This is a genomic window from Streptomyces violaceorubidus (assembly GCF_000717995.1).
Classification (GTDB): Bacteria; Actinomycetota; Actinomycetes; order Streptomycetales; family Streptomycetaceae; genus Streptomyces; species Streptomyces violaceorubidus.
Genome location: NZ_JODM01000035.1, coordinates 1 through 55,291, shown reverse-complemented (window position 1 = coordinate 55,291; position 55,291 = coordinate 1). Strand labels below are relative to the sequence as shown.

At 73.6% G+C, this 55,291-nt stretch carries 40 protein-coding genes and 3 pseudogenes; 25 read left to right on the top strand and 18 right to left on the bottom strand.

What is annotated here, in order from left to right; all coding sequences use genetic code 11:
* Window positions 1-110 precede the first annotated feature (110 nt).
* Window positions 111-1,298, bottom strand: coding sequence for a CaiB/BaiF CoA transferase family protein (locus tag IE94_RS0130095; protein ID WP_030190491.1), 1,188 nt, complete (start codon window positions 1,296-1,298; stop codon window positions 111-113).
* A gap of 207 nt (window positions 1,299-1,505) precedes the next feature.
* Between IE94_RS0130095 and IE94_RS0130090 the strand changes: the two genes are divergently transcribed.
* Window positions 1,506-2,696: a saccharopine dehydrogenase family protein gene (locus tag IE94_RS0130090; protein WP_030190489.1), complete on the top strand. Its 1,191-nt coding sequence runs from the start codon at window positions 1,506-1,508 to the stop codon at window positions 2,694-2,696.
* 74 nt (window positions 2,697-2,770) lie between these two features.
* Here IE94_RS0130090 and mmpA read toward each other — a convergent pair whose 3' ends face one another.
* Window positions 2,771-2,917, bottom strand: a complete 147-nt coding sequence (gene mmpA, locus IE94_RS39570; protein WP_037923924.1) for a morphogenic membrane protein MmpA — start codon at window positions 2,915-2,917, stop codon at window positions 2,771-2,773.
* A gap of 165 nt (window positions 2,918-3,082) precedes the next feature.
* Between mmpA and IE94_RS0130080 the strand changes: the two genes are divergently transcribed.
* Complete coding sequence (locus tag IE94_RS0130080) at window positions 3,083-3,277, top strand: hypothetical protein (protein ID WP_030190486.1); 195 nt, start codon at window positions 3,083-3,085, stop codon at window positions 3,275-3,277.
* Here the strand turns inward: IE94_RS0130080 and IE94_RS0130075 are convergent.
* Entirely contained in the window at window positions 3,265-3,966 is a 702-nt protein-coding gene (locus IE94_RS0130075; RefSeq protein ID WP_030190483.1) for an endonuclease V, read from the bottom strand. The two genes, IE94_RS0130080 and IE94_RS0130075, sit on opposite strands and share 13 nt — an antisense overlap.
* Before the next feature lie 42 nt (window positions 3,967-4,008).
* On the opposite strand from IE94_RS0130075, the gene IE94_RS0130070 reads away from it, so the two are divergent.
* The gene (locus IE94_RS0130070) at window positions 4,009-4,308 is read left to right on the top strand and encodes a YciI family protein (protein WP_030190482.1); all 300 of its coding nucleotides are present in this window, start codon (window positions 4,009-4,011) and stop codon (window positions 4,306-4,308) included.
* Window positions 4,309-4,500: 192 nt separating this feature from the next.
* Here IE94_RS0130070 and IE94_RS0130065 read toward each other — a convergent pair whose 3' ends face one another.
* Window positions 4,501-4,830, bottom strand: a complete 330-nt coding sequence (locus tag IE94_RS0130065) for a hypothetical protein (protein WP_030190480.1) — start codon at window positions 4,828-4,830, stop codon at window positions 4,501-4,503.
* A 72-nt stretch (window positions 4,831-4,902) separates the two neighbouring features.
* Window positions 4,903-5,949 carry a WD40/YVTN/BNR-like repeat-containing protein gene (locus IE94_RS0130060; RefSeq protein ID WP_030190478.1) on the bottom strand — a complete coding sequence of 349 codons (1,047 nt, stop codon included), beginning with the start codon at window positions 5,947-5,949 and terminating at the stop codon, window positions 4,903-4,905.
* A 327-nt stretch (window positions 5,950-6,276) separates the two neighbouring features.
* Here IE94_RS0130060 and ssgD point away from each other — a divergent pair, with 327 nt between their 5' ends.
* A complete protein-coding gene (gene ssgD / locus IE94_RS0130055) occupies window positions 6,277-6,693 on the top strand; it encodes a spore wall synthesis regulator SsgD (RefSeq protein ID WP_030190476.1) in 417 nt (138 codons plus the stop codon).
* Between the two features lie 33 nt (window positions 6,694-6,726).
* Here ssgD and IE94_RS0130050 read toward each other — a convergent pair whose 3' ends face one another.
* Window positions 6,727-7,398 carry a GOLPH3/VPS74 family protein gene (locus IE94_RS0130050; RefSeq protein WP_030190473.1) on the bottom strand — a complete coding sequence of 224 codons (672 nt, stop codon included), beginning with the start codon at window positions 7,396-7,398 and terminating at the stop codon, window positions 6,727-6,729.
* Between the two features lie 308 nt (window positions 7,399-7,706).
* On the opposite strand from IE94_RS0130050, the gene IE94_RS0130045 reads away from it, so the two are divergent.
* The 3 genes and pseudogenes from IE94_RS0130045 to IE94_RS0130035 all read left to right on the top strand — a co-directional run bounded on the left by IE94_RS0130045 (window position 7,707) and on the right by IE94_RS0130035 (window position 11,591).
* The gene (locus IE94_RS0130045; RefSeq protein ID WP_280922736.1) at window positions 7,707-9,485 is read left to right on the top strand and encodes an ABC-F family ATP-binding cassette domain-containing protein; all 1,779 of its coding nucleotides are present in this window, start codon (window positions 7,707-7,709) and stop codon (window positions 9,483-9,485) included.
* Between the two features lie 115 nt (window positions 9,486-9,600).
* Window positions 9,601-10,409 (top strand): annotated as a pseudogene (gene ddaH / locus IE94_RS36235) (dimethylargininase).
* A 207-nt stretch (window positions 10,410-10,616) separates the two neighbouring features.
* Complete coding sequence (locus tag IE94_RS0130035) at window positions 10,617-11,591, top strand: acyl-ACP desaturase (protein WP_030190467.1); 975 nt, start codon at window positions 10,617-10,619, stop codon at window positions 11,589-11,591.
* Window positions 11,592-11,753: 162 nt separating this feature from the next.
* Here the strand turns inward: IE94_RS0130035 and IE94_RS0130030 are convergent, their stop codons facing one another.
* The gene (locus IE94_RS0130030; protein WP_051777744.1) at window positions 11,754-11,999 is read right to left on the bottom strand and encodes a WhiB family transcriptional regulator; all 246 of its coding nucleotides are present in this window, start codon (window positions 11,997-11,999) and stop codon (window positions 11,754-11,756) included.
* Window positions 12,000-12,190: 191 nt separating this feature from the next.
* On the opposite strand from IE94_RS0130030, the gene IE94_RS0130025 reads away from it, so the two are divergent.
* Entirely contained in the window at window positions 12,191-12,976 is a 786-nt protein-coding gene (locus IE94_RS0130025; protein ID WP_030190462.1) for a VOC family protein, read from the top strand.
* A 706-nt stretch (window positions 12,977-13,682) separates the two neighbouring features.
* Here the strand turns inward: IE94_RS0130025 and IE94_RS0130020 are convergent.
* The gene (locus IE94_RS0130020) at window positions 13,683-14,726 is read right to left on the bottom strand and encodes a LacI family DNA-binding transcriptional regulator (protein WP_030190460.1); all 1,044 of its coding nucleotides are present in this window, start codon (window positions 14,724-14,726) and stop codon (window positions 13,683-13,685) included.
* A gap of 119 nt (window positions 14,727-14,845) precedes the next feature.
* Entirely contained in the window at window positions 14,846-15,892 is a 1,047-nt protein-coding gene (locus IE94_RS0130015) for a multicopper oxidase domain-containing protein (RefSeq protein WP_030190458.1), read from the bottom strand.
* A gap of 200 nt (window positions 15,893-16,092) precedes the next feature.
* On the opposite strand from IE94_RS0130015, the gene IE94_RS0130010 reads away from it, so the two are divergent.
* Together IE94_RS0130010 and IE94_RS0130005 are read left to right on the top strand one after the other, a co-directional pair.
* Window positions 16,093-18,570, top strand: a complete 2,478-nt coding sequence (locus tag IE94_RS0130010) for a ThuA domain-containing protein (RefSeq protein WP_209441097.1) — start codon at window positions 16,093-16,095, stop codon at window positions 18,568-18,570.
* A gap of 14 nt (window positions 18,571-18,584) precedes the next feature.
* Entirely contained in the window at window positions 18,585-20,783 is a 2,199-nt protein-coding gene (locus IE94_RS0130005) for an OmpL47-type beta-barrel domain-containing protein (RefSeq protein ID WP_030190454.1), read from the top strand.
* Window positions 20,784-20,801: 18 nt separating this feature from the next.
* Here IE94_RS0130005 and ligD read toward each other — a convergent pair whose 3' ends face one another.
* Window positions 20,802-21,827 carry a non-homologous end-joining DNA ligase gene (gene ligD, locus IE94_RS0130000; RefSeq protein WP_030190451.1) on the bottom strand — a complete coding sequence of 342 codons (1,026 nt, stop codon included), beginning with the start codon at window positions 21,825-21,827 and terminating at the stop codon, window positions 20,802-20,804.
* Between the two features lie 136 nt (window positions 21,828-21,963).
* Here ligD and IE94_RS0129995 point away from each other — a divergent pair, with 136 nt between their 5' ends.
* Window positions 21,964-23,031, top strand: coding sequence for an ATP-dependent DNA ligase (locus IE94_RS0129995; protein WP_030190450.1), 1,068 nt, complete (start codon window positions 21,964-21,966; stop codon window positions 23,029-23,031).
* 19 nt (window positions 23,032-23,050) lie between these two features.
* Here IE94_RS0129995 and IE94_RS0129990 read toward each other — a convergent pair whose 3' ends face one another.
* Window positions 23,051-24,241 (bottom strand): zinc-dependent alcohol dehydrogenase, encoded by a 1,191-nt coding sequence (locus IE94_RS0129990; RefSeq protein WP_030190449.1) that lies wholly within the window; start codon window positions 24,239-24,241, stop codon window positions 23,051-23,053.
* Between the two features lie 211 nt (window positions 24,242-24,452).
* On the opposite strand from IE94_RS0129990, the gene IE94_RS0129985 reads away from it, so the two are divergent.
* Window positions 24,453-25,421: a DUF3048 domain-containing protein gene (locus tag IE94_RS0129985; RefSeq protein WP_030190448.1), complete on the top strand. Its 969-nt coding sequence runs from the start codon at window positions 24,453-24,455 to the stop codon at window positions 25,419-25,421.
* Window positions 25,422-25,436: 15 nt separating this feature from the next.
* On the opposite strand, the gene IE94_RS0129980 is transcribed toward IE94_RS0129985, so the two are convergent.
* Entirely contained in the window at window positions 25,437-25,901 is a 465-nt protein-coding gene (locus IE94_RS0129980; RefSeq protein ID WP_030190445.1) for a MarR family winged helix-turn-helix transcriptional regulator, read from the bottom strand.
* A 210-nt stretch (window positions 25,902-26,111) separates the two neighbouring features.
* Here IE94_RS0129980 and IE94_RS0129975 point away from each other — a divergent pair, with 210 nt between their 5' ends.
* Genes IE94_RS0129975 through pcaDC form a run of 7 tightly spaced genes read left to right on the top strand, consistent with a single transcriptional unit; the run spans window position 26,112 to window position 32,629 of the window.
* The gene (locus IE94_RS0129975) at window positions 26,112-26,894 is read left to right on the top strand and encodes a CoA transferase subunit A (protein ID WP_030190443.1); all 783 of its coding nucleotides are present in this window, start codon (window positions 26,112-26,114) and stop codon (window positions 26,892-26,894) included.
* Window positions 26,894-27,538, top strand: a complete 645-nt coding sequence (locus IE94_RS0129970) for a CoA transferase subunit B (protein ID WP_030190441.1) — start codon at window positions 26,894-26,896, stop codon at window positions 27,536-27,538. The genes IE94_RS0129975 and IE94_RS0129970 overlap by 1 nt, the downstream gene beginning before the upstream one ends.
* Window positions 27,535-28,737 carry a thiolase family protein gene (locus tag IE94_RS0129965; RefSeq protein ID WP_030190439.1) on the top strand — a complete coding sequence of 401 codons (1,203 nt, stop codon included), beginning with the start codon at window positions 27,535-27,537 and terminating at the stop codon, window positions 28,735-28,737. The genes IE94_RS0129970 and IE94_RS0129965 overlap by 4 nt, the downstream gene beginning before the upstream one ends.
* An 18-nt stretch (window positions 28,738-28,755) precedes the next feature.
* Window positions 28,756-29,529: a protocatechuate 3,4-dioxygenase subunit beta gene (gene pcaH / locus IE94_RS0129960; RefSeq protein WP_030190437.1), complete on the top strand. Its 774-nt coding sequence runs from the start codon at window positions 28,756-28,758 to the stop codon at window positions 29,527-29,529.
* Between the two features lie 6 nt (window positions 29,530-29,535).
* Window positions 29,536-30,141, top strand: coding sequence for a protocatechuate 3,4-dioxygenase subunit alpha (gene pcaG, locus IE94_RS0129955; RefSeq protein WP_030190435.1), 606 nt, complete (start codon window positions 29,536-29,538; stop codon window positions 30,139-30,141).
* Entirely contained in the window at window positions 30,138-31,505 is a 1,368-nt protein-coding gene (gene pcaB, locus IE94_RS0129950; RefSeq protein ID WP_030190432.1) for a 3-carboxy-cis,cis-muconate cycloisomerase, read from the top strand. Before pcaG ends, pcaB begins: the two co-directional genes overlap by 4 nt.
* A complete protein-coding gene (pcaDC, locus tag IE94_RS0129945) occupies window positions 31,502-32,629 on the top strand; it encodes a bifunctional 3-oxoadipate enol-lactonase/4-carboxymuconolactone decarboxylase PcaDC (RefSeq protein ID WP_030190428.1) in 1,128 nt (375 codons plus the stop codon). Before pcaB ends, pcaDC begins: the two co-directional genes overlap by 4 nt.
* Window positions 32,630-32,656: 27 nt before the next feature.
* On the opposite strand, the pseudogene IE94_RS36230 reads toward pcaDC, so the two are convergent.
* Window positions 32,657-35,337: pseudogene (locus IE94_RS36230) on the bottom strand (ATP-binding protein).
* A 263-nt stretch (window positions 35,338-35,600) separates the two neighbouring features.
* On the opposite strand from IE94_RS36230, the gene IE94_RS0129935 reads away from it, so the two are divergent.
* Window positions 35,601-36,644: a DUF2510 domain-containing protein gene (locus IE94_RS0129935; protein ID WP_030190426.1), complete on the top strand. Its 1,044-nt coding sequence runs from the start codon at window positions 35,601-35,603 to the stop codon at window positions 36,642-36,644.
* 166 nt (window positions 36,645-36,810) lie between these two features.
* On the opposite strand, the gene IE94_RS0129930 is transcribed toward IE94_RS0129935, so the two are convergent.
* On the bottom strand, window positions 36,811-37,425 hold the full coding sequence (locus IE94_RS0129930) for a TetR/AcrR family transcriptional regulator (protein WP_030190424.1): 615 nt from the start codon (window positions 37,423-37,425) through the stop codon (window positions 36,811-36,813).
* Between the two features lie 213 nt (window positions 37,426-37,638).
* Between IE94_RS0129930 and IE94_RS0129925 the strand changes: the two genes are divergently transcribed.
* Both IE94_RS0129925 and IE94_RS0129920 read left to right on the top strand, forming a co-directional pair.
* The gene (locus IE94_RS0129925) at window positions 37,639-38,454 is read left to right on the top strand and encodes a phosphatase PAP2 family protein (protein ID WP_030190422.1); all 816 of its coding nucleotides are present in this window, start codon (window positions 37,639-37,641) and stop codon (window positions 38,452-38,454) included.
* Window positions 38,451-39,386, top strand: a complete 936-nt coding sequence (locus tag IE94_RS0129920) for a DMT family protein (protein WP_030190420.1) — start codon at window positions 38,451-38,453, stop codon at window positions 39,384-39,386. The genes IE94_RS0129925 and IE94_RS0129920 overlap by 4 nt, the downstream gene beginning before the upstream one ends.
* 19 nt (window positions 39,387-39,405) lie before the next feature.
* Here the strand turns inward: IE94_RS0129920 and IE94_RS0129915 are convergent, their stop codons facing one another.
* Window positions 39,406-41,469 (bottom strand): phosphocholine-specific phospholipase C, encoded by a 2,064-nt coding sequence (locus IE94_RS0129915; protein ID WP_030190418.1) that lies wholly within the window; start codon window positions 41,467-41,469, stop codon window positions 39,406-39,408.
* Between the two features lie 172 nt (window positions 41,470-41,641).
* Here IE94_RS0129915 and IE94_RS36225 point away from each other — a divergent pair, with 172 nt between their 5' ends.
* Window positions 41,642-42,943 carry an MFS transporter gene (locus IE94_RS36225; protein ID WP_037923918.1) on the top strand — a complete coding sequence of 434 codons (1,302 nt, stop codon included), beginning with the start codon at window positions 41,642-41,644 and terminating at the stop codon, window positions 42,941-42,943.
* A gap of 134 nt (window positions 42,944-43,077) precedes the next feature.
* Here the strand turns inward: IE94_RS36225 and IE94_RS0129900 are convergent.
* The 3 genes and pseudogenes from IE94_RS0129900 to IE94_RS36220 all read right to left on the bottom strand — a co-directional run.
* Window positions 43,078-45,822, bottom strand: a pseudogene (locus tag IE94_RS0129900) (DUF5682 family protein); the annotation flags it as partial.
* A 92-nt stretch (window positions 45,823-45,914) separates the two neighbouring features.
* Entirely contained in the window at window positions 45,915-50,954 is a 5,040-nt protein-coding gene (locus IE94_RS0129895) for a hypothetical protein (protein ID WP_030190409.1), read from the bottom strand.
* Between the two features lie 40 nt (window positions 50,955-50,994).
* Window positions 50,995-51,720 carry a DUF4132 domain-containing protein gene (locus IE94_RS36220; RefSeq protein WP_167343983.1) on the bottom strand — a complete coding sequence of 242 codons (726 nt, stop codon included), beginning with the start codon at window positions 51,718-51,720 and terminating at the stop codon, window positions 50,995-50,997.
* 97 nt (window positions 51,721-51,817) lie between these two features.
* On the opposite strand from IE94_RS36220, the gene IE94_RS0129885 reads away from it, so the two are divergent.
* Window positions 51,818-53,302 (top strand): FAD-binding oxidoreductase, encoded by a 1,485-nt coding sequence (locus tag IE94_RS0129885; RefSeq protein ID WP_209441096.1) that lies wholly within the window; start codon window positions 51,818-51,820, stop codon window positions 53,300-53,302.
* Window positions 53,303-53,508: 206 nt separating this feature from the next.
* A partial coding sequence (locus IE94_RS0129880; RefSeq protein WP_280922735.1) for a type I polyketide synthase occupies window positions 53,509-55,291 on the top strand: 1,783 nt, incomplete at its 3' end.

Here is a 55,291-nt window from a genome sequence, read left to right as displayed (position 1 = left end):
CACCAGGTCGATCGGCTTCGTGCCGTGCAGGGCGCCGTTCGCCTTGCCGCGTCCGCGCGGGGTGCGGATCGCGTCGTACACGTACGCTTCGGTGCTCACTGGCGGGCCTTTCACTGAGGGTTGTGGAGTGCGGGGTTCGGGAGGGGGGCCGGGGGCGGGGCCCAGCCGGGGGGCAGCCCCCAGTCGCGGACCACGGCCTCGGTGTCGGCGCCGGGCAGGGCGGGCCCGGTGCGGACGGCGGTGGGGGTCGCGGAGAAGCGGGGCGCGGGGGCCGGCTGGGTGAGGCCGTCGTGGTCGGTGAAGGTGGAGCGGGCGGCGAGGTGCGGGTGGTGCGGGGCCTCGCGCAGCGACAGGACGGGAGCCGTGCAGGCGTCGGAGTCCTCGAAGACCGCCGTCCACTCGTCGCGGGTCCGGGATCTGAACCGGGCGGCGACGGCCGCGCGCAGCTCGGGCCAGCGGGCCGGGTCGTCGCGGGCCGGTGCCAGGTCGGGGATGCCGAGCAGCCGCGTGAACTCGGCGTAGAACCGCGGCTCCAGGGCGCCGACCGCCATGTACCGGCCGTCGGCGGTCTCGTAGGTGCCGTAGAAGGGGCAGCCGCCGTCGAGGAGGTTGGCGCCGCGCCGGTCCTGCCAGCCCCCGGCGGCCAGCATGCCGTGGATCATCGCGGAGAGGTGGGCGGTGCCGTCGACGATGGCGGCGTCCACGACCTGCCCGGTGCCGGTCTCCCGCGCGTGGTGCAGCGCGGCGAGGACGCCGACGACCAGGTAGAGGGAGCCGCCCGCGTAGTCGCCGAGGAGGTTGGCGGGCACGGCCGGGGGCGCGTCGGGGGCGCCGATCATGCCCAGGGTGCCGGTGAGCGCGATGTACCCGATGTCGTGCCCGGCGCGCCGGGCGAGTGGGCCGTCCTGGCCCCAGCCGGTCATGCGGCCGTAGACGAGCGCCGGGTTGCGGGCGTGGCAGTCCCCGGGGCCGACGCCGAGGCGTTCGGCGACGCCGGGGCGGTAGCCCTCGATCAGGACGTCGGCGTGTTCGGCGAGGTCGAGGACGCGGGCCGGGCCGTCCGGCGCCTTGAGGTCGACGACCACGGAGCGCTTGTTGCGGTTGGTGACGTCGTGGGCGGGGTCGATACCGAGGCCGGGCCCGCCGGGACGGTCGACGCGCACGACGTCGGCGCCCAGGTCGGCCAGGAGCATGGCGGCGAAGGGTCCGGGTCCGATGCCGGCCAGTTCGACCACGCGCACACCGGCGAGCGGGCCGTCGGTGCCCGGCGTCCGCGTCGGCGTCTTCGCTTCCGACATCCAGCCCCCAGCTCTGTGACACAACCGATGTAACACCAGTGATGCTAAGAACGTGTTCCACTGGGCACAAGACCCGGACGAGCAAGCGCTTAGCCAAGTATGGTGCAGGCTCCTCTCCGGGCCCCGCGATCCTCACGCTAGCCTCAGCCACCGGCAACGGCGCGTGCTGCGGACCCAGGGGTTGCCGACGGGTGACGAAGGGATGTCATGAGCAGGCTGAAAGCGGCCGACCGGCCGTACGACATCGTGCTGTTCGGGGCGACGGGCTTCGTCGGCCAGTTGACGGCGGAGTACCTCGCCGCACACGCGCCGGACGGGCTGCGCTGGGCGATCGCCGGCCGCGGCGAGGAGAAGCTGCTCCGCCTGCGCGACCGGCTGACCGCCGCGGCCGACACCGCCGCCGACATCGGCGTACTGCTCGCGGACGTGTCCGACCCGGCCTCGCTGCGCGAACTCGCCGGGCACGCGCGCGTGGTGGCCACGACCGTCGGCCCCTACGTCCGCCACGGCGACGCGCTGGTCGCCGCGTGCGCGGACGCCGGCACGGACTACCTCGACCTGACCGGGGAGCCCGAGTTCGTGGACCTGGCGTACGTCCGGCACGACGCCCGCGCGCGGGAGACCGGCGCCCGCCTGGTGCACGCCTGCGGCTTCGACTCCGTCCCGCACGACCTCGGCGTGTACTTCACCGTGCGGCAGCTGCCGGAGGGGGTGCCGCTGACGGTGGACGGCTTCGTGCGGGTCGGTGCCACGTTCTCCGGCGGCACGCTCGCCTCCGCGCTGGGCCAGTTCGCGCGCGGGCGCGCGCTGCGGGCCGCCGCGTTGGAACGCAGGCGGCACGAGCCGCGTCTGGTGGGCCGCCGCGTGGTGACGCCCACCGGGACTCCGCGGTTCGCCCGGGAGGTGGGGGCGTGGGCGCTGCCGCTGCCGACCGTGGACGCGCAGATCGTGCGCCGGTCGGCGAAGGCCCTGGACCGCTACGGACCGGACTTCCGCTACCGCCACTACGCGGCCGTGCGACGGCTGCCCGTCGCGGTGGGCGGGGTGGCGGCCGTGGGCGCGCTGGTGGCGGCCGCCCAGGTGCCGCCCGCGCGGCGCCGGCTGTCCGGGCTGCTCGCGCCGGGCGAGGGACCGAGCGCCGAACGGCGGGCGAAGAGCTGGTTCTCGGTCCGCTTCGTCGGCGAGGGCGGTGGCCGGACGGTGTTCACCGAGGTCGCGGGCGGCGATCCCGGGTACGACGAGACGGCCAAGATGTTCGCCGAGGCGGCGCTCTGCCTCGCCCTCGACGCCCTGCCGCCGACGTCCGGGCAGGTCACGACAGCCGTGGCGATGGGCGACGCGCTCACCGAGCGGCTGCGGGCGGCGGGCATCGGCTTCCGGGTGGCCGCGACCCGCTGACGGACCGCTCGCAGAGGCGTCCGGCGGTCCAGCGGTCCGGCGGTCCGGCAGTCCGGCAGTCCGGCGGCAGCGCCCTAGCCGGACCACCCGACGATCGTGTAGAGCATCCCGCCGATCCAGGCCAGCCCCGCGCCCACCGCCAGCACCAGTCCGGCGACCACGGCCCGCTCGACGGGGCGGCCGGGCTCGGCCGAGTCCTTGGGTGCACGGTGTGTCGTCATGCATCCACCCTGCCGGGGCCCCGGCCGGCGGCCCATCCGTACGGATACTCAGATCCGCCTGAGCGCCCGTCACGGCCCACGCGGCGCCTTCCGGCGCCCTTCCGCGCGACCGGGCATCCTGCGCGGCGGAGTGCCGACACGCAGTTCCATGAAACCCTTGAAGGCATGAAGTTCCTTCTCGAAGTCACCATGGACGAGGGCGCTCTCGCCGAGGACCCCACGGGCGAGTTGCAGCGGATCCTGCGGTACTGGGGCGGCAACCTCAAGCACTACGCGCTGCGGCCCGGCGACGGCTCGCCGATCCACGACTCGGCGTACCAGGAGGTGGGGCGCTGGAGCATCGCGGATCAGACCGGGTAGGCGGCGTCCCGCAGGGCCGCGCGGCACAGGGCGTCGGCCCTGCGGGTGGTCTCCGGCAGCCGGTAGGCGGGCGTCAGGGCCAGGGTGTGGGCGCAGGCGTTGCCCAGGCCCACCCGGTGCCCGACCGAGACGAAGACCGGCTTCACGGCATCACGGGTGCGCACCGCACGCCCGACCTCCTCCGCGCCGGCGAGCAGCGGTGACGTACTGCCGCGCGGGGCGTCCGGGTCGTCGTACGTGAAGGTGAACGGGTTCTTGGCCACGCCGATCGTGGGCAGGCCGGTGAGGACGCCCAGGTGGCTCGCGAGGCCGAAGCGGCGCGGGTGGGCCAGGCCGTACCCGTCGCACACGACCAGGCCGGGCGGGCAGGGCAGCGCCTCCAGGGCGGCGAGCACGGTCGGGATCTCCCGGAAGGCGAGCAGGCCGGGCACGTAGGGGAAGGAGATCCGGCCGACGGCCGTGGCCTCGGCGACGACGGCGAGGGTCCCGGCGTCCAGCACGACGGCCGCCGCCGCGACGACGTCGCGTGCGTCGTCGTAGGCCACGTCCACGCCGGTGACCCGGCCGGTGCCGGGCGGGGGTCCGGGCTCGTCGAGCACCACGCGTGCGCGCAGTGCGTCCTGGACCGCGCGGGCCCGCTCCTCGGTCGTGGGCCAGTCGGCGGGGATCGGCACGGGCGCGGTCGTCATGGTGGCCGCAAGCCTAGCGGGGCCGGGAGTAGGCTCGCGATCATGTTCGTACTGGAGCTGTCCTACACCGCGCCGCTGGAAGCCGTGGACGCCCTGCTGGCGGAGCACGTGGCCTGGCTCGACGGACTCTACGAGCAGGGCGTCTTCCTGGCGTCCGGGCGCAAGGAGCCCCGCGACGGCGGCGTGATCCTCGCCGTCGCGGGGGACCGTGCGCGGATCGAGGAGATCACCGCGGGCGACCCGTTCGTCAGGGCGGGGGTGTGCGCGTACCGCGTCACCGAGTTCGTCGCCACGAAGACGGCGCCCGCGCTGGAGCGCTACCGGGAGACGCTCGAAGGTTAGGGGGTGTCGTTTGGATCTTGCCGGGTCGCGGGGTCTGGCACGCACATCTGCGGCGTTGTCGTCGGTTGCCAGGGCTCCGCCCTGTCGCCCTCCTCCGCCTTGCAGCTGCACGCACCAGACCCCGCTCGGGTCGGCAGCAAGGCACCGTCGCCCGGAGCCGGCCAGATCCCAACGACACCCCCTGGCCGCGGCTCACTTGCCCAGCGCCTGGCGCAGCTCGCCCTTGTTCATGCTCGAACGGCCGTGCACGTCACGGCGCTTGGCCTCCTGGTACAGCTGGTCGTAGGTGGGTCCCTGGGGCCCCTGCCGGTTCCCGGACCGCTGGCCGCCGCGCTTGCTCGGCGACTTGTCCTGCGTCGAGGTGCGGCTGGCGGTCTTCGACTCGCCGGACTGCGCGCGCTCCTTGTTCACCGTCCGCGCCGCGATCTCCTTGGCGCGGCCGGTGCTCTCGCCGCGGTCCTTCGCGCTCTTCTTGATGTGCTCGTACTGCCGCTCCCGCTTGGGGCTGGAACCGCTCGGCATGTCCGCTCACTTCCCTTCAGGTTCGGCGAACGGTTACCCACGTTACGGACAAACACCCCTGCCCGCCCGGCGTCAGCGCTCCAGCCGGGCGACCCGGCCCTGCTCGCCGGCCGCCCAACAGCCCAGGTCCGGGGTGCAGTCCACGGTGTCGTAGGACCCGGTGTCGACGGAGCGCCAGGTGTGGCCGCCGTCCGTGGTGAGGTCGGTGCCGGTGGGGCCGACGGCGAGGGCGGCGGTGCGGCTGTGCGGGAGCCAGGCGACGCCGGAGCGGTAGGCGGGCGGGGGCCGGTCGGCGGGGCGCCAGGTGCGGCCGGCGTCGGTGGTCCGGGCGGCGGCCCGCGGGGAGGGCTGCTCGGGGCGGTAGTCGCCGCCGGCGGCGAGGCCGTGGGCGCGGTCGCGGAAGGCGAGGGCGAAGACGCCGCGGGCGGGGTCGCCCGCCGGGACCGGCGCGTCGGTGGCCGTCCAGGTGAGCCCCCGGTCGGCGGAGTGCAGCACCCGCGCGCGTGCGGCCCCGCCGGTGGCCAGCCACACGTCCCTCGGCCCGGCGGAGACCAGGCACTGGCCACTGGCCGCGAACCCGGCCTCCCCGTCCTGCGCGGCGGGCATCCCCGCGTCGGGCAGCACCTTCCAGGAGCGGCCGCCGTCGCTGGTCGACAGGATGCGGAACCGCCCGTCCACCGGGTCGCTCATGGCAAGGCCGTGACGGCGGTCGAAGAAGGTGAGGCAGTCGTAGAAGGCCCGCGCGTCGGTGTTGCGGAAGGACTCGGTCCAGCTCGCCCCGCCGTCGTCGGTGCGGTAGACGCGGGACGCCTCGCCCTCGCCGATGGACAGGGCCACGGCCCGGCGGGCGTCGAAGGCCTCGATGTCCCGGAACTCCAGCGCACCGGCGCCGGAGGGGGAGACGTCGCGCCAGGTGTCGCCGCCGTCGGTGGTGCGCAGGACCGTGCCGCCGCTGCCGGCCACCCAGGCGGTGTGCCGGCTGACGGCGGCCAGCCCCCGGAAGCGGACGTCCCAGACCCCGGTGTCCTTCACGTCCCACTGCGGCCGCTGGTGCGCCTGGGCGGGTACGGCGGTCAGCGCGGCCAGCGCCGCCGCGCAGACCGCACCGGCGAGCGCCACCCGTCCCGGGCGCCCGCCGCCGGCTCGAAGGGACCGTACCGTGCGTCGCGTGCTTCCCAAGCGCCTCATGGCGGGCGAAGCTAGCCCACGGCCCGCGCGCCGTCCAGAGGGCCGCGACCGCTCACCCGGGTGGTGCGGGTGTGCCGCACATGCCCCTCGGGGCACGGGAGGAGAGGCGTGTCACTCGTGGGCGCTCCCGGGCATGAACGCGGTGACAGAGGTCACTCGCTCGTCGTGTGCACGGATGGGCTGATTCCGACGTCTCTTCCAGTGCCCGGCCCGCACCACCCGCGCAAGCCCGTCCAGCCGTCACGAGGGAGCAAGGCGTTGTCCACCGTCATCGAGCAGCCCGTCGAGGCGCGTCTCGTCGCCGCCGCGCCGCGTATGCCGAGCATTCCCGCCACCCTGCACTACGACCGCGCCGACCCGTTCGCCGTCCGCATGACCTTCCCGGCCCCGGCCACCCTGGAGGGCGTGGAGGTCTGCTGGACCTTCTCCCGCGAGCTGCTCATCGCCGGGATGCGGGAGCCGAACGGCCACGGGGACGTCCGGGTCCGCCCGTACGGGTACGACCGCACCGTCCTGGAGTTCCACGCGCCCGAGGGCACCGCCGTGGTCCACGTCCGCTCGGGCGAGCTGCGCCGGTTCCTGCACGCCGCCGGCGAGCTGGTGCCGGTGGGGCTGGAGCACCTCCAGCTGGACCTGGACCACGACCTGGCGGAGCTGATGCGCGGGAGCTGCTGACCCTCTCCCGGCTCCCGCGGTGGCGGACGGCGCTCAGCCGCGCGCGGACGCCGGTGCCCGTGCGCCCTCGTCGCCCACCGCGTCCCACACCTCACGCACGACCTGCCGCATGCCGGGTGCCGCACTCGCGCACCGCCGGGTCAGCGCCGCGATCCGGTCCCGTCCGCGCACCCCGCCCACCGGGTCCGAGGGAAGGCCCAGTCCGGCGGCGGCCGACAGCACGGCCAGGGCCGCGTTCCGCTCGGCGACCTCACCGGCCGGCCGCGGCCCCCGAAGGACGTCGTGCGCCTCCTCGCGCAGCGCCCGCGCCGCGGCGGCCCGCGCGAGCGCGTACTCCACGGACGGGAACACGCCGAGTACGCGCTTCTTCTCGGCGCGCAGGTACCCCTCGGCCACCAGCTGCTCCCGCACGGCGTCGAAGGTGACCCGGGCGTGCAGCCGCACCCAGGCGCGCCACCGGTGGGGCAGCGACTCGCGCACGAGCTCCAGCAGCCCGTCGAGGGCGGCGTCCCCGGTGCGGGAGTCCAGGTCGGCGGGGGTGGCGATGCCGTCGTCGTCGACGAGCAGACCGCGCTGGGCCAGTTCGGTGAGCGCACCGGCGCGCACCAGGTGGTGGGCCCGGGCGGTGTCGGCGGCGGTGGACCCCTCGGGGTCCCAGGCCAGCAGGCAGAGCCGGGCCGGCAGTGAGAGCGAGCCGTTGGGCACGGGGCCTCCTCGGGTTCCGCGTAAATGCGTTGACGGGCCAACGGGTCTTGTCTAGGTTCGTCCTCGCTTCTGTTGCCGCCGATTGGAGAAGGACGTTGCTCGTCTGAGGTCCTGAGACACCGCTTCACACGCATGCCACGTGTGGACGCCGCGTGCGACCTCGACGTCCCAGCCGTCCCAGCCGTCCCGGCCTCCTGACGGAGCAGGGCTTCTTCGTGCCCTCCCCCCCGGTCCGACGTCGGCCGCCCGCTTCCGGTGTCTCGATACGCGTTTGCCCCTGACCGCTTCGAGCAACCGCGGAGACCCCTATGTCATCTTCCCCCGCTTCCCTCACCTGCACCTCCCTGTCCTTCGCCTGGCCCGACGGCACCGCCGTCTTCGAAGGACTCGACGTCGCCTTCGGCCCCGGCAGGACCGGGCTCGTCGGCGTCAACGGAGCCGGCAAGTCGACCCTGTTGAAACTGATCGCCGGGCGGCTCACGCCGGCCGACGGCACCGTCCGCGTGTCCGGCGAGGTCGGTTACCTGCCGCAGAACGTCACGCTGGACACCGCGCTGCGGGTCGACGAGGCCCTCGGCATCGACAAACGGCGGGCGGCGCTGCACGCCATCGAGGCGGGTGACGTGGGCGAGGCGCACTTCGAGACCGTCGGCGACGACTGGGACGTCGAGGAACGCGCCCTCGCCACGCTCGGCGAACTGGGCCTGGGCCACATCGGCCTCGACCGCACCGTCGGGGAGGTCTCGGGCGGGGAGTCGGTACTGCTGCGGCTGGCCGCGCTGCTGCTGCGCAGGCCCGACGTCCTGCTCCTGGACGAGCCCACCAACAACCTCGACGTGTACGCCCGCGGGCGGCTGTACGCGGCCGTCGAGTCCTGGCCGGGGGTGCTGGTCGTGGTCAGCCACGACCGCGAGCTGCTGGACCGCGTCGACCAGATCGCCGACCTGCGGTCCGGCTCGGTCACCTGGTACGGCGGCAACCTCACGGCGTACGAGGAGGCACTGGCCGTGGAGCAGGAGGCGGCCGAGCGCATGGTGCGGGTCGCCGAGTCGGACCTGCGCAGACAGAAGCGCGAACTCGCCGACGCCCAGGTCGTGCTGGCCCGGCGCAGGCGCTACGGGCAGAAGATGTACGACACCAAGCGCGAGCCCCGGGCGGTGATGAAGCTGCGCGCCCGCACGGCCCAGCAGTCCGCGGGCAAGTACCGCGTCATGCACGAGGAGAAGCTCGCCGAGGCCAAGGAGCGGCTGGACGACGCGGTGGAGGCCGTGCGGGACGACGACGAGATCCGCGTCGACCTGCCGTACACGGCCGTACCGCCGGGCCGGACCGTGCTCACCCTGCGCGACCTGGAACTGGCCCACGGCGCCCGGGTAAGGGGCGGACTCGATCTGCACGGCCCCGAGCGGATCGCGCTGGTGGGGCGCAACGGCGCGGGCAAGACCACGCTGCTGCGCACCGTCGCCGGGGAGCTGGCGCCGGTGGCGGGCGAGGCGACGGCGCACGTGCCGCTGCGGTTCCTGCCGCAGCGCCTCGACGTCCTGGACGGCGAGCTGAGCGTCGCGCAGAACGTGGCCCGGTTCGCGCCGGGTGCCACCAACAACCGGATCCGGGCGCGGCTGGCACGCTTCCTGTTCCGGGGCGCCCGCGCCGACCAGCAGGCGGCCACGCTGTCCGGCGGCGAGCGCTTCCGGGCGGCGCTGGCGGCGCTGATGCTGGCCGAGCCCGCGCCGCAGTTGCTGATGCTGGACGAGCCGACCAACAACCTGGACATGGCGAGCGTTAGGCAGCTCACCAGCGCGCTGGAGGGGTACGAGGGGGCGCTGATCGTGGCCAGCCACGACCTGTCGTTCCTGCGGTCGCTGGGCATCACGCGCTGGCTGCTGTTCGAGGAGGGAGAGCTGAGGGAGATCACTCCGGAGGCCGTCGGGTATCCCGCCCAGCGTCCTCAGGACCGCCCTCCGCTCGGTGCCGCGGGTGCTGAGGGCGCCGCGGGCGCCGCGGGCGCCGCGGGCGCCGCGGGTGCTGATCCGGGTGATCTCCCAAGGCACGCCGCGGCGCGTCTCAGGAGGGCTACGAGGGGCTGACGGGGGTTCCGTCCGCACAGGTCCGCGCTGCATGATGGCGAACCGGCGCCGCGTCACGACGCCCCTCCCCCGGCGCCCGACACGCGCCGGTCCACGCTGATACGAAAGGTCCCGCGTGCCCAGCAAGAAGGCCCTCGTCCGCCGCCCCGGCCCCAGGCTCGCCGAGGGGCTGGTGACGCACGTCGAGCGGGAGACGGTCGACCACGACCTGGCCCTCGAACAGTGGCACGCCTATGTCGAGGCGCTCGGAGAGCACGGCTGGGAGACGCTGGAGGTGGACCCGGCGGACGACTGCCCGGACTCCGTCTTCGTCGAGGACGCGGTCGTCATGTACCGCAACGTCGCGCTGATCACGCGACCCGGCGCCGAGTCGCGGCGCGCGGAGACGGCCGGCGTCGAGGAGGCCGTGGCCCGGCTCGGCTGCTCGGTCAACTGGGTCTGGGAGCCGGGCACCCTGGACGGCGGCGACGTCCTGAAGATCGGCGACACGATCTACGTGGGCCGTGGTTGGGGGTATCTCCCACGCCTTTCGGGCAGTGGGGGAGTACCAACGCGGCCGGGGTCCAGCAGGTGCGGGCGGCGTTCGAGCCGCTGGGCGCCCGGGTGGTCGCGGTGCCCGTGAGCAAGGTGCTGCACCTGAAGTCGGCGGTCACCGCGCTGCCGGACGGGACGGTGCTCGGGCACATCCCGATGACGGACGCGCCCTCGCTCTTCCCCCGGTTCCTGCCGGTGCCGGAGCCGTCGGGGGCGCACGTGGTGCTGCTCGGCGGGAGCAAGCTGCTGATGGCGGCGAGCGCGCCGAAGACGGCGGACCTGCTCGCCGACCTCGGTCACGAGCCGGTGCTAGTCGACATCGGGGAGTTCGAGAAGCTGGAGGGCTGTGTGACGTGCCTCTCGGTCCGGCTGCGGGGGCTCTACGCCTGAGCACACCGCGCCGCGGGTCCGTACGGCCCCGGACCTGCGGGTCTCGGGGCCTTGGCGGATGCCGCCGGACGGTGGCTGATCAGCGACCTTTACAGTGCGTTTAACCTACGCTCTCGTAACCTACGGTTTCGTAGCCTACGATCCCGTAGGTTCCCGGCACCGCTCGCCGGCCGCACCGTACCGTCGCACGTCCCCCTGGAGTTATTCGTGACGATCGTCTCCCCGCACCTCGGCACTTCCGCAGAATGGACCGACGCCCGGCTGCTGTACGCGCTGGAGGAAGTGGTCGAGAAGGAACTCAACCGGCATCTGCAGGTCGCCAAGGACTGGATGCCGCACGAGTACGTGCCGTGGAGCGACGGCCGGAACTTCCCGGGGATCTTCGAGGACGGCGAGGCCTGGGAGAAGGAGCAGTCCAAGGTCACCGAGATCGGCCGGATCGCCCTCGTGGTGAACCTCCTGACGGAGGACAACCTCCCCAGCTACCACCACGAGATCGCCAGCCTCTTCGGCCGCGACGGCGCCTGGGGCACCTGGGTGCACCGCTGGACCGCCGAGGAGGGCCGGCACGGCATCGTGATGCGCGACTACCTGCTCGCCTCGCGCGCGGTCGACCCGGACAAGCTGGAGCAGTTCCGCATGGCCCACATGAGCGAGGGCTTCGAGTCGGACAACCGGCACTCGATGCTGCACTCGGTGGCCTACGTGGCCTTCCAGGAGCTGGCCACCCGCATCTCGCACCGCAACACGGGCCACCAGTCCGGCGACCCGGTCTGCGACCGCATGCTGGCCCGCATCGCGACCGACGAGAACCTGCACATGGTCTTCTACCGGAACCTGCTCAAGGCCGCCTTCGAGCTGGCACCCGACCTGACGATGCAGGCGGTGCGCGACGTGGTCGTCAACTTCCGGATGCCCGGTCACGGCATGCCGGGCTTCGAGCGGGCCGCAGCGCAGATGGCGATCGGCGAGGTCTACAACCTGCGCATCCACCACGACGACGTGATCCAGCCCGTGCTGCGCTTCCTGAAGGTCATGGAGATCGACGGCCTGGGCCCCGACGGGCAGGCGGCCCAGGAGGAGCTCGGGCTGTACATGGGCGGGCTGGACGCCGAGGCCGCCAAGTTCGACGAGAAGCTGGCGGCGCGCAAGGCCCGGATGGCGGCCCGCGCGGCGGGCTGACCGCACCCCGGCCACCGCACGCCCTTCAGCCGCCCCCGCCCCCTCGCGCTTCCTGCCGCGCGGGGGCGGGGGCGGGGGCGTTCGAGGCCCGTCGTCTCCTCCCCGGCCGCGTCGTCTCCGTGCGTTGCCGCGGGCGCCGCGGATGTGACTCGGGCGCGTGGCTCAGGGCGCCGCGCGTCGCAGGGCCAGCCGCTCCTTCTCCGACAGGCCGCCCCAGACCCCGAAGCGCTCGTCGTTGCTCAGCGCGAATTCCAGGCAGGTCGAGCGGATCGGACACAGGGCGCAGATCCGCTTCGCGTCCCGTACGGAGCTGCCGGGCTCGGGGAAGAAGAAGTCTCCCCCGGTCTGCGCGCACAACGCCCCCTCCTGCCAGCTGAGGTCGGGCGTCGCGGTCGTCTCGATGTGCATGCGCAGCAGCGTGCCGGGCGGCGAAAAACGTTCGATCAACGCGGCATCAACGCCGCGCGCCCGCCACCCCCGGCCCATCGGATCGTCCTCCGCCGGGCACGGCGGTGCACGGCGGCGCGCGGAAGCGGTTGTCAGTGGTCGGTGGAAGACTCGACAGAGCAGGCAACGGGACTCTTCCAAGGAGGGCGATCATGCTCACCACCCGTTTCGTCACCGGCGCTCCGAACTGGCTCGACGTCGGCTCCTCCGACCTGGACGGCGCCACGTCCTTCTACGGCGGCCTGTTCGGCTGGCGGTTCCGGTCTGCGGGGCCGGAGGCCGGCGGCTACGGCTTCTTCGAGCTGGACGGCCGGATCGTGGCCGGCGGCATGGGGACGACGCCGGAGCAGGGCCCGCCGTCCTGGACCGTGTACTTCCAGGCCCCGGACGCCCGGGCCGCCGCCAAGGCCTCCGAGGAGGCGCACGGTGGTGTCCTCGTGCAGCCGACGGACGTCATGGACCAGGGCACGATGGCGATCCTCGCCGACCGGTCCGGGGTGCCGTTCGGCCTCTGGCAGCCCGCGCGGCGCGCCGGACTCGACGTGGCCGGCGAGACGGGCGCGCTGTGCTGGGTCGAGCTGCACACGGCGGACATCGCTGCCGCCGCCGCGTACTACCGTGCGGTGCTCGGCCTGGAGACCTCCGCCGTCTCCTTCCCCGGCGGCAGCTACACCTGCGTCAATCCGGCCGGAGAGGGCGAGGACGCGATGTTCGGCGGCATCGTCCCGCTGGTCGAGGACCCGGCGGACACGGACGCCGGGTGGCTGCCGTACTTCGCGGTCGACGACGCGGACACCGCGGTCGCCCGGACCACGGAGCTGGGCGGCACGGTGCGGGCGCCCGCCGCGGACATCGAGGGCGTCGGCCGCATCGCCCACCTCGCCGACCCGTACGGCGCCCGGTTCGCCGTGCTCAGGCCGGCACCGCGCCAGGGATAGGACGGGGGGGCGCGTCCGGCGCCCCTCCTCACGCAGCGGCTTGGACCGCGGGGCCGGCACCCGGATCGCAAGGCCCGGCACTGGGATCGCGGGGTCGGCATCCCGGTCTCAAGGCCCCGGCACTGGGATCGCGGGGCCCGGCACGCGGATCCCGGCAGCGCCCCGCGTGCGGAGGCGACCCGTCACCGGCCCCGTCCGGACGACGGGGCCCACACGGTGACGCGGTGTGCCGTAGCGGCCCGGCCGACACCCGCGCCTCGCGCACCGCGCCGAGAAGCTCCGGCGGCTGCTCCCGGTCCCGGCCGCCGGGGCAGCCCCGGCACGCCGGACGGCGCGGGGCACGCCCCGCGTACGCAAGCCGTCCCTGCCCCCGTGCCCGTACGGGGCCCGGGCAGCCGATTCGCGCCGCCCCCTCACCCTCACCCGGCGCAGGCGCAGGACGCGAAGGGGCCCCGGCCGCCCGCCCACGATGGACGGCCGCCCGCACACAGGACACCGACGCGCCCGCCGGGCTCACACGGCACCGCGACCGGCTCAGGCCGTGGCGCGGTGGACCAGGGTCGTCCGCCGATCCGCGTCGGCCACCCCCCTCACCCGGCGCGGGCGCAGGACGCGAAAGGGCCCCGGCCGCCCGCCCACGATGGACGGCCGCCCGGCACACGGGACACCGACGCGCCCGCCGGGCTCACGCGGCACCGCGACCGGCTCAGGCCGTGGCGCGGTGGACCAGGGTCGTCGGGAGGACCACGCCGGGCGGAGTGGCGGCCGGGGGCTCCGCGTCGGCGGCCGTACCGCGGTCCAGGCCGCGCAGCAGCAGGCGGGCCATCAGCCGGCCCATGCCCTCGATGTCCTGGCGGACGGTGGTCAGCGGCGGGTCGGTCTCCTCGGCGACGGGCAGCATGTCGTCGAAGCCCACCACGGCCACGTCGTCCGGCACCCGCCGCCCCCGCTCGCGCAGCACCCGCAGGGCGCCCGCCGCTGTGAGGTCGTTGGCCGCGAACACGGCGTCCAGGCCGGGGTGCCGGTCGAGCAGTTCCCGCATCGCCCGCTCGCCCCCGCCCGAGGTGAAGTCACCCCGCGCGATCAGCCCCGGGTCGGCGCCCGCCCGGACGTCGCGGAAGCCCTGGAGCCGGTCCGCGGCGGAGGTCTGGTCGAGCGGGCCGGTGATGTGCGCGATGCGGGTGCGGCCGAGCCCCGCCAGGTGGTGGACGGCGGAACGGGCGCCGCCGCGGTTGTCGCTGTCCACGTAGACCACGTCGTCCCGCCCGTCGTCCCAGTCGGGGCGCCCGCCGAACACGGTCGGCACCCCGGCGCTGCGGACCAGGCCGGGCAGCGGGTCGTGCAGGTGCAGGGAGAAGACGAGGGCGCCGTCGACGTGCCCGCCGGCCAGGTACCGCCCGACCCGGGCGTGGTCCTCGCGGCCCTCGGTGAGCAGCAGCACCAACTGGTTGTCGTGGGCCGTCAGTTCCTTGCTGATGCCCCGCAGTTGCTGGGCGAAGTAGGGGTCGGCGAAGACCCGTGTCTCCGGTTCCGCGGCGACGACGGCGACGGCCTGGTGCCGCCGGGTCACCAGGGAGCGGGCGGCCTGGTTGGGCACGTATCCGAGTTCCTCCACCGCGCGCCGGACCCGCTCGGCCAGCGCGTCCCGCACCCCGTGGGCGCCGTTGACCACGCGGGACACGGTGGCCCGGGAGACCCCGGCGCGCTCGGCCACGGCCTCGAGTGTGGGGCGCGGCGCGGTCTCGGTCACGGGCGACTCCTCCTCGGCGGCTGCGGCACAGGATAGCGGCAGGCCGTGGCCGGGGAGGGCGTGCTCCCGGGGTGCGGAGCGTGCTGGTGCGGAGGCGGAGCCCCGGGGCAGGGGTCGGCTCAGTGCGCGTGCCGGTGTTCCTGCTCCGGTGCCTCGGCGGCCGGTGCCCCGCTCTGCCCACTCGCCCCGCTCTTCGCGGCCGTTCCGCCGTGGTCGTGGGGTTCGTACCCGGGGATCGTGCCGTCCGGCTTCTTCACCAGGAACAGGCCCACCATGCCCATGTCGGAGTGGCTCTGCACGTGGCAGTGGTACATCCACGCCCCCGCGCCGACCCCCTCCCCCGCGATGATCTGGAAGCCGAAGGAGTCCGCCGGGCCGGTGATCTTGTTGTCGATGACCCGGCTCGGGTCGTCGGGCCCGGTGAGCAGGCCGGTGCGGTTGTCCGCCCAGCGGTGACCGTGCATGTGGAAGGTGTGGTAGTACTCGCCGTGCGTGATCATGACGATCTCGACGCGGTCGCCCACGGTGGCCTCGAAGTCGGGACCGGTGTGCGGCTTGCGGTTGTTGATAGTCATGTCGTTGAAGACGATCGTGTGCGTGGCGTCCGGCAGCACGTCGCCCTTGCGGCGCACGATCACGGGGCCGTACAGGCCCTTGCGGATGCCCCCGGTGCCGTGTTCGGTTCCGACGACGTGGTCGTGGTAGTGCCAGTAGCCCGCGCTGCCCGGCCGCCAGGTGCCGTCCTCGCGGCGTCCGGGTTTGTGGGTGCGCCAGGTGTAGGTGCGGGTGCCGCCGGGCTCGACGTCGCTCTTGTTCATCGCGGTGCCGTCGCTGGAGATCTCGTAGTCCAGGCCGTGGACGTGCAGGCTGGCTCGTACGTCCGTGGTGTTGGTGAACTCGATGTGCACCGTGTCGCCCTCGTTGAGCTCGATCAGCGGGCCCGGGACGGTGGCCTTGCCCTTCTCGAAGCCGTAGCCCATCTGTCCGTCCGCCAGCGTCTCGGCGTACATCGTGAGGTGTCTCACCTCGCCCCCGGCCGGCGCCGTCCCCGCGGTGACCGCCTGGGCCCCGGGGGCCGCACCCGCGACCTCCGGGGCGATGGACAACGATGTCGCGGCGGCCGCGCCGCCCAGCAGTACCCGTCGGTTGAAGCCTCGCCTGTCCATGCCGAACTCCCCACGCCGATACGGAATGTGCGCAGACCCAGGACCTGAGTGGCTGTGATGAGCCTGTGGGACCGTACCGGCTGCCGCCGCGTTTATCCACACTCAGGACAAAGTTCGTTCGATCCCGGTCATACCTATTGGCGTACCGCGCAAAGAGGTCTAGCTTCCTTGGCGCTGCTGCCGTGACCGAGGAGGTGCCCATGCCCTTAAGAGGGTTGAGCGCGAGAAGAAGAGGCTGGACGGCGTGCGCCACCGCCGCTTTCGTCGCCGCGGGACTGCTGGCTGGCCCTGCCGCCAGCGCACGTCCGGCGCCGGATCCATCCCTGACAACGATGTCGATCAAGTCGCCGCCAGGCGGCGCCAACGTACGGGTGCTGATCTTCTACGGCTCCGCCGCGGCGGGCGACGAGTCACTGGTGGTGAACGCCGGGATCGCGGCCATCGAGCGGATCGGTCTCTCCGGCCCCGCCAAGGAGCAGTTCGCGGTCGAGGCCACGGACAACGCCAACGTCTTCACCAACGAGAAGAAGCTCGGCCGTTTCAACGCGGTCGTCTTCCTGACCGGTGGCGGCGACGTTCTGACGCCCGATCAGGAGGCGGGTCTGGAGGCGTACATGGAGGCCGGCGGCGGGTTCGTCGGCATCCACGACGCGGCCCGCGCGGAGCCGTACTCGGACTGGTTCACCGGTCTGGTCGGCGCCCGCCCGGCCGCCGGCTCCCCGGCCAGGGTCCAGCGGGCCACGGTCGAGGTCGGTGACCGGCAACATCCGGCCACCAAGGACCTGCCGCTGGAGTGGAAGCGCCCCGACGAGTGGCTGAACTGGCAGAAGAACCCGTCCGGCGAGGTCCACACCGTGGCCCGGGTGCGCGAGTCGACGTACGCGCCCGGGACGAGCGCCAACGGGGCGGACCACCCGGTCAGCTGGTGCCGGGACTACGACGGCGGCCGGTCGTTCTACACCGGCATGGGCGGCACGGTCTCGTCGTACGACGAGACCGACTTCCGCACCCATCTGCGCGGCGCCCTGCTGTGGACGACCCGCCTGTCGCAGGCCGACTGCAAGGCCACGATCAACGCCAACTACAAGGCCGAACGCCTCACCGACCCCAACCAGCCCGGCCAGAACGACCAGATCGGCGAACCGCACGGCCTGGTCACCGCCCCCGACGGCCGCGTCTTCTACATCGGCCGCGGCGGCACGGACTCCTCCCACCCCGTGGTGACCGACTGGAACGACCCGAACGTCGGCAAGGGCACGGGCGAGATCCACGTCTGGGACCCGAAGACCGACAAGGTCACCCTCGCCGGTGCGCTGACCGTCTTCGGCAACAAGGGCGGCGGCGACGAGCTGACCAAGGTCGAGGAGGGCCTGCTCGGCATCGAACTGGACCCGGCGTTCGAGGAGAACGGGTGGGTGTACCTGCACTACACCCCGCACTCCCGGATCAACCGGGACACCCACATGGCCGAGCGGCGGGTCTCCCGCTTCACCCTCGACAAGGCGACCGACAAGCTGGACCTGGGCAGCGAGAAGGTGCTGCTGAAGTGGCCGGTGCAGATCCACAGCTGCTGCCACGCGGGCGGCGGAATGGCCTGGGACTCCAAGGGGAACCTGTACATCGCCACCGGTGACAACAACTCCAGTGGCTTCAGCGACGGTTACTCCGGAAACAACCCGCAGCCGAACTTCAAGGGCGTGTCCTTCGCCGACGCGCGCCGCACCGCGGGCAACACCAACAACCTCAACGGCAAGATCCTGCGCATCCACCCGGAGCCGGACGGGACCTACACGCTCCCGGAGGGCAATCTCTTCACCGGCAAGGAGACCGCCGAGGGCGGTGGCAAGACGCGCGGCGAGATCTACGTGATGGGTGTGCGCAACCCGGCGCGCATCTCCGTCGACAAGAAGACCGACACCCTGTACGCGGGCTGGGTCGGCCCGGACGCCGGTGCTCCGTCGACCACGTGGGGTCCGGCCAAGTACGACACGTTCGCCACCATCACCAAGGCGAGCAACCGTGGCTGGCCGTACTGCATGGGCAACAAGCAGCCGTACCGGGACCGGAACCTGCCGGACCCGTCGAAGCCGCTGGGCTGGTACGACTGCGACCACCCGAAGAACGAGTCGCCGAACAACGACGGCCTGGTCAACCTGCCGCCGGTCACCGGCAACAACATCTGGTACTCGCCGCAGGGCGGCGGCCCCGACTTCCCGCGCGACGAGAACGGCATCCCGTCGTACAAGCAGGACGAGGCCGTCTACCGGCTGCCCTGGCTCAAGGGCGGCGGCCAGGCCGCGATGAACGGCCCGGTCTACCGCTACGACGCGGACAGCTCCAGCGACACCAAGTGGCCGGCGTACTGGGACGGCAAGTGGTTCGTCGGTGACTTCTACGACGCCGACCAGCCGCGCAACGCGGTGCTGATGGACCCGAAGACGCAGGGCGACGGCGGTCTGCCGGTGCACTCGGAGTCCCTGAAGAAGATCGTGCCGGTCGGCAACGACGGCATCAAGAACCTGATGGGCTGGAAGTTCGGCCCGGACGGCGCGCTGTACGTCCTCGACTACGGCCGCGGCTTCTTCACCTCGGACTCCAAGTCGGCCCTGTGGCGGGTCACCTACAAGGGCGGCGGCCCGACGCCGGCCGTCGGACAGCTGGCGAGGGGGACCGAGTGATACGCCAACGAAGAATGTGGGCCGCGCTGCTGGCCGGCCTGCTGATGATGCTCGGGCTGCAGGCGACCTCCGCCTCCGGACAGCCCGCCGCGGCACCCACCGCGGCGGCCGCCGACCAGGTGCTGACCTGGACCGCGGGCGACGACATCACCCGGTACACGTCCGCGCCCCAGACGGCGGTGGCCGGTCCGGCCACGATCGTCTTCGAGAACAGTGAGGCCACCGGCAACACCACCGGCATGCCGCACACGCTGACGTTCATGACCAGCGATCCCGAGTACAACCAGGACGTGCAGCTGAACATCCTGGCCAACCCGAACGACGACCAGGGCGGCAGGCACACCGCCGAGGTCACCCTGACGCCCGGCAGGTACATGTACCACTGCACGATCCCGGGCCACGGCCAGATGACGGGCGTGCTCGTGGTCACCGAGGGCGGTGGCGGCGAGGACACCACTGCGCCGGCGACCTCGGCCGAGGTGGGCGGCACGCAGAACGCCGACGGCGCGTACGTCGGTTCCGCGAGCGTGAGCATCGCCGCCACCGACGAGGGCGGCTCGGGCGTGGAGCGCATCGAGTACGCGATCGGTGCCGACGGTGCCTGGCAGCCGTACACCACGCCGGTCGTCGTCGACCAGGTCGGTGAACACATGGTGCGCTACCGGGCGTTCGACAAGGCGGGCAACGCCACCGAGGAGAAGAGCGTCACGTTCGCCGTGGCCGCCCCGGACACCGACGACACGACGGCGCCGGAGACCTCGGCGACGGTCAGCGGGGAGAGGGACCCCGACGACCCCGAGGGTGCCTACATCGACATGGCGACGGTGACCGTCACCGCCTCCGACACCGGTTCCGGCGTCAACACCATCGAGTACGCGGTCGGCGACGGCGCCTGGACGGCGTACACGGGGCCGGTCATGGTGCACGCGGTCGGCGAGCACACCGTGCGCTACCGGGCCACCGACAAGGCGGGCAACGTCGCCGCGGAGAAGAGCGTCGCCTTCAGGGTGGTCGCCGCTCCTCCGCAGGACACCACCCCGCCGGTGACCGGCGCGACCGTGGACGGCACCAAGAACTCCGACGGCGCCTACGTCGGCAGCGCGAAGGTGACCGTGAACGCCACGGACGAGGGCGGTTCCGGTGTCGCCGCTGTGGAGTACTCGCTGGACGCCGGGCCCTACCTGGCGTACACCGGCCCGGTGGTCGTGGACCGGGTGGGCCGCCACACGGTGGCGTACCGGGCGAGCGACAAGGCGGGCAACACCTCCGAGCCGCTGAGCGTGAGCTTCTCGGTGGTCTCCGGCGGGGTGCCCGCGCCGCCCTGCCCGGAGTACGACGAGCGCCTCACGGTGATCGTCGGCACGGTCGACTCGGGGGTGCCGAACCGGGTCACCAACAACCGGTGCCGGATCAACGAGTTGATCGAGGACGAGAAGGAGTGGACGTCCCAGGCCCTCTTCCTCAAGCACGTGGACCACGTCCTCGACGCGCTGCGGACGGAGGGGGTCGTCGACGGGCGCGAGGTCAGGGCGATCAAGAAGGCCGCCAAGCAGTCGAAGATCGGGCTGCCCGGCCAGACCGAGGGCTACCGCACGATCATGGACGGCAGCCAGGAGTCCTTCGCCCGGTGGGAGCAGGTGGGCGGCGGTTCGTTCGGGCTGAACCCGGACGGGTCGATCACGTCCAGCACCAGCACGCCCGGCATGGGCATGCTGTGGTTCCCCGAGCGCACGTACGGCGACTTCTCGCTGAAGCTCCAGTGGCGGGACGATGCGGCGGGCACCACGAACACCAACGGCGGCGTCTTCGTGCGCTTCCCGCAGGTGCACGACCACCCGGAGGAGACGCGTCCGGAGTGGGTCGCCATCAAGTACGGGCACGAGATCCAGGTGTTCGACAGCCCGACCGGCGACATGTACAAGTCCGGCTCGGTCTACGGCTTCGACCGGGTCGGCCTGGCCGGCGCGGGCGTGACCGAGAAGGGCACCTGGAACGACTACGAGATCCGGGTGGTGGACCAGCACTACTCGATCTACCGCAACGGCGTGCTGATCAACGAGTTCGACAACGTCGGCGGCCAGACCTTCTACCCCGAGCGCTCGGACGACCCCGGCACCGACGGGCGGCGGTTCGCCTCCGGCTACATCGGACTCCAGGTGCACAGCACCTCGGACGTGGTCTCGTACCGCGACGTCCGGATCAAGGACCTGTGACCGTCCGGCGGTAGGGGCTCAGTCCGGGCCGGGAGCCTTCTTCCTGGCCCGGCTGGGCTGGACCCGGCTCGGCTCGCCCGGCATCTTCGGATACTCGGGCGGGTAGGGCAGGTCACCGAGCCCGTGGTCCTGCTCGTCCTTCGTCGCCAGCTCCAGCAGCGCGTCGAGGGAGTACCGCTCCTCGTCCATGCCCGCGTGCACGTCGCCGAGTTCGGCGAAGCGCGCGGGCATCGTCGTGATGTCGAAGTCCCGCGGGTGCGCGACGCCCACCTCGTCCCAGGTGAGCGGCGCGGAGACCGGTGCGCCCGGGCGGGGGCGCACGGAGTACGCGGAGGCGATGGTGCGGTCGCGGGCGGTCTGGTTGTAGTCGATGAAGATGCGCTCGCCGCGTTCTTCCTTCCACCACTTGATGGTGACGCGGTCGGGCATCCGCCGTTCCATCTCGCGGCCGACGGCGATGGCGGCGCGCCGCACCTGGGTGAAGGTCCAGCGCGGCTCGATCGGCACGAAGACGTGGATGCCGCGCCCGCCGGAGGTCTTGGGCCAGCCGCGCAGGCCCCCGAACTCCTCCAGCACCGCGCGCAGTTCGTGGGCGGCGCGGGCGGCGTCGTCGTAGTCGGTGCCGGGCTGCGGATCGAGGTCGATGCGCAGTTCGTCGGGGTGGTCGACGTCGTCGCGGCGCACGGGCCAGGGGTGGAAGGTGAGGGTGCCGTACTGGGCGGCCCACAGCACCGCCGCCTCCTCGGTGGGGCACATCTCGTCGGCGCTGCGTCCGCTGGGGAAGGTGATGTGCGCGGTCGGGATCCAGTCGGGCATGCCCTTGGGCGCGCGCTTCTGGTAGAACCACTCGCCGGTGATGCCGTCCGGGTAGCGCTGCAGGGTGGTGGGCCGCTCGCGCAGCGCCCGCAGGATGCCGGGGGCGACGGCCTGGTAGTAGCGGGCCACGTCCAGCTTGGTGTACCCGTGCTCCGGGAAGAACACCTTCCCCGGGCTGGACAGCCGCACGCTCCGCCCACCCGCCTCCAGCTCCACCGCTTCCGCCATGCGAGCCACGGTAGGCGCGGCGTCTCCGCTTCGCATATCGGGCGGTGGGAGGGCGGCGGCCGGTCCCGGGGAAGCGATCGGGGCCGGTGCCGCGCTCGACAGGCGGGATGCCGTCGGGGGCGCGCAGAATCGGAGCATGGAGCTCCCCGTCATGCCGCCCGTGAAGCCGATGCTCGCCAAGTCCGTGGCGAAGATTCCGCCGGGGATGCACTACGAGGCGAAGTGGGACGGGTTTCGGGCGATCGTGTTTCGCGACGGGGACGAGGTGGAGCTGGGGAGTCGGACGGGCAAGCCGCTGACCAGGTATTTCCCGGAGCTGGTGGGGGCGGTGCGGGAGCGGTTGCCCGAGCGGTGCGTGGTGGACGGGGAGATCGTGATCGCGCGGGAGGGGCACCTGGACTTCGACGCGCTGACCGAGCGGATCCATCCGGCCAACTCGCGGGTGCGGACCCTCGCGGAGCGCACCCCGGCCTCGCTGGTGGTCTTCGACCTGCTGGCCCTGGACGACGCCTCGCTGCTCGACGTGGGGCTGGCCGACCGGCGGGCCCTGCTGGTGCGGGCGCTGTCCGGCGTCACGCCGCCGGTGCACGTGGCGCCGGCGACGGACGACATCGAGGTGGCCCGGCGGTGGTTCGAGCAGTACGAGGGGGCCGGTCTGGACGGGGTGGTCGCCAAGCCGCTCGATCTGCGCTACCGGCAGGACGAGCGGGCCATGTTCAAGATCAAGCACGAGCGGACGGCGGACGTGGTCGTCGCCGGGTACCGCCTCCACAAGAGCGGGCCCGTGGTCGGCTCGCTGCTGCTCGGGCTGTACGACGACCGGGGCGTGCTCCAGCACGTGGGGGTGAGCGCGGCCTTCACGATGAAGCGCCGGGCCGAGCTGGTGGAGGAGCTGGAGCCGCTGCGCATGGAGGACGCCGGCGGGCATCCGTGGGCCAAGTGGGCCGAGGAGGCCGCCCACGAGTCGGCGCGGCTGCCGGGCGCGCCCAGCAGGTGGTCCGGCAAGAAGGATCTGTCCTGGGTGCCGCTGCGTCCCGAGCGGGTCGTCGAGGTGGCGTACGACCACATGGAGAACGGGGCCCGCTTCCGCCACACGGCCCGCTTCCGCCGCTGGCGCCCGGACCGGACCCCCGAGAGCTGCACCTACGCGCAGCTGGAGGAGCCGGTCCGGTACGACCTGGCGGAGATCCTGGGCGGGCCCTGACGCGCCGGCCCCACTGCGGCTACGGCGTCATCAGGATCTTGACCGCGCCGTCCTGCTTCTTCTGGAACATCTCGTACGCGTGCGGCGCGTCCGCCAGCGGCACCCGGTGGGTGGCGAAGCCGTCGACGCCGAGGGGGTCCTGGTCGGTCAGGTACGGGACGATCTCGTCGCTCCAGCGGCGTACGTTGGCCTGGCCCATCCTCAGCTGGACCTGCTTGTCGAAGAGGGTGAGCATCGGCATCGGGTCGGCCATGCCGCCGTACACGCCGGACAGCGAGATGGTGCCGCCGCGGCGCACCAGGTCGATCGCCGTGTAGAGGGCGGCGAGCCGGTCGATGCTGAACCGCTCCGCCAGGGGCCCTCCGATGGCCCGGGGCATCACCGCGGCGGCCTGCTGCACCAGCTTGGCGACGGCGCCGCCGTGCGCCTCGGTGCCGACCGCGTCGATCACGGCGTCCGGACCGCGGCCGTCCGTCCGGTCCTGGATCGCGGCGACGAGTTCCTTCTCGTTGTCGAAGGACCGCAGGTCGTACGTCTCCACGCCCCGTGCGCGGGCCCGCTCCAGCCGCTCGGGCACGAGGTCCACGCCGAACACCTTCTCGACGCCCTTGAGCCGGGCGATCCGGCAGGCCATGTCGCCGATGGGGCCGAGTCCCAGTACGGCGACACTGCCGCCAGGCGGGACGCCGGCGTAGGCGACCGCCTGCCAGGCGGTGGGCAGGACGTCGGAGAGGTAGACGAAGCGGTCGTCGGCCGGGCCCTCGGGCACCTTGATCGGGCCGTACTGGGCCTGCGGCACCCGCAGGTACTCGGCCTGGCCGCCGGGCACCGCGCCGTACAGGCGGGTGTAGCCGAACAGCGGGGCGCCCATGCCCTCGCCGGTGACCTGGGTGGTCTCGCACTGGGTCGGCAGCCCGGTGTCGCACATGTAGCAGTGGCCGCACGCGATCTGGAACGGGACCACGACCCGGTCGCCGGGCCTGAGGCCGGTCACCTCGGAGCCGACCTCCTCCACGATGCCCATCGGCTCGTGGCCGAGGATGTCGCCCGGTGTCATGAACGGTGTGAGCACCTCGTAGAGGTGCAGGTCGGAGCCGCACAGTCCGGACGAGGTGACGCGGATGACCGCGTCGGTCGGCTCCTCGATCCTCGGGTCCGGCACCTCCTCGACCCGCACGTCCCGCTTGCCCTGCCATGTCACTGCCTTCATCGCCCCGCGCTCCCTCCGTCGCCGTGCGCGTCGGTTCTGCGTGGCGGCCGGGTACCCCGGGGCTCCCGTCACCGAACCCGGCGGTCTTTTCGGCCGAACAGCGGATTATCTGCCCCGTTCCGTGTGCCGCATCGGATTCATTCAGGTATGGCACTAAATGCTTCAAGAAGCGCACAATCGATGACACGGGATGGGTGGACGGATGGTCGGGATGCGACGAAGGATGCGTCGGGGGCGGGGCGCCGCGCTGCTGACGGCGGCCGTGGCCGTCTCGCTGGCCGCGGCGGGCTGTACGACGGGGCCCGATGCGCGGCAGGACGGCCGGGCGCCGGAACCGGAGCGGACGCACGGCACGGCCCCGGCCTCCGGACCGGTACTCGCCGTGAAGGTCGACAACGTGCCCGCGGCCCGCCCGCAGACGGGCCTGGAGGCCGCGGACGTCGTCTACGCCGAGCCGGTGGAGGCCGGACTGAGCCGGCTGATGGCGATCTACGCCACCGGACTGCCCGCGTCGGTGGGGCCGGTGCGCAGCGCCCGCGAGTCCGACCTGGAACTGCTCGGCCAGTTCGACCGGCCGGTGCTGGCCTTCTCCGGCGCGCAGAGCAAGCTGCTGCCGCTCATCGACAGGGCGCCCCTGCGCGCCGAGTCGCCGAACGAGGCCCCCGGCGCCTACCTCCGCGCCACCGACCGGCAGGCCCCGCACAACCTCTATCTGAGCCCCGGCGAGCTGCTCCCGAAGCCCTCGGGAGAGGCGGCCCTCACCACCGGGTTCACCTACGGCAAGGCCCCGGCGGGCGGCCGGGCGGAGTCCTCGCACACGGTGCGCTACCCCTCGGCGAGCTTCACCTTCACCTGGTCCGCGACCCGGGGGAGCTGGCTGGTCTCCCTGGACGGTGACCCGGCCCGCACGGCCGACGGCGGGCGACTGGCCCCCGCGACGGTCGTCGTGCAGCACGTGAAGGTGCGCGAGTCGCACTTCCGCGACTTCCGCGGCAGCAACTCGCCCTACGTCGAGTCGGTGGGCTCAGGAAGGGCCGAGGTACTGCGCGACGGGCGCGCGTACGAGGCGACCTGGAAGCGCGGGTCGGCCGCGGACGGCACGGCCTTCACCACGAAGGAAGGCAAGCCGCTGAACTTCGCCGAGGGCCAGGTGTGGGTGGTCTTCGCCGGACACTCCTGAGCCGCGGTTGTCCGGTCAGCCCGCCGCCGCGGTCGGCTCGGCCGGGTTGCGGAGCCCTTCCGCGGCGTCCGCGACCCGGCGGATCAGGTCGAAGAACACCGCCTGCTCGTCGGCGGCGAGCGGGGCCAGGAAGACCTGGTTCATGCGGGCGATGCGCACGCCCAGCCTGCGGTGGACGCGCAGCCCCTCGTCGGTGAGCCGCAGCAGTGAACGGCGGCCGTCCTGCGGGTCGCGGACCTTGTCCAGCAGCCCGCGGCGGCCGAGCCGGCTGACCACCTCCGCGATCGTGGACCGGTCCAGGCCCACCCTCTCCCCCACGGTGCGCTGGTCCAGGCCCGGCTCGGCGACGAGGGCGTTGAGCACGGCGTACTGCGGCGAGGTGGTCTCCTCCGAGACCATCGTGTTCCAGAGCAGGTAGTGCGCCTGCTGCAGCCGCCGGGCCAGATGGCCGGGGTGGGTGGCCAGATCGACCGCTGCCATGCGCGCACTCCCCTGGGTGACTTTCATCGGTGCACTGACGATACACGCCGCCACGTGTGGGCATCCGAGAACGCCTCGTACGATCTACCTCGCATTTCGTGGGTCTTGACGCCCCGGCCGCCCGATGGCAGCGTGTGGGCGACGTCGCTGAAATACTCAGTGCCCTGACTATCCACTCCCGGGGCGCGCGGCAGAGATGGGGCTTCTCGGATGGACAAGGTGGTGGCCACGGCCGGTGAGGCGGTGGCCGACGTGCCCGACGGCGCGTCGCTCGCGGTGGGCGGTTTCGGGCTCAGCGGTGTGCCGAACGTTCTGATCCAGGCGCTGTACGAGCGCGGGACCGGTGACCTGTCGGTGGTCTCCAACAACTGCGGGGCGATGGACTCCGGACTGGCCGTCCTGCTGGCCGCCGGGCGCGTCGCCCGCGTGACCGGGTCCTACATCGGCGGGAACAAGGAGTTCGCGCGCCAGTACCTCGGCGGGGAACTGGAGGTGGAGATGATCCCGCAGGGCACCCTGGCCGAGCGGCTGCGGGCCGGCGGCGCGGGGATCCCGGCCTTCTACACGCCCGCCGGGGTCGGCACCCAGGTCGCCGACGGCGGACTGCCCTGGCGGTACGACGGCTCCGGCGGGGTCGCGCTGGCCTCGCCGCCGAAGGAGGTCCGCGAGTTCGACGGGACCCCTTACGTGCTGGAGCGCGGCATCCGCACGGACTTCGCGCTGGTCCGGGCGGCCAAGGGCGACCGGCACGGCAACCTGGTCTTCGCGAAGTCGTCCCGGAACTTCAACCCGCTGGCCGCCATGGCCGGGCGGGTGACGGTCGCCGAGGTGGAGGAGCTGGTCGAGCCGGGCGGGATCGACCCGGACGCGGTGCACCTGCCCGGGATCTTCGTCCAGCGGGTGGTGGCCCTCACCCCCGAGCAGGCCGCCGACAAGCGGATAGAGCGGCGTACGGTTTCCGCGCCTGCGGCACGGGGGACGGTGGGTTCCTGATGTCCTGGACGCGTGAACAGATGGCCGCGCGGGCCGCGCTGGAGCTCCGCGACGGCCAGTACGTCAACCTCGGCATCGGCCTGCCGACCCTGATCCCCAACTACCTCCCGGCGGGCGTCGAGGTCACCCTGGAGTCGGAGAACGGCATCCTGGGCACCGGCCGGTACCCCACCGAGGCGGAGGTGGACCCCGACCTGATCAACGCGGGCAAGGAGACGGTCACGGTCCGGCCGGGCGCCGCCTTCTTCGACTCGGCCCTGTCCTTCGGCATGATCCGGGGCGGGCACATCGACGTTGCGGTGCTCGGCGCGATGGAGGTCTCCGCCTGCGGCGACCTCGCGAACTGGGCCGTCCCCGGAAAGATGATCACCGGGATCGGCGGCGCGATGGACCTCGTCCACGGCGCCCGCACCGTCATCGTGGTCATGACGCACACCGCCAAGGACGGCTCCCCCAAGATCCGGGAGGAGTGCGCCCTGCCGCTCACCGGCAAGGCCTGCGTCGACCGCGTCATCACCGACCTCGGCGTCCTCGACGTCACCGGCGACGGCCTCGTCCTGGTGGAGACCGCCCCGGGCGTGGCCGTCGACGAGGTCGTCGCCAGGACCGAGGCCAAGCTCGTCGTCGTGGAGGGACTGAAGTGAGGGACGTCTACATCGTCGACGCGGTGCGCACGCCGTTCGGCAAGTACAACGGGGGCCTGGCGGGCGTACGCCCGGACGACCTGGCCGCGCACGCGATCCGTGAACTCCTCGGCCGGACCCCGGGCCTGGACCCGGCCCGTATCGACGACGTCTACTTCGGCAACGCCAACGGAGCGGGCGAGGAGAACCGCAACGTCGCCCGCATGGCGGCCCTCCTGGCCGGTCTTCCCACCACCGTTCCCGGCGTCACGGTGAACCGGTTGTGCGCCTCCGGCCTCGAAGCGGTGATCCAGGCGGCCCGCGCCATCGCGGTCGGCGACGCCTCGGTCGCGCTCGCGGGCGGCGTGGAGTCGATGACCCGGGCGCCGTACGTACTGCCCAAGTCGGACCGGCCCTTCCCGGCCGGGCACACCGAGATGTACTCGACCACCCTGGGCTGGCGCATGGTCAACCCGGCGATGGACCCGCGGTGGACGATCCCGCTCGGCGAGTCGGCGGAGCTGATCGCCGACAAGCACGGGATCACCCGCGAGCAGCAGGACGAGTTCGCCCTCGCCTCGCACCACAAGGCGGCCCGGGCCCGGGCCGACGGCCTGTTCGACGCCGAGCTGGCGCCGGTGCCCGTGCCGCGGCGCAAGGGCGACCCGGTGGACTTCGCCGCCGACGAGTGCGTACGCCCGGACGCCTCCCTGGAGGCGATGGCGAAGCTCGGGCCGTCCTTCCGGAAGGACGGCGGGACCGTGACCGCGGGGAACGCCTCCCCGCTCAACGACGGCGCCGCGGCGCTGCTCCTGGTCGACGAGGAGGGGCTGAGGGCCACCGGACGCGAGCCGCTCGCCCGGGTCTCGGCCACCGGGGTCTCGGCGACCGACCCCCAGTACTTCGGCCTGGCGCCCGTGGAGGCGGTGAACCGCGCGCTCGCCCGGGCCGGACGGACCTTCGCCGACCTGGACGTGCTCGAACTCAACGAGGCCTTCGCCGCCCAGGTGCTGGGCTGCGTCGCCGAGTGGCCCGAGTTCGACCCCGCGGTCCTCAACCCGCAGGGCGGCGCCATCGCCCTCGGCCACCCCCTCGGCGCCTCCGGCGCCCGCCTCGCCGGCACCGTCGCCCACCAGCTCGCCCGCCGGGGCGGCGGCACCGGCATCGCCACCCTCTGCATCGGCGTCGGCCAGGGTCTCGCCCTGGTCCTCGACCGCTAGTCACCCCCGGGATCCCCCATGACTCTCACCCAGCACGACATCGACGCGGAGATCGCGGCCGAGCACGCCGCGTACGAGAAGCGGGTCGCCGAGGGCGCGCCCGTCGAACACCACCCGCGCCGCGACTACGCCCCGTACCGCTCCTCGGTGCTGCGCCACCCCAAGCAGCCGCCGATCGCCATCGACGTCACCAAGGACCCGGAGCTGGTGGAGCTGTCCTCGCCCGCCTTCGGGGAGCGCGACATCACCGAGATCGACAACGACCTGACCCGGCAGCACACCGGGGAGCCGGTCGGCGAGCGCATCACCGTCTCCGGGCGTCTCCTCGACCGCGAGGGCAGGCCGGTACGCGGCCAGCTCGTGGAGATCTGGCAGGCCAACTCGGCCGGCCGCTACGCCCACCAGCGCGAGCAGCACGACGCGCCGCTGGACCCGAACTTCACCGGGGTGGGCCGCACCCTCTCCGACGACGACGGCTTCTACCGCTTCACCACCGTCCAGCCCGGCCCCTACCCGTGGCGCAACCACGTCAACGCCTGGCGGCCGGCGCACATCCACTTCTCCGTGTTCGGCTCGGCGTTCACTCAGCGCCTGGTCACCCAGATGTACTTCCCGAACGACCCGCTGTTCCCGTACGACCCGATCCTTCAGTCGGTGACGGACGACGCCGCCCGGCAGCGGCTGATCGCGACGTACGACCACAGCCTGTCCGTGCCGGAGTTCTCGCTCGGCTACCACTGGGACATCGTGCTCGACGGCCCGAACGCCACCTGGATCGAAGAAGGACGCTGACCCGCCATGACGAAGATCGACACCAGCACTCCGGAGCGCGTGCCGCCGACCCCGTCGCACACGGTCGGCCCCTTCTACGGGTACGCGCTGCCCTTCCGCGGCGGCGAGGACATCGCGCCCGCCGGGCACCCCGACACCGTCACCGTGCACGGGTACGTGTACGACGGCGAGGGCAACCCGCTGCCCGACGCGCTCGTGGAGCTGTGGGGCCCGGACACCGAGGGCAACGTCCCCACCGCCGACGGCTCGATGCGGCGCGACCCCGCCTCCGGCGGCTTCCTGGGCCGCAACGGCGTGGAGTTCACCGGCTTCGGGCGCATCCAGACCGACGCGAACGGCCACTGGTACGCGCGGACGCTGCGGCCCGGGGCGCGCGGTCCGAGCGCGCCGTACGTCAGCGTGTGCCTGTTCGCGCGCGGGCTGCTGGTGCACCTGTTCACCCGGATCTACCTGCCGGGCGACGCGGCGGCACTGGCCGCCGACCCGCTGCTGGCCCGGGTCCCGGCCGCGCGCCGCGACACGCTGATCGCGGCGGACGAAGGCCAGGGGACGTACCGTTTCGACATCCGCCTTCAGGGCGAGGGCGAGACGGTCTTCCTGGAGTTCCAGTGACAGCATCTGCCGGACCCGCCGACCCCGCCGACCCCGACGCCTGCGCCGACACGAGCCTGCTCGCCCCCGGGTGGGCAAGCTCGCCGGCCGCGTCCGCGACCGGTGACCGCGCGTACCTGCGGGCCCTGCTCGACGCGGAGGCGGCGCTGACCCGCGCCCAGGCCGCTCTCGGGCTCGCCCCGGCCGAGGCGGCGGACGCGGTCGGGTCGGCCGCCGCCGACCCCGGCGCCTTCGACACGCGCTTCCTGGCCGAGCGCGCCCGGGCCGGAGGAAACCCGGTCATCCCCCTGGTGGCCGACCTGACGAGGGCGGTCGGCGAGCCGTACGGGCCCTATGTGCACCGGGGCGCGACCAGTCAGGACATCCTGGACACGGCGACGATGCTGGTCGCCGCCCGCACCCTGGACCTCCTGGTGCCCGACCTCGCCCGTACCGAGCGGGCGCTGGCCCGGCTGGCCGCCGAGCACCGGGAGACGCCGTTGCCGGGCCGGACCCTCACCCAGCACGCCGTGCCGACGACCTTCGGACTGAAGGCGGCCGGCTGGCGCTCGCTGGTCCTGGACGCGCGGGACCGGATCACCACGGTGCGGGGCGAGCTGCCCGCGCAACTCGGCGGGGCGGCGGGCACGTTGGCCGCCTTCGAGGTGTACGGCGCGCCGGACCCGGTCGCGCTTGCCGCGGCGTACGCGCGGGAACTGGGCCTGCGGGAACCCCTGCTGCCCTGGCACACCCTGCGCACTCCGGTCGCCGATCTGGCCGGCGCCCTCGCCTTCACCGCCGGGGCGCTCGGGAAGCTCGCCGTCGACGTGCTGACGCTGTCCCGCACCGAGATCGGCGAGGTCGCCGAGGGCAGCGGGGGCGGCTCGTCGGCGATGCCGCACAAGGCCAACCCGGTGCGCTCCACGCTGATCGCGGCGGCCGCCCGGCGTGCCCCGCAGCTCGCGGCCACCCTCTACGGCTCGCTGGCCGCCGAGGACGAGCGGCCCGCCGGGGCCTGGCACGCCGAGTGGGAGCCGCTGCGGGACCTGCTGCGGCTGACCGGCGGCGCCGCCCGTGACGCCGCCGAACTGACCGAGGGGCTGCGGGTGCGCCCGGACGTGATGCGGGCCCACCTCGGGCTCACCCGCGGGCTGATCGTCTCGGAACGGCTTGCGGCCGAACTGGCGCCGGTGCTCGGGCGGGCCCGCGCCAAGGAACTGCTCACCGAACTGGCGGCGCGCGCCTACGCCGAGGACCGCAGCCTCAGTGAACTGCTGGCCGCGGTACCGGAGTTGAGGGGCCTCGACCTGGCCGCCGCGACCGACCCCGCCCGCGGCACGGGGGCCGCCGCCGCCCTCACCGACCGTGCTCTGGAGCGACGTTGACGACCCTGCTCAACCACCTGTCCGAAGGCCCCGCCTCCGCTCCCCCGCTGCTGCTGGGCCCCTCGCTGGGCACCTCGTACGCGCTGTGGGACGCGGTGGCGCCCGAACTGTCCATCGGCCACCGGGTGATCCGCTGGGACCTGCCGGGGCACGGAGGATCGCGGGCCGACCTGATCGGGCCCGGCGCCACCGTCGGGGACCTGGCCGATCTGGTGCTGGCCCTCGCCGACTCGCTCGGCGTGGAGCGGTTCGCCTACGCCGGGGTGTCCCTGGGCGGCGCGGTGGGCCTGCACCTGGCCGTGCACCACCCGGAGCGGGTGTCGTCGCTGGCGGTCGTCTGCTCGTCGGCGCACTTCGACGGCGCGAAGCCGTGGCGTGAGCGGGCGACGCGGGTGCGTGAGGAGGGGCTGGGACGGCTGGCGGAGAGCGCGGACGCACGGTGGTTCACCCCGGGGTTCACCGTGCCGCGGCTGGTCCGGGACCACCGGGACGCCGACCCGGGCGCCTACGCGGCCTGCTGCGACGCGCTGGCCGCCTTCGACCTGCGGGACCGGGTCGGCGAGATCTCCGCGCCGACGCTGCTGGTCACGGGGCGCGAGGACCCGGCCACGCCACCCGCGCACCTGCGGGAGATCGCCGACGCGGTGCCGGGCGCGACGCTGACGGAGATCCCGGGCGCCTCGCACCTGGCGCCGGCCGAGCGGCCCGAGGCGGTGCTGACGGCGCTGCGGGCCCACTTCGACGGCGGCGCCGGGCGGGGCATGGCGGTGCGGCGCGAGGTGCTGGGAGATGCGCACGTGGACCGGGCGCAGGCACGGCAGACGCCGTTCACCGCACGCTTCCAGGACTTCATCTCGCGCTACGCCTGGGGTGAGATCTGGACCGACGAGACCCTGTCCCGCCGCGAGCGCAGCATGGTCACGCTGACGGCACTGGTCGCGCACGGCCACTACGAGGAGCTGGCCATGCATGTGCGGGCGGCGCGGCGCAACGGGCTGACGCCGGACGAGATCGGGGCGGTGCTGCTCCAGACGGCGGTGTACTGCGGGGTGCCGGCGGCGAACTCGGCGTTCGCGACGGCCCAGCGGGTGCTGGCCGAGGAGGCCGACGGCGCACCGGAGTGAATCCCCGGCGCGTCCTGACGGGTGCCCTCAGTCCGCGTGGCCCATCACCGCCAGGGCCTCGCGGGCGCGGGCGGCGAGTCCGTCGGCGCCGCAGGATTCGGCCAGCGCGAGGCCCCGGTTCAGTTCGGCCGCCGAGCGGGCCGCGATGCCGTACTCCACGCGGGCGGCGGCGTGCTCGTACTGGCAGGGTGAGGCCTCCAGGTAGGTGACGGCCTGGGCGGCCAGCCGGACCGCGCGCTGGCCGGTCTCCAGTGCGGCGGCGCAGCGCAGGGCCTCTCCTATCGCCGTGTCCGTGCCGAAGCGCTCGGCCTGGCGGCGGGCGTCGGTGGCCAGCCGGGCGGCGCGGCCGGGATCCTCGGTGGCCAGCGCGCGGGCCAGTTCGGTCGCCCAGGGGACGACCACCGGGTTGTGCCGCCCCCGCGCGGCGGCCGCCTTCTCCGCGGCCTCCAGTTCGTTGACGCCCTCCTTGGTGCGGCCGGTGGCCAGCAGCAGCCTCCCGCGCACCGGGCGGGGGTCGGGCAGCACGATCGTCGACGGGTACGGCGGTGCGAAGCCGTACTGGTCGGCGACGGTCCTGGCCTCCTCGACGTGGCCGCGGGCGAGCAGGGTGTCGATGAGGTTGCAGATCGCCGACCAGTACAGCGGCAGTCCGCGGCCGACGCGTTCGGCGATGCGCAGGGACTCGCGCAGGGACTGCTCGGCCTCCCTCAGGCGGCCCCTCCTGCGGTGGCCGAGACCGACGTAGGCGTGGGCGAGGGCGAGGTGGCCACCGCTCCAGCCCGCGCTCTCGTAGGCGCGCAGGGCCTCGGTGAACAGTGCCTCGGCGCGGTCGAGCCGGTCGGCGTAGGCGTAGGAACTGGCCAGCATCATCGGCAGTTCCAGGCCCCACTCGGTGTCGGTCCAGCCGAGTCCGGGGGCGAGGCGGCCGTTGACGAGGGCGCGGTCGCACAGCTCGACGACCTCCTCCGCGCTCTCGCCGTGGGTCATGGCGTCGAAGCCGCGCAGGATGAGCAGGGCCCGCTCGGCGTTGTCGCGGCCGGTGCAGGTGGCGGCGAGTTCGGCCAGGCGTGCGGAGCGGTGGGGCGAGGAGGTCTCGCCCGCGTGGATGCCCTCCCACATGTACTGGGCGGCCTGGAGCCGCAGCCGCGCCGAGGGGTCCGGGTTGCGTGCGGCCTCCGCCTCGACGGTGCGCACGGCCTCCTCCAGCTGGTCGTTGTGGAGCAGGGCCTGGGAGAGCCGGAAGACGGCGTCCACGCGCTGCTCGCCGTCCAGCCCGGGCATGGCGAGGGCGGTGCGCAGGTGACCGATGGTGGTGGCGGGCGCGGTGAGGAGCGTGGCGCAGCCCAGTTCGAACAGCACGCGGGCGTGGGACTCCGGCAGCGGCGGTTCCTGCAAGGCCCGTTCGAGGCAGCGCCGGGCCGCGTCCGGGGCTCCGACGGCAAGGTGCTCGCGGGCGGCCTCGCGCAGCTGGGCCACGACCTCCTGGTCGTCGTCGGGATACACCTGGAGCAGGTGCCGGGAGGCGGCCGCCGCGCCGAGCCCGGAGTCGGCGACCAGCTGGGCCGCTATGCCGTGCATCGCCGTGCGCAGCGCGTCGGGGATGGAGTTGTAGACGGCGGTGGCGATCAGGGGGTGGACGAACTCCAGCTCGCCCGCGCCCGGTTGCCCGGCGGTGGCCTCGGGGACGGACAGGATCCGGGCGCCCCGCAGCAGTTCGGCGCAGCGGGCGGCGTCGGCGCGGTCCAGGGTGGCGAGCCTGGCCACCATGTCGACGGTGATGCCGCCGCCGAGGATGGCCGCGGCCCAGGCGAAGCGGGTGGAGTCGACGCCGAGTTGTTCCAGGCGGGCGACGAGACCGCCGCCGCGTGCGGATCGGTTCAGGGCGCGCAGCTCGGCGGCCTCCGCCTCGACGGGCTGCAGTTCGCTGTCCTGGACCTTGGCGAGGAGTTCGACGGTCTCGTAGGGGTTGCCGCCGGTGACGGCCCACACCTCGCGGCAGAACGCGGCCTCGGCGTGTGCGCCCAGCGTGGCGCGGGTGAGTCCGGCCGTGGCGTCCGGGGTGAGGGCGTTCAGCGGGCGAGGGGCCGGCCGACGGCGGTGGCCGCGTCCAGGTGGCGGGCGCTGTCACCGCTGACGTCGCCGGGGCGGCGGGCGATGACGACCAGGACGGAGGTCTCGTCGAGCCGTTCGGCGAGGGCGGCGAGCCAGCGCAGGGTCTCCTGGTCGGCCCAGTGGGCGTCGTCGATGAGCAGCACCAGCGGCCACTCCCGCCGGGAGAGCCGGCGCACGGCGGCGACCAGGCCGTCGCACACGCCCTGCGGGTCGGCCTGCCGCTCACCGGGGTCCGCTATGCCGAGGGCGGGGCCGGCGATGTCGTACCAGTCGCCGAGGTACTCGCGGGCCTCCTCGGGGAGCATGGACACCAGGGCGGGCTGGAGCAGTTGGCGCACCACGTTGAAGGGGACGGACCTGAGGGTCTCGCCGCCGCGTGCCGACCACACGGTGCAGCCCCGGGCCTCGGCGATGCGGCGGGTCTCGGCGAGCAGCGCCGTCTTGCCGACGCCGGCCTCGCCGCGGGCCTCCAGCAGGGTGCCGGGCGACGAGCGGTCCGCGCACAGGGTGTCCACCGCGCGCGTGATGGTGGCGACTTCCTCGTCACGCTCCCAGAGGGAGGCCGGGACGGCGCCCGCCCGCCGAACCTCCGTCATCCCGCTACCTCCCCGAGTCGCCCGAATGACGTACAGAGCCTGAGCCTAGCCCTCCGAGCGCGCAAGTGGTGGGTGCTCCGCCGACCAGTTGCCGTGACGGGTGACATGCGGTAAAGCGTGAACGACGCACCGGGCCCGTCAGCTGCGGCGGCGCGGGCGAGTGCCCGTCAACACCGGGCGGCCCGCGGCGCCCGAGCGGGCCCGGGACGGGGTGCGGCGGGGCCTCTCATCCGGCTTTCACCGACGCCTCATACGGTGGGCCCATGACGCAGGCGACTCCTCCCGGGTGGTACCCGGACCCCGGACAGAAGAATGACGGTCCCGCCACCGAGCGCTGGTGGGACGGCACGGCGTGGACCGGCCAGGTGCGCCCCGCGGGAGCGGACGCCGCCTGGGCCCCGCCCGCGCAGCCGCCGGCGGGGCCGCCGCTCCAGCCACCGGTGCAGGACACGGCGGCCGGGCCGTATCCGGTCCACCCGGGGTATCCGGGCGTTCCCCTCCAGCCGCCGTCCGCACGACGGCGGCGGCTGCGCACCGCGACGGCCGTCGCGGCGGCCGTGGCGGTGCTGGCCGGCATCGGGGTCGGCGTCTACACGCTGACCGACGACGGCTCGGGCGGCAACGACGCGGGCGCCTCGCAGCAGGACCGGCGCGGCCCCGGCGACCGCAGCGACCCCTTCGGCGACTCGGGCGGCGGAAGCGGCGGCGGCGAGGGCGGCCGGTCGCCCGCGCCGGACTCGCCGGACTCGCCGGAGCAGTCGGAGCCCCCCACGATCGACAGCGGCTCGGTGACGGACGCGGTCGGCGGCATCAGCCTGCCCATCCCCGACGGCTGGTCGGGGCAGCAGTTGCAGGTCGGCGCGTCGGTGACGTCCGACGACGGGTACAAGTGCCCCGGCGACACGTCCAAGACCTGTACCAAGGGCGGCGCCTACTCCGCTCCGGCGATGGTGCTGGGCACCAAGGGCAGCACGGCGGAGGAGGTCGCGAAGGCCGACATCGAGGCGAACGCCGAGGAGTCCTACGGCGGCAAGTCCTACGGCGGGATCACCTCCCACGAGGAACTGGTCTCCAAGGCGGTCACGGTCGCCGGGCAGAAGGGCTACCTGGTCCGCTGGAAGGCGGTCACCGCCAAGGGCTCCGACGGCTATGTCGAGTCGCTCGCCTTCCCCTCGCCCGCCGACTCCTCGCGCATCGTCGTCGTCCGCTTCGGTGTCGACACCGAAGCGGAGCAGGCGGTCATCGACGAGATCACCAAGGGCATAAAGGTGGACACCGACGGCGGGGGCGACGGCCAGGACGTCTGACGAGCCGGCGGTGCCTTGCGAGGTACCGCCGGAGAACTGTCGGCCGGGTGGGGCGCCCTCCGCTCAAAGGGCGTCCCACCCGGCCGGGGGTGCGCGCCGCCCCCGTCCCCACGGTGCGGCGCGGGCAGGCCACCGTCCAGTCATCCCGTGGACGGCGGCCTGAGTCTCAGGGGAGGCCGAGGGCCGGCAGCACGACGGCCTCGACGAACCGGACGAGGTACGCCGCGTCCGCCTGCTCGCCCTCCAGGACGGGCCGCATCCGCAGCATGCCGAAGAGCTGTGCGGGCACGTACTCCAGCGCCGGGTGACCGGCCGGCACCTCTCCGCGTGCCACACCGCGCGCGAGGATCGCCCGCAGCGCGGCGATCTCCGGTTCGACGAGCGCCTCGCGCAGCGCGCCCTTGAGTTCCGGGTCCTCCATGACCGCGTGGCCGAGCGCCTGGAGCAGCCCGGTGTCCTTGCCCATCCCCTCGCCCGCGGCCGCCGCCGCCTGGCGCAGGTCCTCGGCGAGCGACCCGGTGTCGATGTCGGTGAAGCGCACCCGGCGGTTGGAGCGCAGCGCGGCGGCCACGAACTGGGGCTTGGTCTTCCACTGCCGGTAGAGCGTGGACTTGCTGCACCGGGTGCTGGCGGCGATGCCCTCCATGGTGACGGCGTCGTAGCCGCAGGAGCGGAGCTGGTCGAGCACGGCGTCGAAGAACTCCTGCTCACGCTCCGGCGTGAGCTTGGAGCGGCGCGAGGTGCCGACGGCTTCGGGTCGCTCCGCGTCCTGCGACGTCATCGGCTCCGCTCCCTCTCGCTCGTCCACGGAACTTTCTCGCGGTCCCGCACCCAGTGTGTCGTATGTCTATCGATACGCCAGTGTACCGGTACTCCACCGTATCGGTACACTGGCGTATCGGAACGCGGTCGTATCGATGAGAACCGTCACACGCCCCGTACCCGACGAGCCACACGCACCACCACGCACCACCGTCAGCGAAGGGGTCGGGGGATGAATGCCCGCAGTGAGCCTGCAGAAGCGGGGCCGGACGCGACCGCGCGTCCACCGCTCGTCCGTGAGCTCCTGCTCGTGGCCGGGCTCTTCCTCGTGTACAAGTTCGGCCGCCGGCTGGCGACGGGACACACCGCCGAGGCCTTCCGCAACGCCCACCACGTGTGGGACTGGGAGCGCGTGCTGCGGCTGCCCGACGAGGGCGCGGTCCAGTCGGTGCTCCTGCACGGCGACACCCTGGTCCACGTGGCGAACACGTACTACGCCGCCGTCCACTTCCCGGCCACCCTGGCCTTCCTGGTCTGGCTCTACCTGCGACGGCCCGCGCACTACGTCTGGGCCCGCCGGGTCCTGGCGGCCGTGACCGGCGCCGCGCTGGTGCTGCACCTCCTCTTCCCGCTCGCCCCGCCCCGCATGCTGGGTGCCACCGGCCTGGTCGACACGGCCCGGCTCTTCGGCCCCTCGGTGTACGGGCCGCCGCGCACCGACACGTTGTCGAACCAGTTCGCGGCGATGCCCTCCCTGCACTTCGGCTGGGCCCTGATGGTGGCGATCGGTCTGATCGTGGCGACGCGGACGCGGTGGCGCTGGCTGTGGCTGCTGCACCCGCTGGTGACGCTGCTGGTCGTCGTGGGCACCGCGAACCACTACTGGCTCGACGTGATCGTGGCCACGGCACTGCTCGGGCTCGTGCTGGCGGTGCTGCGGCTGCCGCGGCACCGGCACCGGCCGCACCTCGGCCCGCCCCACCGGCGGCCCGAGGTGCGGCGCCGGTCGTCGGCCGGGCGGCCCGAGCTGGTCGGGGCGGCCCGGTGAACGCCGCCCTCGTCGCCGTGCTGCTGTCGCTGGTCTCGGCCTGTGCCTACGCCGCCGCGGCCGTCGCCCAGGAGCGGCTGGCCTCGCGCGCCGCCGGCGCCGGTGCGCTGCGGACGCTGAACTCGGGCGCCTGGTGGTGGGCGGTCGCGCTCAACGCCTCGGCGGCGCTGCTGCACGTCGTGGCGCTCAAGTACGGTCCCCTCACCGTGGTCCAGCCGCTCGGTGCGCTCACCCTGGTCGCGGCGGTGCCCCTGGGGGCGCGGCTGGCGGGCCGGAGGGTGAGCGCGATCGAGTGGCGGGGCACCGGGCTGACGCTGCTCGGTCTCGGCGCGCTGCTGCTCACCGCCTCGGGTCCCGCGCCGGAGGACGTGCTGAGCGTGCCGGAGGCGCTGACCGTGACCGGCGCCACGGCGGCGCTGATCGGCGCGCTGTCGTGGCCGGGCACCCGGCCGGGGCTGCGGCACGCGACGGCGTCCGGCATCGCGTCCGGCGTCGCCTCGGCGCTCACCCAGACCGTCACGGTCGCCGTCACCGACCGGTCGGGCCCGCTGCTGAGCGTCCAGGTGATCGGGGTGGCCGTGCTGGTGGCGGCCTTCGCGGCGGGCGGACTGCTGCTGTCCCAGACGGCGTACCGGGGCGGTCTCGGTGCTCCGCTGGCGGTGGTGACCCTGGCCAATCCGGTGGCCGCCGCCGTGATCGGGCTGTCCCTGCTCGGCGAGCGGCTCAGGGGCGGCGCGGGCGGTGTGCTCCTCGCGCTGACCGGTGCCGCGCTGGCCGCCTGGGGAGTGCTCCAGCTGAGCCGGGCGACTTCGGAGCCCGCCGGTCCACCGCCGGCCGGTCCGCCGCCCGAGCCGGTGCCGGAGGGCCCGGCGTCGGCGGGGCCGGGGCTGATGCCCCGGCAGCCGGGGCCGGGGCACCTCACGCCGCTCTAGTTCCGCTCCTGGAGCCGCCTCAGTCGGTGATGATCGCCGGGTCGCTGGTGCCCGGCCGGCCGTTCTCCACATGCCCCGCGAAGCGCCTCAGGAAGGCCGTCTCGCCCTCGGCGGTCACCGTCACGTCGTACCAGCGGCGGCTGCGCGCGAGGTCGACGGTGTGGTGCACGGTGGCGCCGGGGCGCACGGTGAGGGTCCGGGTGCGGCCGTCGTAGGCGTTGGCGATCCGGAGGCGGACCGTGCCGGTGCCGGCGTGGGTGAGGGTCAGCCGGAGGTCGTCGCCGTCGTGCCGTGCGGTGACCTCGGGTCCGGCGGGTCCGGCGACCTCGTTGGCGCCCCGGAAGACCCGCAGGAACCCGGCCGGGCCGTGCACGGTCAGGTCGTAGGCGCCGGCGGAGTACGCCGAGTTCCAGGTGTCCGAGAGGGTCTTGCCGGCCTCGGTGGTGTACGTCCAGGGGCCGTCGGTGCGGTTGCCGGAGGTGACGAGGAAGGCGGCGCCGGACCGGGCCCCGGAGGCGAACGCCAGGGTGAACTTCCCGGCCGCCGCGTCCACGGCGCCGTCCACGTACGGGTCGTAGCGCAGCGGGCGGGTGGGGCGCGTCCCGCGTTCCTGCCGGGGCATGCCGGGGTCCGCGGGCGGCGTCGGACGGTAGTCGGGGTGGCGTTCGCGGTCCGGCGGCTCGTAGGCGTCGGTGTCCGGCAGGCGGGCCGGGCGGCTGTCCCCTCGGGAGAAGTCGAAGGCGGAGGTCAGGTCGCCGCAGACGGCCCGCCGCCAGGGGGAGATGTTCGGCTCGTGGACGCCGAAGCGGCGCTCCATGAAGCGGATCACCGAGGTGTGGTCGAAGGTCTCGGAGCAGACGAAGCCGCCCTTGCTCCACGGCGAGACGACCAGCATGGGCACGCGCGGGCCGAGCCCGTAGAAACCCTCCCGGTGCTTGGCGCTGCCCTTGAAGACGTCCAGGGAGACGTCGACGGTGGAGCGGCCCTGCGCGGCGGACTTCGGCGGCAGCGGCGGCACCACGTGGTCGAAGAAGCCGTCGTTCTCGTCGTAGGTGATGAACAGGGCCGTCTTCGCCCACACCTTCGGGTTGGAGGTGAGCGCGTCCAGGACCTGGGAGATGTACCAGGCACCGTAGTTCGAGGGCCAGTTGGAGTGCTCGGAGAACGCCTCCGGGGCGGCTATCCAGGAGATCTTCGGCAGTGTGCCCGCCTTGACGTCGGCACGCAGGCGGTCGAAGTAGCCCTCGCCGCTCCTGGCGTCGGTGCCGGTGCGGGCCTTGTCGTACAGCGGGTCGCCGGGCTGGGCGTTGCGGTACTTGTTGAAGTACAGCAGGGAGTTGTCGCCGTAGTTGCCGCGGTAGGCGTCGTCGATCCAGCCCCAGGAGCCGGCCGCGTCCAGGCCGTCGCCGATGTCCTGGTAGATCTTCCAGGAGATCCCGGCCGCCTCCAGGCGCTCGGGGTACGTCGTCCAGTCGTAGCCGAGTTCGTCGTTGCCGAGGACCGGGCCGCCGCCCGCGCCGTCGTTGCCGGTGTGCCCCGACCAGAGGTAGTAGCGGTTGGGGTCGGTGGAGCCGATGAAGGAGCAGTGGTAGGCGTCGCAGACGGTGAAGGTGTCGGCGAGCGCGTAGTGGAAGGGGATGTCCTCACGGGTCAGGTACGCCATGGTCGTGGTGCCCTTGGCGGGCAGCCACCGGTCGTACTTGGCGTTGTGGTAGGCGTCCTGCCCGTCGGACCAGCCGTGCGGGAGCCCTTCGAGGAACTGCATGCCGAGGTCGTCGGCCTCCGGGTGGAACGGCAGCACCTCCGTGCCGTCGCCCTTGCGCTGGTGCCACACCGACCTGCCGTCGTCGAGCCGCACCGGGTGCGGGTCGCCGAAGCCGCGGACACCGCGCAGCCTGCCGAAGTAGTGGTCGAACGAACGGTTCTCCTGCATCAGGACGACGATGTGCTCGACGTCCTCGATCGACCCCGAGCGGTGGTTCGCCGGGAGCGCGGCCGCCCGGTCGATACTCGCCGACAGGGCACTGAACGCCGCTGTGGCGCCCGCGAGTTGGAGGAATCGGCGCCGGTTGACTTCGGCCATGGGTGTGGGACCTCTCGCCTTGCAGGGGGGTTCAACCGGCCGAACGGTGCCGGGTGATGACTCGATGCGCGCGAAAGGAGTGTTCCAGGAGCAGCAAACGTCAGGGAAGGGTCCGGTGGCGCTGGTGTGAAAGTCACCGGTACGCGAGGTGTGCCGGGCCCGCCGTACGGGGATGGTCGCGATCATGACAGGCATGGACACGGAGGCACCGGCACCCCCGACCCGACGACCCGCACGCCAGCTCCTCGCCGCCTCGGTGGGCAACGCCGTGGAGTGGTACGACTGGTACGCCTACACCTTCCTGGCCACCTACATCGCGGACCAGGTCTTCCCCGACAGCGCGGACAACTCGCTGGTGCCGCTGCTGTCGACGTTCGCCGTGTTCGCGGTGGGCTTCTTCATGCGGCCCGTCGGTGGGCTGTTGATGGGCGCGATCGCGGACCGGCGGGGGCGGCGGGCGGCGCTGACCGTCACCATCCTGCTGATGGGCGGCAGCAGTCTGCTGGTCGGGCTGACCCCGACGTACACGGCGGCCGGCGTGCTCGCCCCGGTGGTGCTGGTCCTCGCGCGGCTGCTCCAGGGCCTGTCGGTGGGCGGTGAGTTCGCGGCCTCGACGACCTTCCTGGTGGAGTCGGCCGGGCCGGGCCGCCGCGGCCTCTTCTCCAGCTTCCAGTACGTCTCGACCACGGCGGGGCAGTTGGTGGCGTCCGGGATCGCGACGCTGCTGGTGGACACGCTGAGCGAGGACCGGATGAACGGCTGGGGATGGCGGGTGCCCTTCGTGTTCGGCGCCGTCCTCAGCCTGGTCGGCTTCTGGATCCGGCAGGGCGCGCAGGAGACCCGCAGCACCGAGCAGCAACGGGCGCCCCGTCCGGCCCTGTTCGAGGCGCTGCGCCGCCATCCGCGCGAGTCCCTGCTGATCTGCGGCATCACCGCGGGCGGCACCATCGCCTACTACACCTGGACGTCGTACCTGCCGACGTACGCGGAGCTCAACGCGGGCGTCGCCACGTCGGACGCGCTGCTCGCGGGGACGATCTCGCTGGCCTTCTTCGGCCTGCTCCAGCCGCTCGGCGGCCTGCTCTCCGACCGGTTCGGGCGCCGCCCCCTCCTGCTCTTCTTCGGCGTGGGGTTCGCGCTGCTGAGCGTGCCGCTGCTGCATTCCCTGCGCGACTCCTTCGCCGTGCTGCTGCTGGTGCAGTGCGCCGGGATGGTCCTGCTGACCGGCTTCACCTCCATCAGCGCCGCCGTGAACGCCGAGGTCTTCCCGCCCCGGGTGCGGGCGGCCGGGATCGGCTTCCCCTACTCGCTCACGGTGGCGCTGTTCGGCGGGACGGCACCGTACGTGGGCACGCTCTTCAAGGACCTGGGGCACTCCGGGCTCTTCCCCTGGTACGTCGCCGTGCTGTGCCTGCTGTCCTCGCTGGTGTACCTGGGGCTGCCGGAGACGGCGCACAAGGAACTGGAGCGCTGACGCCGGGCCGCCCGCCGGCCCGGTGGGGTCAGCCGTGCCAGAGGCCGCGTCCCAGGGCCGCCTCCGTACCGGCGAGGTAGACGGCCGTGGCCAGCCACTGGGCCGCGTAGTGGTCCCGGTCGTCCCCGGCCGGGCGCCCGAAGGTGTCGCGGGGACGCCGGGCGGCCACCGCGCCGAGCGCGGCTGCCGGGGCGCCGGGTGGGGAGCGGGGTGGTCAGGCCCGTCAGGGTGGGGCGCAGTCGGACGGCGAGTTCCCGGGTGAGTTCCTCGACCAGCCGCTTCACGAGTGGCCGCAGCCGGGCCAGCCGCTGCTCGGGCATCCCCCTGGCCAGCGACAGCACGGTGGACAGCAGTTCCACGGAGGGGCGTGCGGTGGCCGCGTCGAGGAGGTCGACGGCCTCCGTACGTCCGTCGGCGACGGCACGCGCGAGGACTTCCTCCCGGACGTCCGCGCCGAAGAGCGCCCGGAGGTCCTCGGCCCAGTGCCGGACGCTGGGATAGCCCCGTTCCCGGCCGCCGGTCCGGTCGTCGTCGGCGCCGTCGCCGTCCCCGTCGTCCCCGCCCGACCTCGTCTCCCCATTCCCCTCGTTCTGCCCGATCTCCCCCTTCTCCCCGTTCTCCCCGTTCTCCCCGCCCGCTTCCTCTCCGTCGCGCGCGAACAGTTCGTCGAGGGCGCGGGCGTACGGCCACAGGGCGTCCGGGAGTCGGGCGGTGTCGCGGCCCAGCACCAGCCGCCAGCGGTCGGCGGGGCCGAGCCGTGGGGCTCCGGCCCCGTGCACGGCCTGGGCGGCGGGGCGTCCCACCGGCGGCGTGGAATCCGCAGCCGCCCCGGTGCGTGCCGGTGCCGGGGCACGCACCAGGTCCGCCAGCCGCAGGTCGCGCAGTAGGGCGTACCCCTCGCCGTCGGCCGCGGCCCACCGCCCGACCAGTTCGGCCGGCGCGGGGAGCCCGAGGTCGGGACGGTCGCCCAGGCGGTCGGAGACGGCCGCGAGCACACGGGTCCGCCCTCCCGTTGTGAGCGCCCGGAAACCACCGCGCAGGGCGTACAGCCGGTCGAGGAAGTCACGGTCGCCCATGGTCTCCACGCGCTCGAAGAACGGGCCGAGGGCGGTGGACGCGGCCTCGATCAGCGGCCCGGCCGCGACGAGTACCCCGGTGAGCCGGCGTTCCAGTCGGCGCCGGCCGTCCGGTCCCGTCGCCGTGTCCACCCAGCCGGCGAGCCTCGCGCCCAGCAGGTCCGAGCCGTCGAGGTCCAGCAGTACCCGGGCGGCCTGGGCGGCGCCCTGCAGGAGCGGGGAGCCGGTGCGGGCGAGGGCGTGGAGCTCGCCGTCGAGGCGCAGGCCGAGCCGGTCCTCGGCGCTGCGGACCGCGAGGGTGACGAGGGCGACGGCGTCGCGGGGCTCGTCGCTGCCGGCCAGCCCCGGCAGGACGCGGACGGCGGCCTCCAGCAGGAGGTCGGCGAGCCGGGCCGCCCGGGCCCGGACGCGTTCGGTGGTGCCGGGGAGGTGCCGACGCCGGATGGACTCCAACAGGTCCAGGGCGCCCAGGAGTTCGGGCAGTCCGGCGGTGTCCGGCAGGACCCGCTTGGCCTCCGCGAGGCCGTCCTGGAGCAGATCCGGGAGCGCGCACCGGGCCGCGGCGTCCAGCAGCGCGACAACCCGGGCCGGGGCGACCCGGCCGGACTCGGCCGCCCTGCGATGGTTCTCCCGGAGGGTGCCGTCGGCCGCCTGGGCGGCGGTGACCCCTCGGACGCCGACGAGGTCGAGGCGGGCGGCGACCGACGGGGTCCACGCGGCCCGCCAGCGGGTGGTGAGGGCGCTGCCCTCCCTCACCGCGGACACCTCGACGGGTTCCGCATGGCCCACCCCGCATTCCCTCAGGCGCTGGAGGAGGATCTCGCGCCGGGCGTCGAGCGCGGAGCGCAGCGGCGTGAGCCGGAGGTCCCGGGCCCCGGGGTCGGTGGGGCGGGGCAGCCGAAGTGCGGCCAGTTCCGCCTCCACCCAGGGTCCGAGGCCGGAGCGGGGGGTGCCGGGCGCGAGGTGGCCGCGGGCCGAGCCGACGAGGACGGCGCCCAGCTCCCGGTCGGGGGACCGGCCCCGGCCGAGTACGGACGTCACCGCCTCCAGGAACTCCCCGCAGCCGGGGGCGGGCAGACCACGCAGGGTGCCGAGATCGCAGGCCAGCCGCAGGGCCTCGACGGCCTCGCCGGTGCCCGCGGTGTCACCGGACGAGCGGATCTCCCGGCACAGTTCGGTCAGAAACCGGGCGGCGGCGTCGCGGATGCGGTCGGGGTCGCCATCGGCGTCGAGCACGGCCTGCCGCCAGCGCGGAGCGCGGATACCGGCCGGGTAGCCGGAACGGGGGTCCAGCAGGGCGAAGGCATACGGCACGAGCGATGTGACGACCGGGGGTCCCGCTCCCGGCTCCGGCCCCGTGTCGGACCCGGTCTCCTCCCCCTTCCCGGGGGCGCCTCCTTCGGCCAGCGCGGGCGCGTGGAAGGCGCCGACCACCGCCGCGACCCGGCGCCCCTCCCGCGCGGCGAGGACCCGGCGCATGTGCGCCTCGCGGGCGAGGTCACCGGGCGCGACACCGGCGCGGGCCGCCTCCTCCCGGCGCAGCGCCCGCCCGAAGTCGAGGGCGGCGCGCCGCACGGCCTCGGGAGGGCTGCCGGGCGCCAGCGCCTCGACGGTGCGGTCCCACAGCTCCTCGACGTCGACACCGGCCGTCCCCCCGGCGGCGCCCGGCGGCAGGGACGACTCGGCTCCGTGCGGGCCGCCGGTGCGGCGGTCCGAGCGGCGGTCTCTTCGCGTGCGGTCATGGCTCCCGGTGTGGTCGCGCTGGTGGTGGGGCGGGGGATCGGACGGCCCCCGGCCGCGCATCGGGCGGAGACCGGCCGGGCATCGGACGGAAAGGACTGAAGGGAGGGGGGAGGTCGGCCGCGCGCGGCGACGGCCCCCTCCCCCGGTGGCCGTCAGCGGCGACGCTTCCGCGGTCGCGGCACCTCCAGTTCCTCCAGCCGCGGCCGGTCCCCGTCCTGGACGCGCCGCCACGCCTCCCGGTACAGCCCGGCGACGGGCCGGGTGGGCACGAGGACGCCCAGGACGGGCGACTCGCCGTCGAGCAGGTCGTACATCGGCAGCTTCCACCGCTCCAGGGGCAGGTGCGGATTGCCCGGCTGGGTCCAGCCGCCGGGCAGGAACAGCGAGCGTCCGGCCTTGGCACGACTGCCCTCGACCACCAGGTCGGTGGCGGCCAGTTCGGCCCGGGCGGCGCGCAGCCGGGCGGTGCCGCCGCGCTGCCCGCCCCAGCCGGTCCAGCGTGCGGTGTTGCGGTCGGTGGGGTCCGGCATGGCGAGCAGCATCAGGTACAGGACGGCGGCGTCCTCGCCGATGCCGTACCGCTTGGCCGCCTCGCCGACCAGGTCGGGCACCGAGCGGGCGGGGTCCTGGGGCCACCAGAGCCCGTCCGCGTCGCGTTCGCCGGCCATCGGGTGGCCCGGGTCGGCGAGCAGCTCGGCGAAGGCCCGGTCGTGGACCAGGCGCAGTGCCGTCTCCTGGGCGTTCGGCCGCTCGCCGGTGAACACCGCCGCCAGGTGGGGGTCGTGACCGGCGGCGTCCAGGAGCGCCGGCCGGATGGCCGGGAGCGGTTCCGTCCGCTCGGTGCCCAGCACGACCGCGCCGTGGCGCTCGAACCCGTCGCCGCTCTCCTCGGGGTCACCGGCGGCCCGGCGGAAGGCATCCCAGTCGACGCCCCGCCGGTCGAGGGCGAGCAGCAGGCCGGGGTGGGCCAGCCGCTCGCGCAGCGCGGTCAGGACTCCGGGCAGGGCGGCCCGCAGCGGGTCGCCGGACGGGAGCCGGTGGGCGAGCCACGCGGCCAGGGCCACCGAACCCTTGAGGACCGATCCGTCGAAGCCGGGCGTGTTCTGGTCGTTCACGACGGAGTAGCGGCCCACGCTCCACGTCAGGTCCTTCGTCAGCCGGGGCTCGGTGGCCCGGTCCACGAAGCCCCGCAGGGCGTCGGCGGGCGCCCATCCCACGGGCTCGACGGTGTGGACCGCGTCGTGGAGCACCTCCTCGGGCAGCGGGGTGCGCCGGCCCAGCCGCTCGTTCCAGACCTCGGCCGCGCGGGCCGCGTCGGGGCCGTGGGTCCAGAGCCGGGCCGGTTCGGTGGGCAGCAGGGCCGCCACCACGGCCCGCAGGGCGCCGCTGTCGAGGGACCTCAGCTCCTCCTTGGACACGCGGGCGTCGGCCGACTTCACGCCGATGACCTTCAGCGTCGCGGAGGGTACGGCCACGCGCTTGTCGTCGATCTGCGGCATCCCGGCGAGCACCAGCCGGGCCGTGGTCGGGGTGACGCCGGTGAGCCGGGCGAACTCCTCGGCGGCCTCGGGCCGCCAGGGCGCGGGGCCGCGCTCGGCCAGTTCGGCGCGGAAGGCGGCGACCCAGCCCGGTGGCCGGGTCGCCTCGGGCACGAAGGGCTCCTCGGACACCAGCGTGTGAGGGGCCGGTGTCTCGAAGCGGCCGGAGGGGTCGTGGTGGAGCGCGCCGTAGTGCTTGCCCTTGTCCTCGTAGTCGCCGTACTCGCGGACGAACTGGTACCAGCCGTCCGGGAAGACGAGGAACGCGCCGCCGCCCAGGTCGAGCAGGGTCCCCTTCGTGTATCCGTGCGTGGCGCCCGGCCCGTCGAACGTGCCGGGGTCGAAGGCCAGGTGGACCCGGCGCCAGTGGGCGGGGTCCGGCTCGCTCAGGCCGTGCGCGTCCAGTTCGCTGAGGAAGGTGTCCAGGGCCCGCCGGTGCTCCTCGACGGTGGCCTGCGACGCCGCTCTCAGCGCCAGTACGGCGGGGAGTTCGGGCAGGGCCACCGCGTTCAGGTGCTCCAGCGGCTCCTGCTTGGCGAGCGACAGGTGCACCGTGCCCGCGGGGTGCGGCTCGGACAGGCCCCGCATCGACCGGGCCAGGAGCTCCGGCAAGCCGAAGAGCCGGCGCTGGAAGTCGTAGTACCCGCGCCCGTCCCGTCCGGTCAGTCCGACGCCGTTGAGTGCCGAGGCGAGCAAGCGGTCGCCGAGCGCGGGCCGCGGTTCCTCGGGGGCGACGCCCCGCACCGCGGAGTCCAGCCGGGCGAGCGCGGCGTCCAGGACACGCTGCTGCTCGGCGGCGAAGCGCACCACGCCGGTGATGCCCTTGAGCAGCGCCTCGTGGCCGACCTGCGGGAGCAGGGTGCGGACGGGGCCGAGCACCCCGTCCCGGTCCTCGGTGTCGTCCCCGGGCGGCTCGGCCAGGGCCGCCGTCAACAGCCTTGCCGCGAGGTCGTCGCCGATCCGGCGGAGCGCCATGGATCCCTGCGGGTCGCGGGGCTGCAGCAGGGGCCAGTAGCGCAGGGGCGGCAGCAGGGGGGTGCCGGCGGAGAAGGGGCCGGCTGTCTGGCCGCGCCTCACCTCGGCGAGCACCGCGCCCTGGGCGTCCCACAGTTGGATGTCGTTGGACCAGCGCACCACGGTCACGGTCCGGTCGGCGCCGGGGAACACCAGCGCGTGCTCGACGCTCCCGCCGCGGCCGGACGGCACGAGGACCGAGCGGCCCGCCAGGTCCTCGCCCCGCCGCGAACCGTCGGGCAGGGCGACCACCCTCCAGCCGAGCACCCCGTCCACCGGGGCGCACATCGGCCCCGGTACGGCGGAGGGGGCCGGCAGCAGCCAGGCACCGTCGAGGGTGCTGCCTTCCGGGGCGGCGCGCAGTCCCTCCTCGAACCAGTCCGGCACGCCTCGCTCCCCCACCGGGCCGCCGTCGGGGTCGTACGCGAACCAGGCGCTGTTGCCGTCGTCGGCCCAGTCCCTGACCCAGACCCAGTACGACGTGCCGTCCCCGATCACCGGGCGTCGGTGCGGAACGTGGGTGTCGCCCCGCCGCAGCACGCCGTACCCGGTGGTCCGACCGCCGCCGGGGAGCGGGAGGGAGGTGGGAGGCATGCCGTTGCTCCCGCCGGTCCCGTCCGCGTGGCAGGCATAGGGGGAGCCGACGTCGCCGTCGAGTTCCGCGGGGGCGTGGGCTCCGGTGTCGGCGTCGTACCAGTAGCCGTGCGAGCCGTCCTGGTGCGAGTAGCCCTTCCAGAAGACGAGCAACCCGCCGTCCGCATAGCGGGCGTCGGTGCCCCAGCGCGTCGACGCGTCGGGCAGGCGCATCTCGTGGCTGAGGACCGTGCCCTGCGGGCCGACCACCCGGACTCGGTCGCCGCGGAAGACGATCAGGTGCGGCCAGGCCTCTCCCACGCGTGTGCTCCGCGCGTTCTCGGGCGACGCGGGCCGGCCGATCGCCTCGTCCCAGGCGGGCCAGCCCAGTTCGTCGAGGATGCCGCCCCGCAGCGCGCGGGCGAGCCCTGGCGCCATGCCGGTGGCCAGTGCTTCGCGCAGCTCCTGCTCGGCCGTCGCCAGGACCTCCCCGGGCAGCCATCGCAGCGACTCGAACGGACCGCTGTAGCCGGCGAAGTCACCCAGCTCGCTGGTGAGGTAGCGGCGGCCGACCTCGGCGACCCACTCGGCGAGCATCGGGCGCCCGCCGGCCGACTCGGCCAGCCGGGTCACGGTGCGCCTGTCGATTCCCTCGCGCTCGTAACTGGGGCAGCCGCTGCGGAAGATCCCGCGGAAGCGGGGGTCGGCCTCCAGTGCGACGAGGTCGCGTCGCGTGTCGCGGGCCGCCCAGCCCTGGAGGTTGAGCCACGGGCGCTCCGCGGGATCGGCGACCGGGATGCGCAGGGCGAGGAGCTGGTCAAGGAGGTCGACGTCGCTGACGGGGGGCGGCAACGTACCCCCCTCGGCTGCCAGTTCGGCGCGCAGGGGGTCGGCCATGCGGTCGACGAGCGGGTACAGCTCCGGTGGTGCGAGCCGCCAGTCGTCGGTGCGGCACAGGGCGAGGAACCTGCGCGTCCAGCCGGCCGTGCCGTCGGGCGACCGGGCCTCGTCGGGCAGCGCGGCGTCGCACAGGCCCTCGGTGGCGCCGGTCTTCTCCAGCAGGTCGAGCCACTGTCCCAGCTCCTCGTGCTCCCATCCCGAGGGGAGCATGCCGAGCAGGGTGCCGCGGACGGCGCCTTCGCGCCGGGCCAGTTCCACCAGGGCGGCCCGGTGGGCCTTCCACCAGCCGGGCGGTGCCCGGAGGGTGCCGGGCAGCGGCAGCACCTCGCGCAGGTAGGCCATCTCCTCGGCGAGCGCGTTCTTTCCCGCCACGGCCTTCGCCAGCCTGCGCAGATCACCGGCGCCGGGGCTCGACGGGGCCACGCCGTGCGCGGCCAGCCGGACGAAGAGCCCGCGCAGGTGCCGGAAGGCGGTGGCGGCCGGCACCCGGGAGGCCAGACCCTTGGCGTAACTGGAGAGCACCTTGGTCGGCATGGCGTCGGCGAGGGCGTACTCCAGGAACACCGCGTCCATACGGGCCTCGTCGAACGGCAGGGCGTGGGCCGTCTCGGCCTTGCGCGCGTTGACGAACATCTGGGAGGCGTAGGCCTTCTCGCCGGCGGCCAGGAAGACCCGGCCGGCCTCCTCGTAGAAGGTGGGCAGGAAGTGCGGCACGGAGCCCGCGAGGCGCGCGCCGATGGACTCGTAGGTGGCGCGGGCCTTTTTCGCCCGGGAGCGCACCGTCCGCGCGACGCTGTTCATCTCATCGACCAGGGACATCGCGAGATGGCCGTCGGAGGGGTGGCGGACCAGCACCCACTCGGGGAAGCCCATGGCCCGGTGCTGCCCGACACCGACCTCGACCGGCCCGCCCACGGGAAGCAGTCCGAGGAGACCCCCGCCGTCCCCGCCCGCCGGACCATCCGCGGCGGGCTCCGTGCCGGACGGGTCGGCGGGCGCCAGGCGTACGACGATCCGGTCGTCCAGGCCCGGATGCCGGTAGGCGCGGGCGAAGACGGGCACGGCCCGGTCGCCTCCCCCGGTGGTGCCCGGCGGCAGTACCGCACCGGCGCGCAGCAGTTCCTCCACCTCTGCCGTCGCCCCGTCCCGTGTCGTGCCGTCGCTCATGATCGCGTGCCTTTCGTGGGGGTGCGTTCCGCTGTGGCGTTCACTCGGTGCCGTCCGTGGGCACGGTGCGGCCGGCGTGCAGGGCCGCTGCCATGCGCATGCCCTCGGACCAGGCGACCGGACCGATCTCGCGCAGCGGAAGGCTCCGGTCCTCCTCCCCGTGGCTCCAGGTCAGGCCGCCGGTCCAGGCCCTGTCCTCGGTGTAGGGGTCACTCATGCCGACGGACGCGGTGAAGACGCGCCCGGCGTCGCGGACGCGGTGCACGATGCTGCCCCGGGAGACCTGGTAACCGAGGGAGGTGGCACGGGAGGAGAGGTGGAACCAGGAGCGGTACTCGGCGCCGGCGAACTCGGTCACCACGTCGGCGCCGCCGCCGTCGGTCTCCCCCGGCATGTGCCAGGTGGCCCGGTGGATCTGCTCCACCCCCTGGACGACGTCCAACTCGGCGGCGAAGGTGCGCAGTTCCTCCAGGTCGGGGAGCAGGACCGGGTGGGGCATGGTCACCGTACGGGAGGTCAGTCGGACGGTCTCGCCGTCCAGGTTCACCACCCGCAGCCCGTCCGACTCGTCGGCGTCGCGCAGGAAGCCGACCTCGTCGGGGCCCTCGCCGACCACGACGATGTCCCGCAGCGCCGCCAGGTCGTCCAGGATGCCGGCGGTGGTGCGGGCGCCGTCGAAACGCGCCGCGGGCCGGTTTCGCCCGGCACTGACCACACCGCCGTCGCGCCCATCGCACTGCTTCCCCTCACCCCGGATCTCACCCATTACCCTCCAGGGCCGGTGGATTAGTATCCGACCGCAACAGGACGGTTTGCCGTCCCTTTTGGAAGGCAGGAGAAGCAGGGTGAAACACATCAATCCCGTGACCCCCGGAGATATCAGGTACGAGGACTTACGACGGGGTGAGAACCTGCGCTTCGTCGGCGAGCCGGACGAGATACATCTGGTGGGTTCGGCCGCCGAAATAGAGCGGGTCCTTTCCCGGGCCGTACGGGCGGGGAAGCGAGTCGCGGTGCGCAGTGGAGGGCACTGCTACGAGGACTTCGTGGCGCATCCCGACGTGCGTGTGGTGATCGACATGTCGCGGCTGTCGGCGGTCGGATACGACGCAGAGCACGGCGCGTTCGTCGTCGAGGCCGGCGCCACGCTGGGCGCGGTCTACAAGACGCTGTTCCGGGTGTGGGGCGTGACGCTGCCGGGCGGGGCGTGCCCCGACGTGGGTGCGGGCGGGCACATCCTCGGCGGGGGATACGGCCCGCTGTCGCGGATGCACGGCTCGATCGTCGACTATCTGCACGCGGTCGAGGTCGTCGTGGTCGACGAGTCGGGCGATGCGCGGACCGTGAGGGCGACGCGCGAGCCCGACGATCCCCACCATGATCTGTGGTGGGCCCACACCGGGGGCGGCGGCGGCAACTTCGGCGTGGTCGTCAGGTACTGGCTGCGCACCGCCGACACGGACGTTCCGCCGGAGCCCGGCCGCCTGCTGCCGCGGCCACCTTCCGAGGTGCTCCTCAACACCACGGCGTGGCCCTGGGAGGGGCTGGACGAGGCGGCCTTCGCGCGGCTGGTCCGCAATCACGGCAGGTGGTTCGAGCAGAACAGCGGCCCCGACTCCCCCTGGTGCGACCTCTACAGCGTGCTGGCGCTGACCCGCAGCCAGTCCGGTGTCCTCGCGATGACCACACAGCTCGACGCTACCGGCCCGGACGCGGAGAAGCGGCTGGAGACGTACCTGGCAGCCGTGTCCGAGGGTGTGGGGGTGCAGCCGTTCAGCGACACCCGGCGGCTGCCGTGGCTGCACTCGACGCGCTGGCCCGGGATCGCCGGGGACGGCGACATGACCGGCCGGGCCAAGATCAAGGCGGCGTACGCGCGCCGGAGCTTCGACGACCGGCAGATCGGCACCCTGTACACCCACCTGACCGGCACCGACTACGACAATCCGGCGGGGGTCGTCGCGCTGATCGCCTACGGCGGCAAGGTCAACGCCGTCCCCGCCAACCGGACGGCGGTGGCCCAGCGGGACTCCGTCCTCAAGATCGTGTACGTGACGACCTGGGAGGACCCCGCGCAGGACCCGGTCCACGAGCGGTGGCTCCGCGAGCTGTACCGGGACGTGTACGCGGGCACCGGCGGCGTACCGGTGCCCGGCGGGTCGGCCGACGGGGCGTACGTCAACTACCCGGACGCCGACCTCGCGGACGCGGAGTGGAACACCTCCGGGGTGCCGTGGTCCGAGCTGTACTACAAGGGCGCCTACCCGCGGCTCCAGGCGGTCAAGGCGCGCTGGGACCCGCGGAACGTGTTCCGGCACTCGCTCTCCGTGCAGGCTCCGTCCGCCTGAAGCGACGTCGAGGCGTACGGGTCTCCCGCGCGGGAGACCCGTACGCCTCTGTGCTTCCGCCCCTGCTCCCGGGGTCTTTCAGCGGTCACTAGGGGATCGATAGGGGTGTAAGGGCCAACCATCATTTGATTACAGTCGGCCACTGCCTTTGCGTGTGGCGCAGGGGGCTGTCTCACGCATTTCACTCAATGGGGGATCACGGTCGCATGTCTCAATTCCGCGACGGCTTCACCGAGGTCGGGACACCGGATGACGCAATCGCCATTGTGGGGCTGTCCTGCCGGCTCCCGAAGGCCCCCGACAAGAGCGCGTTCTGGGAACTGCTGAGAGACGCACGGCATGCGATCGGCGAAGTGCCCGAAAACCGCTGGAACGAGGAACTTCCGCCAGCCGCACGGCACGGAGCATTTCTCGACAGGGTGGACGAGTTCGACCCCGCATTCTTCGGCATATCCCCGCGCGAAGCCTCGATGATGGACCCCCAGCAGCGGCTGATGCTGGAACTGTCGTGGGAGGCCTTCGAGGACGCCGGCGTCCCCCTGCGGCAGGTCCGGGGCAGCCGCACAGGGGTCTTCGTCGGGGCGGTCGCCAACGACTACTCGGTGCTGCTGAACCGGCAGGGGCTGTCCGCCGTCACCCAGCACTCGCTGACCGGAACACAGCGCGCCCTCATCGCCAACCGGGTGTCGTACACCCTCGGGCTGCGCGGTCCCAGTCTCACCGTGGACACCGCGCAGTCCTCCGGTCTGGTCGCCGTCCACCAGGCCTGCGAGAGCCTGCGCTCGGGCAGCTGCGAACTCGCCGTCGCAGGAGGTGTGAACCTCAACATCGTGCCCGAGAGCGCCCTCGCCGCCCACCGGTTCGGCGGGCTGTCACCGGACGGCCGCTGCTACACCTTCGACGCCCGCGCCAACGGCTATGTCCGCGGCGAGGGCGGCGGGGTCGTACTCCTCAAGCCTCTCGCGCGGGCCCTGGCCGACGGCGACTGCGTCTACTGCGTGATCCGCGGCGGCGCGCTCAACAACGACGGCACGACCGACGGCCTCACGGTCCCGAGCGCGGCCGCTCAGAGCGAGGTGCTGCGGCTGGCGTACGAGCGGGCGGGCATCGACCCGGCGGACGTCCAGTACGTCGAACTGCACGGCACGGGCACCGCCCTCGGCGACCCCATCGAGGCGTCGGCCCTGGGCGATGTCCTGGGCACGGCCTCCGGCCGCCGAGTGCCGCTGACGGTCGGCTCGGCCAAGACGAACGTGGGCCATCTGGAGGGCGCCGCCGGAATGGTCGGCCTCCTCAAGACCGCTCTGTCCCTGCGTATGCGCAAGATCCCCGCCAGTCTCCACTTCGAGACGCCGAACCCGCGCATCCCGCTGGACGTGCTCAACCTGCGTGTCCAGCAGTCGCTGTCGGACTGGCCGGAGTCCGGGCCGGCCCTCGCGGGTGTCAGCTCGTTCGGAATGGGCGGCACCAACTGCCACATGGTCCTTCAGGGGATGCCGGTGACCGGGCCCGGCTCCGCGTCCGGTGGCAGGGGTGCGGAGGACCGTGCCGGCGCGGTGGTGCCGTGGATGGTCTCCGGCCGTGGTGAGGACGCCCTGCGGGCGCAGGCCGAGCGGCTCCGGACGTTCGTGGCGGACCGGCCCGAGCTGGACGCGGACGCCGTGGCGCTGTCGCTGGTGACGTCACGCGACTCCCACGAGAACCGGGCGGTCGTCCTCGGCGGAGACCGGGAGAGCCTGCTGACCGGGCTCACGGCTCTGGCCTCGGGAGAGCCCGCGTCCCGGATCGTACGGAGCCGGGGGGCTGTGCCGGCCGGTCAGTTGGCGTTTCTGTTCTCCGGGCAGGGCAGTCAGCGGGCCGGGATGGGGCGCGAACTGTACGCCGTCTTCGCTGTGTTCGCGGCCGCGCTCGACGAGATCTGCGCGCACTTCGATCCGCTGCTGGAACAGCCCCTGCGCGAGGTGATGTTCGCCCACACCGACGAGCCGG

Bases quoted from the DNA above. Each gene is read 5' to 3' on its own strand.
- IE94_RS0130080 (WP_030190486.1), top strand. From the start codon at position 3,083: ATGAAGTTCCTTCTCGAAGTCACCATGGACGAGGGCGCTCTCGCCGAG.
- IE94_RS0129980 (WP_030190445.1), bottom strand. From the start codon at position 25,901: ATGGCAGCGGTCGATCTGGCCACCCACCCCGGCCATCTGGCCCGGCGG.
- pcaG (WP_030190435.1), top strand. From the start codon at position 29,536: ATGACGAAGATCGACACCAGCACTCCGGAGCGCGTGCCGCCGACCCCG.
- mmpA (WP_037923924.1), bottom strand. From the start codon at position 2,917: ATGACGACACACCGTGCACCCAAGGACTCGGCCGAGCCCGGCCGCCCC.
- IE94_RS0130090 (WP_030190489.1), top strand. From the start codon at position 1,506: ATGAGCAGGCTGAAAGCGGCCGACCGGCCGTACGACATCGTGCTGTTC.
- IE94_RS0130075 (WP_030190483.1), bottom strand. From the start codon at position 3,966: ATGACGACCGCGCCCGTGCCGATCCCCGCCGACTGGCCCACGACCGAG.
- IE94_RS0130025 (WP_030190462.1), top strand. From the start codon at position 12,191: ATGCTCACCACCCGTTTCGTCACCGGCGCTCCGAACTGGCTCGACGTC.
- IE94_RS0130015 (WP_030190458.1), bottom strand. From the start codon at position 15,892: ATGGACAGGCGAGGCTTCAACCGACGGGTACTGCTGGGCGGCGCGGCC.
- IE94_RS0129935 (WP_030190426.1), top strand. From the start codon at position 35,601: ATGACGCAGGCGACTCCTCCCGGGTGGTACCCGGACCCCGGACAGAAG.
- IE94_RS0129970 (WP_030190441.1), top strand. From the start codon at position 26,894: ATGTCCTGGACGCGTGAACAGATGGCCGCGCGGGCCGCGCTGGAGCTC.
- IE94_RS0129995 (WP_030190450.1), top strand. From the start codon at position 21,964: ATGGAGCTCCCCGTCATGCCGCCCGTGAAGCCGATGCTCGCCAAGTCC.
- IE94_RS0130070 (WP_030190482.1), top strand. From the start codon at position 4,009: ATGTTCGTACTGGAGCTGTCCTACACCGCGCCGCTGGAAGCCGTGGAC.
- pcaH (WP_030190437.1), top strand. From the start codon at position 28,756: ATGACTCTCACCCAGCACGACATCGACGCGGAGATCGCGGCCGAGCAC.
- IE94_RS0130005 (WP_030190454.1), top strand. From the start codon at position 18,585: ATGTGGGCCGCGCTGCTGGCCGGCCTGCTGATGATGCTCGGGCTGCAG.
- ligD (WP_030190451.1), bottom strand. From the start codon at position 21,827: ATGGCGGAAGCGGTGGAGCTGGAGGCGGGTGGGCGGAGCGTGCGGCTG.
- IE94_RS0129990 (WP_030190449.1), bottom strand. From the start codon at position 24,241: ATGAAGGCAGTGACATGGCAGGGCAAGCGGGACGTGCGGGTCGAGGAG.
- IE94_RS0130065 (WP_030190480.1), bottom strand. From the start codon at position 4,830: ATGCCGAGCGGTTCCAGCCCCAAGCGGGAGCGGCAGTACGAGCACATC.
- IE94_RS0129915 (WP_030190418.1), bottom strand. From the start codon at position 41,469: ATGGCCGAAGTCAACCGGCGCCGATTCCTCCAACTCGCGGGCGCCACA.
- IE94_RS0129985 (WP_030190448.1), top strand. From the start codon at position 24,453: ATGCGACGAAGGATGCGTCGGGGGCGGGGCGCCGCGCTGCTGACGGCG.
- IE94_RS0129975 (WP_030190443.1), top strand. From the start codon at position 26,112: ATGGACAAGGTGGTGGCCACGGCCGGTGAGGCGGTGGCCGACGTGCCC.
- IE94_RS36220 (WP_167343983.1), bottom strand. From the start codon at position 51,720: ATGGGTGAGATCCGGGGTGAGGGGAAGCAGTGCGATGGGCGCGACGGC.
- IE94_RS36225 (WP_037923918.1), top strand. From the start codon at position 41,642: ATGGTCGCGATCATGACAGGCATGGACACGGAGGCACCGGCACCCCCG.
- IE94_RS0129930 (WP_030190424.1), bottom strand. From the start codon at position 37,425: ATGACGTCGCAGGACGCGGAGCGACCCGAAGCCGTCGGCACCTCGCGC.
- IE94_RS0129895 (WP_030190409.1), bottom strand. From the start codon at position 50,954: ATGAGCGACGGCACGACACGGGACGGGGCGACGGCAGAGGTGGAGGAA.
- IE94_RS0130095 (WP_030190491.1), bottom strand. From the start codon at position 1,298: ATGTCGGAAGCGAAGACGCCGACGCGGACGCCGGGCACCGACGGCCCG.
- IE94_RS0130010 (WP_209441097.1), top strand. From the start codon at position 16,093: ATGCCCTTAAGAGGGTTGAGCGCGAGAAGAAGAGGCTGGACGGCGTGC.
- IE94_RS0130045 (WP_280922736.1), top strand. From the start codon at position 7,707: ATGTCATCTTCCCCCGCTTCCCTCACCTGCACCTCCCTGTCCTTCGCC.
- IE94_RS0129925 (WP_030190422.1), top strand. From the start codon at position 37,639: ATGAATGCCCGCAGTGAGCCTGCAGAAGCGGGGCCGGACGCGACCGCG.
- IE94_RS0130030 (WP_051777744.1), bottom strand. From the start codon at position 11,999: ATGCACATCGAGACGACCGCGACGCCCGACCTCAGCTGGCAGGAGGGG.